Raw genomic sequence first — 57,434 nt, forward strand, 5'->3', positions numbered from 1 at the left:
ACATCGATGCCGATGAATACGTCGATGTCAGCGTGGTTGGTGATCATGTCACTCATCTTCTTCGACTCATGTGACCGAATGTTTGGTTGTGGTTTTGCTGGCCGGTGCTGCAGTGGTGGCTCCTGGGCTCGGCATTCACGTTACGGTCGGGCTCAAGGCATGGGTTCTGCCAGTGGTTCTGGCCCCTATCAGCGATTTCCCTGGTGCCTTCGAACCCCGGTGACTACACCCCCCCGGGATCATGGTGACTGGGGGGCATCAATCATGCCGGGGTCCTCAGGCCAGCGACCCCTTCTATCCTGACGGATGAAGGGGCTACTTAAAAGGTAACGGGGACAACCGAACCTACTGTCGCTCCCTTGCTCAACTGCCCATTAGACATGACCCCGCCAGACGGGGTATATGAACGCCATGCGCGCGGTCGTGTGCGCCGCTCCAGGGCCTTCTCATCGAATAGAGACACCAAGGAGATCAGCCGGTTGCTGTGTTTCTACATGGCCTATTTCTTGCTGTGTGATGGTGAGGTCAGAGTCCCCACGCCGGATCGCCGGTGGAACGCAGAGCATGAGGCCTCGGACCCACATCGCATGGATCGGTGAAGCCATGTCTGCGATATGAAAAATGCCCCGAACCGTGTTCGGTGCGGAGCGGCGAGGTGCGCTGCCCCAGAGATTAAACAACCGAACTGTCGGGTGAAGGAGAGATATGAATTGCTTCGATCCCTCAAGTTCGCGCAAGCTCGCGAGAACGTTCCTCAGGGGACTACTTCGGATTCTTCGACCGCGCCGAGGCGGTGTGGCAGATACGTCGAATCGACGCACCACCTGCGCCGAGGCGGCGCAAAAGTCCGACGATGCACGGATCGTCCGGCGCGCGACTACTTCTTCTTCCTCCGGTCGACCTTGACGGAGACGACGGGAACGTCGGAGTCGAGGATGATCCGCTGGGCCGTCGAGCCCATGATGAGCTTGCCGACGGGGGAGCGGCGGCGTGATCCGATGACGATCATGCGGGTGTCGGCGGTCGCCTCGGCGAGGGCCAGGAGCTCTTCGACGGGGTCATTGCCGCGGAGGAACTGAAGGATCTCGTGGGAGACCTCGGAAGACTTCAGCGTCTCCTTGAGCTCCTCGATGTCCTTGCTGGTGGCGACGCCGCGCTCGTCGGGGGTCTCGCCGATTCCGGCATTGAGCACGACGAGGACATCGTCGAATGCGCGGGCCTGTTCGATACCGAATTCGACAGCGGCCTTGCCTTCGGGCGAGGGGGAATAACCGACGAGGATTGTCATGATCTCTCCTGGTGCGACATTGGACGAAGCTCTCTCAATTAGTAGCATATCCGCCCTGTTCGGACGGGCGGCAGCTCACTCTGCGACGAGGGAAACGGGGAGCTTCGGCTGAGATCTTCCTCACCTCGCCAGAAGCGGGCTCGTCACCATCGAGCGATTTCTGCGTTGAATCCGCGCAGATTCCGCGCGGAATCGGGCCTCCGACCCCAAATCTCAATTACTGACCGAATCGTCAGTTCGGTTGACTCGGCAGTAAGGTGACCTGGGCGCTCCGTGCGCCGCGTACGAGTGAGAAAGAAGAAGCATTGACAGATCAGAATACGCATCTCGACCAGGCAGAAGCCGGTGAGACCCCAACGCAGAAGAAGTCGGAATGGAAGACGGTCAAGGCCATCATGGCGGCATCGTCGGGCAACCTCGTCGAATGGTTCGACTTCTACATCTACGCCTTCTTCAGCGTCTACTTCGCCGACCAGTTCTTCGTCGCTGACAACCAGGCACTGTCCCTGATGCAGGCCGCAGGCGTCTTCTTCATCGGCTTCCTCATGCGTCCCATCGGCGGCTACATCTTCGGCCGCGCCGCCGACCGCCTCGGGCGCAAGAACTCGATGCTCATCTCCATTCTGCTTATGTGCGCCGGCTCGCTGATGATGGCGCTGCTGCCCACGAGTGCGGTTGTCGGCTCCTGGGCCGCGATTCTGCTGCTCATCGTGCGCATGATCCAAGGGCTGGCTGTCGGCGGCGAATACGGCGCCACCGCCACCTACATGTCCGAGGTCGCCACCGAAGGCAAACGCGGATTCTACTCCTCCTTCCAGTACGTCACCCTCATCGGCGGCCAGCTGCTGGCCAGCCTGCTGGCCGTCGTCATGACCCACACATTGGGCACCGACCAGATCGAAGCCGGCTGGTGGCGACTGCCCTTCGCCATCGGCGCTGCCGCCGCGATCGTCTCCCTGTGGCTGCGCCGCGGTCTCGAGGAGACCACCTCGGCGGACACCCGCAAGGACGAGAACTCAGGCAGCTTCCGCGAAGTGCTGCGCCACCCGCGCGCCTTCTTCGTCGTCCTCGGCATCACCAGCGTCGGATCGCTCGTCTTCTACGTCTTCACCACTTATATGCAGAAGTTCCTGCTGCTGCAGAACGAAGGCACCCCCGGCGAAGCCGTGTTCAACAAAGGCTCCATCGCTGACCTCATGACCATCTGCTTGCTCATCTTCGTCGTCATGCAGCCCATCGCCGGCAAGATCTCGGACAAGATCGGCCGCAAGAACAACATGCTCATCTTCGTCATCGGCATGATCGGGCTGCCCATCCCGCTCCTCGGCATGATCGGCAAGGCCGATTCCGTCCTCACCGCCGGCATCCTCATCGTCATCGCCATGGCGTTCATCAGCATGTACACCTCGATCTCCGGAATCGTGAAGGCCGAGATGTTCCCGGCCCACATCCGCGGAATCGGCGTCGGCTTCACCTATGCGGTCGGCAACTCGCTGTTCGGCGGCTCCGCTGAATATGTCGCTCTGTGGTTCCGCAACGCCGGAATCGGCTCCTGGTTCGCCGTCTACGTCGTCGTCATCGCGATCGTCGGCTTCGTCGCCGTGGCCTTCATGCACGACAACCGCAAACACTCGACGATCGACAACGCCAATTCCTCGGCGTACAAACGCATCGGCAGCTGAATTCCCGACGGCTGACCCCATCATCGAGGCGGCTTACCCGGTCCGCTGATCCCTTCGCCGAGGTGGCCCACCCCGACCGTGAATGACGAGTGCCCCGGAACGCTGAGTTCCGGGGCACTCGTCATTCATCGATCTCGCCGCCTCGGCCGAGCCGCCTTGCCCGGACGAGCACTAAGTCATGTGGGAATGATTGGCAATATGTTGGATTGTGATTGACGCTGGGTGAATCAAGTCCTAAGATCGTTCAAACCAACAGATAGCCACGTGGCTATTCGTCCGTATCGACGATGAGCCGCGCGAAGGGAAGGCCGGACGTGTTCGCTGAAGAACGGCAACGACGCATCGCTGAGCTCGTCAGCGAAGCGGGCCGGGTCAATGTCACCGACCTGGCCGCCGATTTCGACATCACGACGGAAACTGTTCGACGCGACCTCGCCGCCCTCGAAAAGGCCGGAGCCCTCCAGCGCGTCCATGGGGGAGCAGTGCCGTGCCGTCCCCACAGCCTCGAAGAGCCGGCCTTCGACGACCGCGAGATCCACAACCTCGATGAGAAGACAGCGATCGCCCGGTCCGCGCTGAGCCTGATGGAGGAGACTATGAGCATCTCCTTGGACGGCGGCACGACCTGTGCGGCCTTCGCTCGCGCGATCGCCGACGAAGCCCATGAACGCCTCGTCGCCGGACAGACCCCGCGACAGCTGCGCGTCATCACGAACTCCCTGTCCGCCATCGACAGCCTGGCCGGTGCGCCCGGCATCGAGATCTTCGTCCTTCCGGGCCGATTCCGCCCGGTCACCCGGGCCATGGTCGGACCACAGACGATCACAGCCGTCGAGGGCCACAGGGTCGATCTCGCGGTGCTCGGCACCAACGGTCTCAGTGACGACGGTGTCTCCACGCCAGACCATGACGAGGCGGCGACGAAGTCAGCGTTCGTGCACTCGGGACGCAAAGTTGCCGTGCTCGCCGACTCTGCGAAGTTCGATGCCGTCTCTCTGGTGCGGTTCGCGGAACTCGACCAGATCGATGTCCTCATCACCGACGACGCGCCGGAAGAGCCGTTGTCGGCCGATCTGGAGACTGCGGAAGTCGAGGTCGTCACTCCATGATCCTCACCCTCACCGCCAACCCCAGCCTCGACCGGACAATCGAATTGTCCGGGCCGGTTCTCCGCGGTCAGGTGCAGCGCGCCGTCTGGGCCGGACAGCAGCCCGGCGGCAAGGGAGTCAACGTCTCCCGCGCCGTGGCGGCCGCCGACCGTGACACCCTTGCGGTCCTGCCCGGAGACCTCGATGACCCGGTGCTCACCGGACTAGACGCGATCGGACTGGCTCATCGCTCGGTTCCCACCGGCACACCGCTGCGGTCCAATATCACCGTCACCGAACCCGACGGCACGACGACGAAGATCAACGAACCAGGCTCGCCTCTGAGCCCGCAGACTCAGGACGAACTGCTCGACCTCGTGGCCGAGCAGGCAGTCGGTGCGAGCTGGGTCGTCCTGGCCGGTTCGCTGCCTCCAGGAGTCGACGATGACTTCTACGCCCGTGCGATCAAACGTATCCGCCAGCTTGATAGTCCGCCGCTGATCGCCGTCGACACCTCCGGTGCTCCTCTGGCCACGGCCCTGATGGCCTCACCGGATCTCATCAAGCCCAACGCCGAAGAACTCGCCGAGCTCCTCCACGCTGCCGGCCTCCTGCACGCCTCCGGTCTCCGCGACGATTCTGCCCCACGCGACGCCGTCGAACCGCTCGGGGCAGCAGCCCCACGCGACGCCGTCGAATCCCTCGGCACCGCCGAACTGCACACGATCGCCGAATGGCTGGAATGGTCACCACAGCTCGCGGCTCGCGCTGCGTCGACCCTGCTCACGGCGCGCGGCACCGGCCCACGGTCGATTCTTGCGACCCTGGGCGCCGGCGGCGCAGTGCTCGCCCAGCCGGACACCGCCTGGCATGCCCAGCATCCGCCTATGGACGTCGTGAGCACCGTGGGCGCGGGTGACTGCACCCTCGCCGGGTACCTGCTGGGTCTGACCGGCGGCCGTGAACCTGATGCATCCCTGGCCCGAGCCGTCGCATATGGAGCCGCAGCCGCCCGGCTGCGCGGCACCGGAGTGCCGAGCCCGGCGGACGCCCGGACCGACGCAGTGACCGTGACGCCACTGGAGACACCCGCAGCACCGCTGACAGGTAGTCCCACATCACATACAGACGCGTACACCGACGACACTTCCCACCGACATGAGGGCACAGCCCCCGAAGCCGAGGAGGCACGATGACATCGCTCATCACAACAGACCTGGTGGTCCTCGACGCGGATCAGGGGACGCAGTCGTCCGCTGTCATCCGCGCTCTGGCCGCCACGATCGCCGAACACGGCCGCGCGAACTCCGCAGACGGATTGGCGGCCGCGGCGATCGCCCGCGAAGAGAAGACCCCGACCGGCGTTCCCGGCGGCATCGCCATCCCGCACGCCCGCACCGAGGCGGTCACCGAACCGAGCCTCGCAATGGCTCGCCTGAACCCGCCGGTCGACTTCGGTGCCAAGGACGGCCCCGCTGACCTCGTGTTAATGATCGCCGCGCCCGAGGGCGCCGGGAAGGACCACCTCAAGCTCCTGTCGAAACTCGCGCGGTCGCTGGTGAAGAAGGCCTTCGTCGCCTCCCTGCGTGCGGCGACGACCGAGCAGGAAGTCGTCGACCTCGTCGAAACCGCCCTCGGCCTGCGCGAGACACCCGAAGAGCCGACCAGCGCTGCTGCCGCTTCCACTGAAACAGCTGCGGACTCCTCCGCCCACACCGGCGCATCCACCGCCGGTGCCGCTGCGGCCCCCACCGAAACCGCCTCATCCTCGACGGACCACCCCCGCCGCGTCGTCGCCGTCACGGCCTGCCCGACGGGAATCGCCCACACCTATATGGCTGCCGACGCCCTCGCCCAGGCCGGAGCCGAGATGGGCATCGACGTCGTCACCGAGACCCAGGGATCGAGCGGCACGACCCCGATCGACCAGTCCGTCATCGATGCCGCCGACGCTGCCGTCTTCGCTGTCGACGTCGACGTCCGCGACAAGGCGCGGTTCGCCGGAAAACCCTATGTGCAGGTGCCGGTCAAGGCCGGAATCGACGATCCGCAGGGCCTCATCACGAAGGCCCTCGCCGAGGCGGACGCCCCCAACGGCCGCAGGCTGGCCGCCGCTCACGCCGCCGACGACGAATCGTCCTCGGCAGGAAACTCTCGCGAAAGCGTCGGCGCCCACCTCAAGCGCGTACTGCTGACCGGTGTCAGCTACATGATCCCCTTCGTCGCCGCCGGCGGTCTGCTCATGGCACTGGGGTTCCTCCTCGGCGGATTCGACATCCCCGACTACGCCGAGGACATCGTCCTGGGCAACTCCCTGTGGAACCTGCCCACCGAATACGGTGACCTGGCACTCGGACCCGTCGGCGCCTACCTGGGCGCCGTGGCCTTCCAGATCGGCAACCTGTCGATGAGCTTCCTCGTCGCCGCCCTGGCCGGATACATCGCCTACGGCATCGCCGACCGCCCCGGAATCGCTCCCGGCTTCACCGTCGGCGCCGTCGCCGTGCTCATGGGCGCCGGGTTCATCGGCGGCATCATCGGCGGACTCCTCGCCGGCTATATCGCTCACTGGATCGGCTCCTTCGCCGCACCGAGGTGGCTGCGCGGACTCATGCCCGTCGTCATCATCCCGCTGGTGGCCTCCCTCGTCTCCTCCGGCCTGATGTTCATGGTCCTCGGCGGACCGATCAGTGCCCTGACCAAGGGGCTCGACAGCTGGCTGAGCTCGATGACCGGAACCGCCGCCGTCGTCCTCGGGCTCATCCTGGGCGCCATGATGGCCGTCGACCTGGGCGGACCCGTCAACAAGGTCGCGTACTCGTTCGCCGTCGCCGGCCTCGCCGCCGGCTCCGTCGACAACCCCGTGCCGTGGGAGATCATGGCCACGGTGATGGCCGCCGGAATGGTTCCGCCCCTGGCCATGGCACTGGCCACCGCCGTCCGCCCCCGCATCTTCTCCCAGGCGGAGAAGGAGAATGGAAAGGCCGCCTGGCTGCTCGGCGCCGCGTTCATCTCCGAAGGCGCGATTCCCTTCGCCGCCTCCGATCCGCTGCGCGTGATCCCTGCCTCGGTCGTCGGTGCCGCCGTCACGGGCGGCATGACGATGGCCTTCTCCGTCACCAGCCAGGCCCCGCACGGCGGCGTGTTCGTCTTCTTCGCAATCGACTCGTTCCTGCTGTTCCTGCTCTCCGTCGTCGTCGGCACGATCATCAGCGCCGTGCTGGTGCTCGCGCTCAAGATCCTTGTCCGCAAGGGCGGAGCGGCAGGCCTCGCCGAGGCGGCCGACCGGTCCGCACCGGCGACAACCGCAGCCGCGTCGACCGGTTCGACCACCGGATCCGGTTCGGCCGGTGAGGCTCAGCGGGCCGAACCGGAATCGTCGAACGCTGACGCCACACGAGTCTGACCGCTCTCACCGAAGAGACAAGACAGGAAGGAATGGGGATGTCCGCAGAGTTCTCAGGCATCGGAGTCGTACCCGGACGGGTCATCGCCCCGGCGCTGACCATGCCCGACCCCGTGTCCGCACCCGTGGCGAAGCCCGCCCCGGCCGATCCCGAGGCGGAGGCGAACAGGATCCGGGAGGCCTCTTCCGCCGTCCACGCCGAACTGCGTGAGCGCGCGGAAACCGTCACCGGAGACGCCCGCGACGTGCTCAAAGCCACGGCCCTCATGGCCAAGGACCCCACTCTGGTGAAGACGGCGATCAAACGCCTGCCTGAGACCGACGCGGAGACCGCGATCTGGACGGTGGCTGCCGAGACCGCTGCACAGCTGGAGAGGCTCGGCGGCTATATGGCCGAACGCGCAGCCGACGTTCTCGATGTCCGTGCCCGCCTCATCGCCCATCTGCGCGGAGTGCCGGCCCCCGGCATTCCTCACGCGGCCGAGCCTTTCGTGCTCATCGCCACGGATCTCGCTCCCGCGGACACCGCGACACTCGACCCGGAGCTGGTCGTCGGACTCGTCTGCGAAGAGGGCGGACCGCAGAGCCATACGGCCATCCTCGCCAGGTCGCTGGGCATTCCCGCCGTGGTCGCAGCCGCCGGCGTTCGCGAGATCACCGACCACACGCCCGTCTTCCTCGACGGCGGTACCGGAGTTCTGCGCACCGAGCCTGGTGCGACGGAGACCGGCCTCGTCGAGGCGTGGACGGAGACGGCTGGCCGTCTGCAGTCATTCACCGGACCCTGTCTCCTGAGCGACGGCACCCGGATTCCGCTGCGTGCGAATGTCGGAGTCGGCGCTCAGGCACGGGCAGCGGCAGCCGCCGGTGCCGAAGGCGTCGGTCTGCTGCGCACCGAGTTCTGCTTCCTCGATCGTGACACCGAACCCAGCGTCGAGGAGCAGGCCGAGGCCTATGGGCAGGTATTCGCGGCCTTCGACGATCACAAGGTCGTCGTGCGCACCCTCGACGCCGGAGCCGACAAGCCTCTGCCGTTCCTCACCGACTCCGATGAACCGAACCCGGCCCTGGGTGTACGCGGATTCCGGACCAGCCGCAGGGCTCAGGGAGTCCTCGAACGTCAGCTTGAGGCGATCGCGCTGGCCGCTTCGAAGCATGCGGTGACCGTCCACGTCATGGCTCCGATGATCGCTACCGCGGAGGAGGCCCGGCAGTTCTCGGAACTCGTCCATGCGGCAGGACTCCCCACCGCCGGTGTCATGGTCGAGGTTCCCTCAGCAGCGCTGCAGGCGGCCACGATCCTCGAGGAAGTCGAGTTCGCGTCCATCGGCACTAATGATCTGACCCAGTACGTCATGGCCTCCGATCGCATGCTCGGCGGTCTGGCCGAACTCAGCGACTCGTGGCAGCCGGCAGTCCTGCAGCTCATCGGCGTGGCCGCCGCCCAAGGTGCTGTGGCGGAGAAGTCGGTGGGCGTGTGCGGAGAGGCTGCGGCCGATCCGGCATTGGCCGTTGTGCTGGTCGGCCTCGGAGTCACCAGCCTGTCCATGGCGCCCCGAGCTCTGCCTGCCGTCGCCGAGGTGCTGTCCGGTGTCTCCCTGGATCGGGCACAGCAGATCGCCCGCAGTGCACTTGCGGCGCGCAGCCCGGGCGAGGCGAAGGCCGCGGTCCGAGCCGAGTTGCCGATCCTCGACGAGCTCGGCCTGTGAGTCCGACCGTCGGGCGAGTGACCCCGTGACATACTCAGCACCACCACAGACACCACCAACAGGAAGTGCCGAAACACCGGACCGGCCGAACCACGGCCGGTCTGATCAGGAAGGACAACTCATGGCAGAGACCATCGCAACAGTCGGAAGCACCGTAGGCCTGCACGCCCGTCCAGCAGCACTGCTGGCCGAGGCCGCCGCAGACTATGACCTCGAGATCACCATCGCCATGGAGGGCGAACCGGCCGAGGATGCCCTCGACGCGGCCAGCGTGCTCTCCCTCATGGGCCTCGGCGCGGAATACGGTCAGAAGGTCGTTCTGCGCGCTGAGGGTGACGGAGCCGACGAAGCATTGGCCAACCTCAAGCAGCTCATTGAGACCGACCACGACGCCGAAGGCTGAGCAGCACACAGCCGAGGAGGCGGCGACTGGTCCGCTCGGATTAGACTGATCGAATGTCCGCCTCCCTGCTGCCCTCCGACTCTGCCGCCGCCCACCGCAGCCGGGATCTGCTGGCGGTATTCCCTCAGCTGAGCGACTTGCCCGGTCTGCCGCAGGCGCGGATGCTCATCGACTACGTCATCGGTCGCCGCTGCGGAGTCCTCGACGTCTCGGGCCGAGACACCGAAGGCACCTTCGTCGCCGCCGAACTCTCAGCCGAGGTCCCCGAGAACCTCATCCTCGTCGACGATGCGCACGGTCTGCAGGCGATCCTGCTCAGCCGTCTGACTCAGGTATGCACATACAACGACCGTCTCGACGAGGCACGGACCTTGGCCGCAGCGGTCGAGTCCCTGGCCGGAACCGGCGATTCCGCGGGAGTCGCCGGAGAGGCCGGTGCCGAAGCGGCACCCGTACTGGCGGTGAGCGAGCTCAGTGAGATCGCGGGACTGACCGAACTCGGTGTGGGGGAGACGTGGGCAGTCGTCAACGCCCCGAAGGCGATGAATGCGCTCACCGAGACGATCGCGGCGCTGCAGCCGTTGGCGAGCACCATCATCGTCGTCGGCCGCAGCGATGCGATGAGCCGGGGCGTCAACAAGGAGCTCGCCCGCGGATTCGGCCGGGTCGATGTCTCTCCAGGGGTCGGCAAGCACCGGATGATCATCGGCAGCCGCGCCCTGTCCTCGCCGAGCCTGCCGGAATTCCCACGCCGTGGGGTGATCACCCAACGCGGTGTCGGTGAGCTCGAAGTCCGCGCACATGGGGCCTGCTTCTCCGGGACGAAGAGCGATGAGGGCTCGGAGCTGCTCATCGACTCACTGCTGGGACTGCTCGCCGACGAGGCGCCGGAATCTGTGCTCGATCTCGGCTGCGGCAACGGCTGGCTGCTCACCGCAGCGATGCGAGCCTCGGGAGCGAATACGGGACTCGGAGTCGACGTGTCGAAGGCGGCGGTCGCCTCGGCGAGGGCCACAGCGGAGGCGAACGGAGTCGACGTCGACATCATCCTCGGTGATGCCGCGGACTCGGAGGAGCAGGCGTTTGCGGGCCTGGGCGAATTCGATCTCATCCTGCTCAATCCGCCGTTCCATCAGGGGACGGCCATAGAGACCGAGACGGCCGCGGCGCTCATGGCCACGGCCGCCGAGCATCTGGCTCCGGGCGGGCAGGTGCTCACGGTGTTCAACTCGCACCTGCGCTACCGGGATCGTCTCGAATCGATCATCGGACCGAGTCGGCAGCTGGCCCGGAACAAGAAGTTCACGGTCATCGCCAGCCGCCGCGACTGAGATCTTTCAGCAGCTGTGCGATCGGGTCGACTGGTGGCCGTCCCGATCGCACAGTCTCACCGACGATTGCGGCGATGGATCCGCCAGGTGCTCACCTGATCCCAAACGGTGATGAACCAGATCGCGATGACCGTGATGATCTGCTGGAAGTCGGCGTTCCCGGTGTTCGTGAGCTCGGGGTGGAGGACCGGCTGCGTGAGCAGCGCGATGGTGAGGAAGACAGCCATGGCGACGTCGACGATTCCACCGATGAGGGCCACGGCCGGTTTCGCCGAGGCGGTCGTGAACTTGATGATCTCGACTGCTGCCATCAGCGCGAGGACGGCCCAGTAGCCGACCAGCCAGCCGACGCCGAGATCGGGGTTGATGAACGTCTCCCCGTTGTTGAGGTGCCCGACATAGAACAGAGAGGTCGGGATGAACGGGATCGTTGCCAAAGTGATGATGAAGACCAGCCCGAGTCCCGCCTCGGCGCGGATCTGTCTTCCGCGGGAATCACGCCGGTCAAGGTCATCGACAGTCCACGTGCCGGGCTGTCGTCTCCGCATCGCTGCGGCTGCTCCACCGTCCAATCCGTGATCGCCGAGGGCGATGATGATCGTGATGGCGGCGAAGGTGGTCAGGAGGGCGATGACGGTATTGCCGACCGACTTGCCGATGATCTCGCCGATCTGGGCTTCAGGGGAGAGAGCGATGGTGGTCACGACATTCGTGAGCACCGTGAGCAGACCGACGATGGGCAGCACCCAGCGCAGTGCCCAGATGTAGAGCGGATAGGAGTTGGGGCCGATGAGGTGCTGCGGGGAGTTCGAATACTCTCGCGACAGCGCGGCGGGGTCGCCGAGTTCCTCGAGGACTTCACGTTCGACGGCGGCCGTGTGATCCGGGGACGCGGCCGCATCCTCGCTGAGGCGGGCGTCGACCATGTCGTCGATCGTGGCGGTGATCTCGGCGGCGATGTCGGGACGGGAGTCTTCGGGGAGGTGGCGGGTGACGTTGTCGACGTAGATTTCGGTGAGCGCACTCATGGTGTGCCGTCCTTCCAGAGCTTGGTGATGCTGGAGTTGAGTTCGAACCAGTGGCTGTGCAGTGCGGCGGCGACTTCGGCGCCGCTGTCGGTGAGTGTGTAGTACTTGCGGGGGCGGGCTTGTTCGGTATTCCACTCCGCCGAGAGCAGGCCCTGTCTCTCGAGCCGCCGCAGCAGGGGGTAGAGGGTGTTGGCCTCGGTGGCGATGCCTGCTTCGGTCAGCGTCGTCAGCAGCGAGTAGCCGTACTGCGGCCGTCGACAGGCGACGAGGCTGGCGAAGACCACAGTGCCGCGTCGCAGCTCCTGTTCGTGGGTGGCCAGTGCCTTGTCTTCATCCTCGTTCATACATCACACGATAGTGTGTGCCACACACTATTACAAGAGGCGGGGTATTCTTTGCTGCGGCACGGCGAATCACGGTGCGGCGTACGCCTCGGCAGACCACCGGAGTCGACAGCCGTTTTGGTACAGGTTCCTCTCAACGGATCAGTTTCCTCGGTGTGCATTTTGGAGCAGTGTGTACCAAACCTCGGCCCTGCGCCTGGCAGTGTGCTCTGCGGTGCTGATGCTGCTTTCCAGGACTGCTGAGTGTCCCCGAAGCCCGGCAGGTAGGGTTGTTTTATGGGATTGAGGAAGTGGGTGCTCTTCGATATCGGGCGAGTACTGGAGGTCGTCGATGATGATGCTTGGGGGAAGCGTTTCGCCGGTCGGTGGCAGGAGCACTCTGGATTCTCAGCGGAGGAGTATCGTGCTCGTCTGACTTCCGCGGAGCTGCCCGATATTTCCCGTCAAGAGAATGTTCGCGCCGAATATTGGGCGCGGATCGGCCAGGCCCTGAATGTGGATCAGACCTATGTCGAAGCGATGGAGGCCGAGATGTGGGACGAATACTGCGGGAGTCTCAATACAGTGTTGTTTGAGTATGCGGCTACGCTGCGGCCACGTGCCGGTGTGGCGATTCTGTCGAACTCTGTCGACGGGGCGCGGCGCGAGGAAGAACGGCGGTTCGGGTTCAGTGAAGTCTTTGACCCGATTCTCTACAGTCACGAGACCGGTCTGCTCAAGCCCGAAAGTGAAGCCTATGAGAATGCACTTGAGCGACTGGGTGCCGATGCAGACGATGTGTTCTTCATTGATGACCATGAGGTGTGCGCCGAGGGTGCTCGTGCCGTGGGCATGAAAGCGATCGTACACCGCGACAACCCGTCGACGGTCACAGCGATCGAGGAGTTTCTGAAGCAGGAGAGCTGAGCAGAGTCGGCGTGCTCTTCGTTGGGCACCGGCCTCGAAGATCGTGGCCCAATGGTTAAGTGGTTCAGTGTTGTTCAGATGTGCTTCGCAGTGGTCGGCTGATCTGAATCGGCCGAGTCAACGGCGAGTTCGGAAGGTTGGGTGCGGAAGCCCTTCGTTGTCACCGCGAGGATGACTGCGCCGATGACAAGCCAGATCGTGCCGAGGGTGATCGCGTGCACGTCGAGCTGAGTGAGCAGGAAACCGATGACGATGACTCCGATGATCGGGCAGACCAAGTAGAGGAACACGTTGAGTGAACGGCCGCATCGGTGCTCGCGCACCCAATAGACGATGACCGAGACGTTGACCATGATGAAGGCGAGGAACGCGCCGAAATTGATGAACGACGTCGAGGCGGCCACATTCATGAAGATCGCGATGAGCCCGATGACGGCAATGGCCAGCAGGGACAGCACCGGTGTGTGGAAGCGCGGACTGAGCTTTCCGAAGAAGCCGCGCGGAAGCACTCCGTCGCGTCCCATCGCATAGAGCAGACGGCTGCCTGCGGCCTGGGCGGCGATGCCGGACGTGAACTGAGCGATGACAAGGGCGGCGAGGAAGATCGCGCCGAAGAAGTGCCCGCCGATGCTCTTGGCGATCTCGAACGCTGCGGCGTCGGAATTCTCGAACACTCCACCGGGGTGGACTAGCTGAACCGCGTAGGCCACGACGACGAAGATGCCGCCGCCGATGAGGGCGATGAGCATAATGGCCTTCGGCACGGTACGACGGGGATCGATGGTCTCCTCGGTGAAGGTTGTGACGGCATCGAATCCGAGGAACGAATACGCGGCGACCGCGGCACCGCCGCCGATGGCCACGAGTGTCGAGTCAATGCCGGTGAACGGGGTCGCGCTGATCAGCCCGGCACCGCCTTCCGAGCCGAACACATCGGCCAGCGACAGGGCGACGAAGAAGGCGATGACGAGGATCTGGAACGACATGAGGATGAGGTTGACCCGATCGGCGACCTTGATGCCCACGATGTTGAGCACCGTGGTGAGGAAGATGAAGCCGATGATCCACACAGCCATCGGCACCGCCGGGAACTGCGCCTGCAGGTAGGAGCCGCCGATGAGCCAGATGACCATGGGTAGGAACAGGTAGTCGAGCATCGTCGCCCACCCGACGAGGAATCCGATGCGACCGTCGATCGTTTTGCGCACATAGGTGTAGGCCGACCCGGCGACCGGATAGGCTGCGGCCATGCGACCGTAGCTGTTGGCAGTGAAGAGCATCGCACCGAGAGCGATCAGATAGGCGCTCGCGCTCGCCCCGTTCGTCTGGGAGGCGATGACGCCGAAGATGCCGAGGACGATGAGCGGGGTGAGGTAGGCGAGGCCGAAGATGACCAGGGACGGCAACTTCAGGGTGCGATTGAGTGTGACGGTGTCTGACATGATCACTCCATTGTCGATGTCAATGTTGGTTCAGATTTCCGGATGGCAGAAGTGCCTGTTCTGGTGGATTGTGGTGCGGCTGTCGCCGGCAGCTGGTGATGGCTCGGAATCGGCGGTCGCGTCAGGGAGTGTCGTGGCCAGGTGACCAGCGGCTCGGATCGAGACAGCCTCCGTAGAGCGGGAGGGGGATCGGGTCGTCGTCGCGGTTGAACTGCGACCACACTCGGTTCGTTCCCGCAGTCCCGACCTCGCGGACTCGAGCGACCCGCTGGGGGTCGACTCGCACGATGATCGTGTCTTCGCCCAGCCCCGCCTCGCCGAGGACGAGGCCTTCGGGATCGACGGCGATGGACCGTCCGCGGCCGATGGGTTCGGCGCAGTTGACGCTGAGCACGTAGACCTGGTTGACGATTGCGTTTGCTCGCGCCAGGACCAGTTCCTGTTCGCGGTCCTGGCTGGTCGTCTTGACGATATTGAGGATCGCGTCTGCGCCCATCCAGCTGAGGTGCCGTGAATGTTCGGGAAACCAGGCGTCGTAGCAGATCGAGAGGCCGAAGGCGCCGTGATCGGGAGTCTGGGCGACAACGAAATCGGTGCCTGGGCGGTGTGGTTCGAATGGTCGCCACGGGAACATCTTGCGGTAGGTGGAGGCGAGTTCGCCTGCGGGGGAGAAGAGCAGCTGAGTGTTGAAGAAGCTCCCGTCGTCGGCGATCTCACCGATGCTGCCCGGGCACAGCCAGATGTTGTGCTCGGCGGCGATGCGGCCGATCTCGGCGACGAACTCCGAGTCGAGTCGCTCAGCCTTCTCGCGAAGAGCGGCGGGGCGGTCGTCGATAGGCAGGTCGTCGGCGCTGTGCAGATGAAGCTCGGGATAGATGATCATTCCGAGTTCGGGAAACTTCGCCGAGGTGGCCGCCACGTCCCTGCGGAAGCCTGATAACGGGTCCGGTCCGGGCAGAGGTGCACGCTGGGCCAGCCCGACTGCCATTTCGCTGGTGTCCACTTCGGTCCCTTCGCCGACGTCGACAGCGGTTCTTCCCGCCGTCGCTTTAATTGATCAGTTTGATCACTATAAGTCGATGTGACGTTAGACTCAACACATGGCAGTGAGAAATTCTTCGACACCCGATCCTGCGGGCGTGGATTCTGAGCGGAGTGGGATGGACTCTGCACAGGCACACGCGGTCGATCGAACGCTGTTCGCCGCCCCCGGAGCCGCGGAACTCACCCGGCTTTCTGCCGTCGATACCGTCCGAGCCCGAGTTCTGCTCTCCATCGAGCACGCTCTGCTCGCGCCGGGCAGCAGACTGCCGAAGACCGAGCTATTGGCGGCGGGCCTCGAGGTCAGCTTCATCACAGCCCGTCGGGGACTCGAGAGCCTTGTCGAGGACGGTGTCCTCGTGCGCAGGCGGGGCCGTGGAGGCGGAACGTTCGTTGCCGACGACCCGCCGCATCTCAACGACTCCGCTGTCACCGCCTACCGGGCAGACGCGGACGCGATCCATCGGCTCATCGACCAGCGCAGTCTGATGGAATCGGCCATTGTGGCTGAGGCGGCGATGCGGGCCACCCCCGAGCAGTGTGATGAGCTCGATGCTCTCATCCAAGCGTCGGCCGATGCCGAGGACTGGCATGAGCACCATATTCCTGACACTCGTTTCCACCGATTCATCGCAGAGATCAGCGGTTTGCCCGAGGCTCAGACTTACCTGGCCTGCTATGGCGGTCTGACGAAGTACTTCGTGCCCTACCCGCAGGAGCAGCTTGAGGAGGGGCGTGATCATCACCGGCGGCTCGTGGCCGCTTTGCGGAATCATGATCCCCTCGCAGCCGTCGAGATCACCCGTGTCCATGTCGATGCCTTGCGGCGTGAGATGTTCGTCGGACTTGAGGAAAATGACGGATGAGTGGCGTAGAGCCCGGCAGCGGCGACCTCGGCGCTTTTTGGTCGACGGCGAGAAGCTGCATCCCCGCCCTCCCGGAGCCGATACCTGAAGCATGGGCATTCGGTGCGACTCCCGAGCATGCGGACGATCTCCTCGCCCTCGTTCTGGATGGGACGAAGACGGGAACCGCCTCGGCGCTGTGGGACATCGAAGCCGACGGTGAATCCGTCCCCGAGGTGGGCGAACTGAGCATCATCCTCGACGGCCGAGGCCGGCCGAGGGCCCTCATTGAAACCACGGCGATCGACATCGTTCCGTTCTCCGAGGTGACCGCCGAGCATGCCCATTCGGAAGGGGAGGGCGATCGAAACCTGGCCGCCTGGCGCGAGATCCATGAGCGCTTTTGGCAAGAGCATGGGCAACGCGGATTCGCGCCCGAGATGCCGGTCGTCTGCGAACGTTTCCGGTTGCTGTTCGACGTAGAAGACGAAGGGCGCGTGAGCGTCTCCGGCGACGAAACACAGGGGACGAGCAGATGAACGAGACCGAATACTGGGACCTCATCCACACGGAACGCGCGCGCCTGGCCGATCTGCTCACCACACTCGAACCCGAGCAGTGGGCGCTCGCCACTCTGTGTGCAGACTGGACAGTCGAGCAAGTTGTCGCCCACCTGACCGCCATGGCCAACACCGGGAAGTGGGCCTGGATCCGCAGCATCGTCCGGGCGGGATTCGATCCTGCCAAACACAATGCGCGACTGCTCGAGCGCCGTCTCGGTGATTCACCAGAGGAGACCCTTGCGAAGTTCCACAGCTCGATCCCACTGACTGTCGCCCCGACCAAAGACCTCCCGGCCTTCCTCGGCGAAGTCATCGTCCACGGACAGGACATCGCAAGACCATTGGAATGCGACCTGACCCCCGCCGTTGAGGCGGCAGTCGAGGTGGCCCGATACTTCGCCTCCAAGGACTTCGCAGTGAACTCGAAGACCCTGGTCAAAGGGCTGAAGCTCAGTGCTGTCGACGCCGACTTCGAGTCCGGAAGCGGGCCGGAGGTGACCGGTCGTGTCCTCGACCTCGTCCTGGCCATGGCCGGCCGACCGGAAGCACTGACAGATCTGGCGGGGAGCGGAGTCGCCGAACTCCGGCAGCGGATGGACTGAATCCTCAGCGGTCAGAGTGCTGCGACGCGTGTGCCGGAACATCCCTGACGACGAGATGAACGTTGCGGGTGCTCAGCCGAATCCGACGACTTGACTACGGAGAACCTGACTCCGATCCTCGACCGGCTCGACGCCTATGTCGAGGCCGCTGAAGACGTCGGTCGCACCGACCTCGACGCGATCGGCGACGCAGTCAGTCTGGAGGAGCGGATCCGCGGAGTCGTCCTCGGCAGCGGGCTGCGCCGACCGCTGCTCGAGGCGCTGGTCCTGCTCGCACAGCAGCACTTCGCGCAGGACCTCACTCGCTCGGAAGTAAGCTGACCGGGAACAGCTCCGTCCTGGCGATGACGCGATCGCGTTCGGCGGCCTGCGCCTGACGTCGGGGATCTGTCAGGTAGGAATCGAGCGCTTCCTCGGATTCGAACCGATAGAACTGCACCTCGCGGTCAGCACCGGCGTTCGCTGAGCTTGCCTGTTCTTCCGGCTTTACCGAGCTCGGCCTCTGCTCACTCGGCAACTCCGTGCTCACGACTCCGTCGGCTTCGCGTCGTAGGTGAGCCAGTTCGTCTTCGCCGCGACATCGTCATAGAGCACCTGAGCCTGAGCGTTGTCATCGGCGGTGATCCACCGGACCACCGAACAGCCTTCGGCCGCGGCGATCGACTGCAGCCGGGAGATCAATGCACGGCCGACACCTCGGCCGCGCGCCTCGGGATCGGTGAAGAGATCGTCGAGCCAGATGCCGACGCTGCCTGTCGAGGGACGGGAGAAACGACGGTAGTCGGCGATTCCGACGATCGATCCGTCCGTCTCGGCGACGAGTCCCTGGCACTCATGGGCGGATTCGGTCAGCCACGACCACACGCGGGAGACGATCTCCTCGGACGGCTCCAGTCGGTAGAACTCGCGGTAAGCGCGGAAGAGCTCCTTCCACTGAGCCTCGTCGGCAGGAGCTGTGGGGCGGATCGTCGGGGCCGGGGACGTCGTCATCGGCAGTCCTCTCACTAGATTCGGTACACCAATGACCACACTACGTTCTCCGCGTCTGGTCGCGTACAGATGTGACGACAGAAAAGTCCTCGGCGCGGAAGCCTGTCGACCTCCGCGCTGGGGACCGCGGTACGCGAGAGGGGACTTGAACCCCTACGTCCGAAGACACTGGAACCTAAATCCAGCGCGTCTACCAATTCCGCCACTCGCGCTGAAGCGGCCACAGTCGCGGCCACAACGTCCTCAAGATTAGCAGGGGCGGTCCGAGTTGTTGAAAACTCGGACCGCCCCGATGCTCACGTTGAGCACGGGCAGTTCAGCCTGCCCGACGCTCAAGTTGCGGCAGGCTCAGGCAGCGTCGATACCGAGCTCCTTGCGCACGCGGGCGACGTGCCCGGTGGCCTTGACGTTGTACTGGGCGAGTTCGACCTTGCCCTCGGCATCGACGACGACGGTTGAGCGGATGACGCCCTGGACGACCTTGCCGTAGTTCTTCTTCTCGCCGAAGGCACCCCATTCGGTCATCATCGTCTTGTCCTCATCGGAGAGGAGGTCGAAGTTGAGACCTTCCTTCTCGATGAACTGATGCAGCTTCTCCGGCTTGTCCGGGGAGATGCCGACGACGGCGATTCCGGCGGCCTTGAGTGCCGACAGCGAGTCCCGGAAATCGCAGGCCTCGGTCGTGCAGCCCGGGGTCATAGCGGCGGGGTAGAAGTACACGACGACCCGCTGACCTCGGAAATCGCTGAGGCTGACGGACTTCCCGTCCTGGTTGACGAGGGTGAACTCCGGGGCGGTGTCGCCGACCGACAGACGTGACATGAATGCTCCTCCTGATTGGGGTGGTCTCCATGATGGACAACCATTGCTGACCACCACTCTATTCCGTTGCCGAGCCCAATGCCTCGACCGATGCACGCAGTCACCTCGACCGATCCTTTCGCCGAGGCGGCCCGCCGTCTCAGTCGACCCGTGCGATGGCCTTCCCGACCGCCACTACGTCGCCGACCGCCGCGACCTGGCGCAGCGTTCCCGCGACCGGGGCTTCGACCCGGGTCTCCATCTTCATCGCCGAGAGCACCGCGACCTCGTCACCAGCCGCCACCTGCGCACCGTCCTCGACGAGGAAGTCCACAAGACTGCCCGGCACAGGTGCGGTGACATCCCTGGCACTCGCCGAGGCGGCTCCACCGTTTCCGGCGCCACCGGCCTCGCCGCCCTGACCCGTCCCACCGACCGAGCCGAGGGCCGCGAGCAGTCCGGCGGGCAGTCCGATCGTGGTGAGCTTTCCGTCGATCTCGATCGACATGCGCTGCATATCCCCATCGGCGACTGGGGCCGGGCGGTCCTGAGTCTCGAAGCGCGGCAGCAGCTCGGCCTCGATCCACTGGGTGTGGATGCTGTCGACACCGTCGACGCCGAGGCCGGTGAACGCCTCATCGGTGAGGATCGCCAGGGAGCACGGCACCACTGTGGCCGGACCCTCGACATGGAGCTCCTTCGCCGCTGTCACAGTGCGCGCAATCGCCTGCTCACGGTCGGGACCGTGGACGATGAGCTTCGCAAAGAGGGAATCGAAGGCTGGTTGCACTGTGTCACCGGCACGCACACCGGAATCCCAGCGCACGCCGAGACCCCCGGGCACATCGAGGACATCGATGCGTCCGGGAGTCGGCAGGAAGCCACGGCCGGGATCCTCGGCGTTGATGCGCAGCTCGATCGCATGACCGACCGGCTGCGGGGTCGACTCCAGCGACAGTCCCTGTCCGAAGGCGATGCGGAACTGCTCGGCGACGAGATCGACCCCTGAGGTCACCTCGGTGACGGGATGCTCGACCTGCAGTCGGGTGTTGACCTCGAGGAACGTCATGGTGCCATCGGCGGCGAGCAGGAATTCGACGGTGCCGGCACCGCGGTAGTCCACCTCGGCGCAGATGGCTTCGGCCGAACGGTGCAGGCGCTCACGCTGCTCATCCGTCAGTCCCGGGGCGGGTGCTTCCTCGATGAGCTTCTGATTGCGCCTCTGAGCGGAGCAGTCGCGATCACCGACGGCCACGACTCGACCCTGACCGTCGCCGACGATCTGGACCTCGACATGGCGGGGACGCTCGAGGAACTTCTCGACGAAGCACTCGGGCCGACCGAAAGCCTCGACGGCCTCACGGGTCGCCGATTCGAAGGCACCAGCCACCTCGGTCAGCTCGTGGACGATCTTCATTCCGCGTCCGCCGCCACCGTGGGCGGCTTTGATGATGATCGGCAGTCCCGCCTCGGCGGCGAAGGACTCGACCTCGGCCGCGGTCTCCAAGGGACGGTCGATGCCCGGTGCCAGGGGAGCGCCGACCTTCTGCGCGAGCTGACGGGCCGTGACCTTGTCGCCGAGGGCCGTGATCGTGTCCGCGGTCGGACCGATCCAGATGAGGCCGGCGGCTTCGACGGCGGCGGCGAAATCGGCGTTCTCGGACAGGAATCCGTAACCGGGGTGGACGGCATCGGCACCGGCGGACTTCGCTGCGGCGAGGACCGCATCGATGTTGAGGTACGTGTCACCCGCTGTCGTCCCAGGCAGAGCGAACGCTTCGTCGGCGAGCCGGGCATGCATGGCGTCGGCGTCCTGATCAGCGTAGACGGCCACCGAAGTGTGCCCGTGCTGGGCGCAGGCGCGGATGACGCGGACGGCGATCTCGCCGCGGTTGGCGATGAGGATTCTCGACATTGTTCAGCCTTCGTTCTCGTTGGTGCGGGGTCCTGCTGCGGTGCTGGACGCCTCGGCCGGGTGGGCGTTCGGCGTCGGTCGGGCAGAGGTGGTGAAGCGCAGCTTCACGCCGGGAGGCAGCTGCGCGGCGAGGTCGAGATCGTCGACGCTGGCGATGATCGGATAGCCGCCGGTGAGCGGATGGTCGGGCCCGAAGAGCACCGGCTGACCGTTCGGCGGAACCTGCAGGGCACCGGTGACTGCGCCTTCGCTGGGCAGCTCGCCCGTGCGGGCACGTTCGAGTGGAACCTCACCGTTCAGTCGCAGCCCGACCCGGTCGGATTCGTGGGTGACTGTCCACTCCTGTGACAGCAGAGTCTCGATCCCGGCCTCGGTGAACCAATCCTCACGCGGTCCCAGCGTCACGCTCAGCGTCACCGTCTCACTCGCCTGCGGAAGATCCCTTGGCTGCATGGGATTGGGATCGACGAGGTGGGGCGCCGTCCGCGGATCGTGCACACCCACCGTGGTGCCTTTGCCCACAGCGGTCGGACCGAGCCCGGCCAGGGTGTCGGCGGAGCTGCTGCCGAGAGCCGTCTCGACAGCGATTCCACCGCGCACGGCGAGGTAGCGCCGGACTCCGCGCTCGGTTGGTCCGAGCTCGAGCTCGTCCCCGTCGGACAGGGCAAAGGCCTCGTCGAGGCGGGGCGTGAGGACCGTGCCATCGGCAGCGGTCACTGTGATCGTTCCGGTGGCCCCGGTGACAGCGGCGACGCCGTCACCTGTGAAGCGCAGGAGCACTGCGCCCCCGAAGCTCTCCAGCCCGGCAGCGCTTTCGGCGTTTCCGACAAGACGGTTGGCTGTGGTCAACGCGGTGCGGTCGGCGGCACCGGCGGCGGAGACTCCCATCGAAGCGAAACCGGGCCGCCCGAGATCCTGGACGAGCAGCTGCAGCCCGGGACGCAGCACTTCGAGGTAATGGGAAGCCGCTGCCGTCGAGTCGGATGCCGATTCCGCTGCTGAATCCACCGCAGAATCCGACGCCGAACCTGCCGAACCTGCCGAACCTGCCGCACCTGACGCACCTGTCGCACCTGACGAACCCGACTCCGCACTCGAGCTCGCGACCTCTACAGTCTCGCGCCCCGCCTCGGCGAATTTCACGATCGTGCCGGGTACGAACAGGGCCGGTGGTTCCCGGTTCAGGTCCCACAGCTTCGCATCGGTGCGTCCGATGAGCTGCCAGCCGCCGGGGGAGGAGCGAGGGTAGACGCCGGTGAACTCGCCGGCCAGAGCCACCGACCCCACTGGCACTCGCGTGCGTGGGGACGAGCGGCGGGGAACGTTGAAGAGTTCGTCGTCGCCGGCGAGGTAGCCGAAGCCGGGGGCGAACCCGGCGAACGCGACCTGCCAGGTCGCGGCCTGGTGGCGGTTGACCACCTCGGCGGGGGAGACGGAGAGGAGGTCGGCCACCTCAGCGAGGTCGTCCCCGTCATAGTGGACATCGATCGTCACCTCACGGGCCGTATCCGAGGCCGACTCGGTGTGACCGAGCCCGCGCACTGCCTCGGCGAGGATCTCGGCGTTCGTGCGTGCGGGATCAAAACTGATCAGCACTGTGCGGGCGGCGGGGATGAGTTCGGTGACGCCGGGCAGATCGGCGGCTTCGAGGCTGTGGTGCAACGACATCGTCGCGCCCAGGTCCGCGCATTCGACGAGGAGGTGGCGCCTGGAGGCGGTGTGGAAGGTCAGGGAGTCGGCCAGCTGAGTCGAGGTCATTGGCGGTAGGTGTCTTCCGGTTCGTCAGTGATGAACATCTTCCCAGGTGAGTGCGTAATCGCGAAGGGAACTCCCGATGCCTGGATGGCTGCCTGCGGAGTGACTCCGCAGGCCCAGAAGACGGGAATGTCGCCGTCTTCGATGGCCGGAGTATCACCGAAATCCGGGGCGCCGAGGTCATCGATGCCGATCTGGGAGGGATCGCCGATGTGGATCGGTGCACCGTGGACGGCGGGGAAGCGGTCGGTGATGCGCACTGCCTCGGCGACCTGGGAGGCCGGGATCGGGCGCATCGACACGACCATGTCCCCGCTGATCCGGCCGGCCGGACGGCAGGCCGTCGACGTGCGGTACATCGGCACGTTGCGACCGGCCTCCTGGTGGCGGATCGGGACGCCCGCTTCGGTCAGGCCGTTTTCGAAGGTGAACGAGCAGCCGATGAGGAAGGACACGAGGTCCGGATGCTGCTCCCACGCCTCGGTGGCGTCGGTGACCTCGTGGGTCAGGGCGCCGTTCTCCCAGATCCGGTATCCGGGAATGTCCGTTCGGATATCGCTGCCCGGGGCGAGTGCGGATGCCAGCTGTCCGGGTTCGAGGACGTCGACGACCGGGCAAGGCTTCGGGTTGCGCTGGGTGAAGAGGAGGACGTCGAAGGCCCAGTCCGCGGGGACGGAGATAAGGTTCGCCTGGACGAGTCCCGGTGCCATCCCCGAGGTGGGACCGTCGAATCCTGCCCGGATGCGTGCGCGGGCTTCCGCACCCGCAGCCCGCATCGTGTCCATGGCAGATGTGCTGGTGGGGGTGGCAGCGTTCATCGTCCGGCTCCGGCGAAGGCGGCGATCGTGACGCCTTCGGATTCGAGGAGGTCACGGGCCGCCCGGGCCATGTCGATGGATCCCTGGCTGTCGCCGTGGAAGCAGATGGACTGCGCGTCGACGTCGACGAGGGTGCCGTCGACGGCTTCGACCTGTCCGGTCTGGACGAGGCGGAGGACACGCGCGGCCACGGCTTCGGGGTCGTGGAGGACAGCGTTCGGTTCCGACCGGGAGACCAGGGAACCGTCGGGGTTGTAGGACCGGTCGGCGAAGGCCTCGGCGGCAACGGTCAGCCCGGCGTCGGCGGCGACGCGGTTGGCCACGCTGCCGGCGAGTCCGAGGAAGACCAACGAGTCGTCGATGGCTGTGATCGCGTCGACGACGACCTTCGCCTGCGCCTCATCGTGGACGATCGCGTTGTAGAGACCGCCGTGGGGTTTGACGTAGGCGACGGTTCCGCCGACGGCAGTGGTCAGGCCGATGAGCGCGCCGATCTGGTATTCGACCTGGGCCTGCAGGGTGGCGGCGGGCACGTCGAGGGCGCGGCGGCCGAAGCCCTCGTAGTCGTCGTATCCGGGGTGGGCCCCGATGATGACTCCGCCCTTCGTGGCGGCGTCGACGGTGGTGCGGATGCCCTCGGGATTGCCGGCGTGGAATCCGCAGGAGACGTTGGCGCTGGTGACGAGGCCGAGCATGGCCGCATCGTCGCTGACGACACGGTCGGGCACGTTCTCCCCGAGGTCAGAGTTGAGGTCGATTCTCAGTTCGCTGTTGACAGACAATGTCACCCTCCGATTCCGATCATTGCGAAGATGGGGCCGATGGACTGTGTGGCCGTGTACCACGTGACCAGTGTTGCCGCGGTGCCGATGATGAGCAACCACTTCGGGTACGAATCAGTGCGCAGCAGGCGCGGCCTGAACCAGCCGATGTACATGAAGATCGTCAGACCGATCGGCAGGATGAGGCCGTTGAAGCCGCCGACGAAGACGAGCAGTGTGGCCGGGGCGGTGCCGAGGACGAGGTAGACGACGAGCGAGACGACGATGAAGGCCACGGTCGCCAGCTGCAGCGGCCAGCCGCCTTCGAGGCGTTTGGAGAACTCCGAGAGGAACGTCGCCGAGGTGTAGGCGGCGCCGATGACCGAACTCAGAGCCGCGGCCCAGAAGATCGCGCCGAAGATGCGCATTCCCGCATCGCCGAGGACTGCGGCGAAGGCCTGACCGGCGGGGTTGGCCACGCTCGAGTCGAGGTCGAGAGCGACGCCGGAGGCAACGACGCCGAGGATGGCGAGGAAGAGGACGTAGCGCATGACGCCGGTGACGAGGATTCCCGACAGCGCCGAGCGCATGACCGAACCGGCATTCTCCGGGCCGGTCTTGCCCGAGTCGAGGTAGCGGTGGGCACCCGAGTAGGTGATGTAGCCGCCGACGGTGCCGCCGACGATCGTGGTCACGGTGGCGAAGTTGATGGTGTCGGGCGCGATCGACTGTCTGAGCGCCTCACCGACCGGCGGGGTCGAGACGATGGCGACGATGCAGGTGAGGATGATCATCCCGACGCCGAGGACGAGGACGACGGCGTCGACGACCTTTCCTGCGCGTTTGAACAGGAAGATGCCGATCGCCAGGACGCCGGTGAGCAGTCCGCCGAGCTTCGGGTCGATGCCGAGCAGAGCATTGAGACCGAGGCCGCCGCCGGCGATATTGCCGATGTTGAAGGCCAAGCCGCCGACGACGATGAGGACGGACAGGAGGATGCCCGATCCCGGTACCGCCGAGGAGGCCAGTTGGGCCGCGCGTTTGCCCGAGGAGGTCACCATCCGCCAGATATTGAGCTGGATGGCGATATCGATGAGGATCGACGCGAAGATCGCGAAGGCGAAGGCCGCACCCATCTGCGCCGTGAACGTGGCGGTCTGGGTGATGAAGCCCGGACCGATCGCCGAGGTGGCCATGAGGAAGATGGCGCCGATGATTGCGCTGCGGCTGATCTTGGACCCGATCTCACTCGTGGCGTTGCCGAGCCCCGACGTGGTTGCGTCCGATGAGGCGGATTCCGGCGGTTGGGATTCCGGTGCGTGTGACATGGGAGTCTCCGACTGTGTGGATGGTCAGTGGTTCCTTCGCGAGTGCCGATGGGTGAGGACAACGGTGTCTGTGTCCTGGCGCACGTGAAGTGGTAAACAATCTAGCACTCATTGTTGAACAAAGATAGACGAGGCTCACATTTCCTTCGGTAGATTGTGGACGGACCAGTGGGATATCGGGGCGCTGTTTCAGTAGGATGGAGAGGTGAATCACGATTCGTCCCTGGTCAACAGGCTCACTGACCGCCTCATCGCCGGAGAGCTGCGCCCCGGCGAGCGGCTGTCCGAAACCGCGCTGGCAAAGGAGTTCGATGTCTCGCGCAACACTCTGCGTGAGGCGTTTCGAGTCCTCGGGGAGCAGGGCTTGGTCACCCACATCCCGCACCGAGGCGTCTCCGTGGCGTCACCGAGCACAGCCGATGTCGTCGACATCTACCGGGTGCGTCATCATGTCGAGTGCTCGGTGCTCGAACACGCACCGCGCAATCACCCGAACGCAGTCCGGATGGAGGCGGCCGTCGATGCCGCCGAGAAGTTCGCGGCTGAGGAGAACTGGCTGGAGGTCGGAACGGCGAATATGGAGTTCCACAACGCCGTCGTCTCGCTCTCGGACAGCAGGAGGCTGATGCAGTCGTTCTCCAATGTGCTCGCCGAGCTGCGATTGGCGTTCCTCAAGGTCGAGGTCCTCGATTTCCTCCATGCGCCGTTCATCGGCCGCAATCAGGAGGTCATCGATGTCTACCGCACGGACGGTCCGGCGGCCGCAGCGACGCTCCTCGGCGCCTACCTCGGTGACTCCGAACGCCAGGTGCTCGGCGCCTACGCCCGCGCCGGCCAGGACTGAGCCGTACTCGGACTGGCCTGGGCCGAGAGCCGCTCGTCCTGCCTCTGACCGGAGCCCGCGAGTCGTTCCCGACCAAGACGCCGCCGCAACAGGTCCAAACCATTGATCTGGTACACCCTGTTCTGGATTGCACAGGGAGGAACCAGATGACTTGAGAACAAGGTGAGCCGAAACAGCGAGCCGGCAAGGGGGAATGCGAAAGAACCGCTCCCGACCGAAGTCGAAAGCGGCTCTCTCTGTGCTGTGCACCCCCCGGGACTTGAACCCGGAACCCACTGATTAAGAGTCAGTTGCTCTGCCAATTGAGCTAGAGGTGCTTGCCGCACATGCTGTGCAACGAGAATTAATACTACTCAGGTGTCGACCGATCATGCAAACCGAGATCGGCTCATATTCAGTTTTGTGATGAAGGTCGCAAGCCCCAGGTCAGAGTCCCTATGCCGGCGATTCCTGCGACCCGGAACCCGCTGGTCAAGAGTCCGTCCGCAGCGCCGGATTCGCCCCCGACGCCCGACGGCTCCTCAGAGATACATTCCGGAACTCGACTGTTCGGCCGGCTCGGAGATCGCGTGGACGTCGCGTTCGCGCAAGAGCACATAAGCGCGTCCCTCGAGCTCCACCTCGGCGAGTTCCTCGGGATCGTAGAGGACGGTGTCGCCGAGGTTGGCCTGCCGCACGTGCGGGCCCGCCGCCACGACCTTGCCCCACACGAGTCGCCTGCCCATGCTGGCGGTGGCGGGAATGACGATGCCCGCCGAGGATTTGCGTTCCCCGGCTTCCGCGCTGGGTTCGAGCAGGATCCGGTCATGGAGCATCCGGATCGGAAGTGCGGCATCAGCCACGCTTGCGACCGGAGAGTCCGACGATGAGGGCGGCCACACCGAGGACGGCACCGGCACCGAGTGCGATGATCTCGGGCTTGGGGGAGCCGTCCTCCTCGACGACCTGGGACTTCGCCTTGTTGACAGCGCGCGTCGCCAGCACCTTCGGGTGGATGCGGCCGACAAGCTCGTCGATGTTCTCGGCGATGCGCTCCTCACGCAGTCGGATCGACTCCGCGAGCTGTGCGGTTGTCGCCTGGTCGACAGTCACATCTGAGGTGTAGACGTTGTCAGTCATCGGGTCGAGTCCTCCCGGTCGAGAATGCTTTGCTGCGTCTGTGACCTTGTGTCACAGTGCTTCGCTGTCCAGCTTAGCGGCTGGGCACTGCGAGTGTCAGATATCGGCCGCGGTTCGACGGAATCTTAGGATCTCGACATTCGCGTCCGCGGGCATGGCCGGGTAGTGGTCACGGAGGTTGCCGATGTACTGCTCGAGTCCACCCGGGCGGGTGAGGTCGAGATCCTCGGGCCGCAGTGCATCGAGTCGCTTCACCGTCACCGAGGCGACCTCAACGGGGAGGGTGCCATGTTCGGTGTTCTCGAAGTACGCCAGAGCCGGACCCGTGCGGTGGCCTTCGCTCCACCGCACCGTCAACGTCTTCGACCCATTTCTCACCGTGTCGAAATAGCGAGCGTGGAACCTCAGCAGCCGCTCGGGAGCGGAATCCGGATGCCGATAGGCTTGGGGGAGCAGGGAGGAGATCGGGGCGATCGACGGCTCGCTCGTGGTGACGTCCGGAACGGCGACGAGCGCATCGGGATGGAGGTCGAGGATGACCTGACGGCAGCGTCCGCAGGGGGCCAGCAGACCGCGGTCTTGGTCGCCGGCCGCAGCGATCGTGACCAGGGGTCCGGCGTGCGCGGCTGCGGCGACGCCGATCACGACGAGCTCCGCGCAGGGGCCGCCGGTGAAGTGGCAGACGTTGACGCCGGTGTGGATGCGACCGGTGGTGTCCATCGCGGCTGCGGCGACGGTGTGGTTCTCATCGGAGCCCAGACCGTGCACGAGCTCCTCGGCGGCCGCGATGACGCGCAGTTCGGAGTCGAAGAGGTCCACGTTGCCTCACTCCTGTTTTCCGCGGCGTCCCATGAGGTAGATGATAAACCCGACCGCGGCCATACCTGAGGCGGCGAGGACGAAGATGGGCCAGGAGCTGACGATCGTGGAGATGATGGATTCGCCGAACGAGGTCGCCGGATTCTGATTGCGCGGGGATGGCCGATCGCCACCCGTGATGAGGTCCGTATCGTCTTTGGGCGCAGGCTCGTCGGGGTTGCGAGGCACAGGGTCCGAATAGTCGGGGGTATCGGTGCCCTCGTCATCCCCGGGCAGCCATTCATCACCGGCATTGCCGGGGATGGTCTCGCGTTCGTCATCGGGGGTGCCGTTGCCGTTCGATGGATCCGGAGTGGTGCCGTCGGCATCAGCGGCGCCGATCGTCGAGCCGGAACCGTCCTTGTCCGAATCCTTCTTGTCATCGTCGCCGGAAGCCGAGCCGGAGCCGGAGCTGTCGGAATCGCTGCCGCGCGTGCCGTCGGAGCCTGAACCGGAGTCGGCGTCAGATTCTCTGCCGTCGGAGTCCTTGTCGCCCGAGGTATTCGCGCGGTCCTTCGATCCCGAATCCGATGAGGTGGACCCATCGGTCGAGGTGGTGCTGTCGTCAGAGGTTTCGCTGTCGGCGGACGACCCGTCCTTGCCGGCGGAGGTGTCCCCGCTCGTGTCGCTGTCGGTGGTGGAGCCGTCCGACGTGGTCGACCCGTCAGCCGTCGGGGTGGGACCGCTGTCCGATGTCCCACTGTCTGCACCGGACGAAGCCCCGTCCTTCGTCGAGCCGTCCGAGTCGGCAGAGGCTTCGGCCCCCTCGCCGTCCGGGTAGGGTTGTCCGTCGGTGACGACGATCTGGTTCTTGCCGTCGACCTCCTCAACCTCAAACGTCCACTTGGGGTCCGGGCCGTCGGGAGCGAACTCTTCGAAATCCATCGGTTCGGTCTGGCCGTCGGCAACGATCTGACCGTGGTCGTTGAAGTGATACTGCGAAGGTGCTGCATCTGCGGTGGCTTCGGCAACGGATTGTCCACTGTCGTCGGTGTCCGAAACATTTGTGTCCGAATCAGCAAAATCGGCAGCGGCCGACTGTGCCGGAATGCGTTTCATTGTCTGTTCCGGAGCTTGGAAGGACTTTCCGACCCAGCTGTTCGGCAGGGTGCCGGCACCTTTTTCCTGATCGTTCGCTGGAACGGAGAGCTGATGGCCGTCCTCCGTCCACTCGGCGGTGAGCTCACCCTCGATCTCGCATGGTTCGTCCGAGGCCCATTCCTGGTCCTTGCAGGCCTTGTCACCCTCTTGGTCCGGGGGCGGGGTGGGATCGGAATCTGAGCCGCCGGTGTCGGTTCCGCTCGAATCCGCGTCATCGCCGGAATCGGCTCCGGCGGATGCATCCGCTCCGGCCATCGACTCGGCCTCGGCCGTGGGAGTGGGGCTCGGCTGTGCGACTGCAGGGGTGAACGTCGCCGAGATCGGCAGTGCTGCCAAGGCAAGCGCAGCGCCGATTGCGGCGGCTCTGCGGCTGAACCTGTGTGAGACTGGCACTACGTTCCTTCGCGGTGGGGATTCCGACTTCATTGGATCAAGGGGACATGACGTTCAGACACATCGGGCACTATCTTAATGTCTTCACCAGATGTGTTAAAGCCATAGGCGTGTTTCGCCGTGGCGCAGGACCCGTGCTCGGGTGGCAGTCCGACGCTGACAGCCGGTGGGCAGCGCCCGTGCCGGAACTCAGCGATCCTGCGTGTCGGACTTCTTCGGATATGCCCGAACGGTCGAGTCATCGCCGAGGACGAGGGCCTCGTCACCGTCATCGACGACCGCCAGCAGATCGGTATCCGTCTTGAATGCCTGTTTGCCGGCGAGCAGGCACGAGGTGTTCGTGTCCATCGTGCAGGGCACGATCGACCCGCGCGGTTCGGAGAGATGGATGTCGCGGCTGGAGACGTCCATCAGCAGCAGACCCGACTCCAGGTCGAAGAGATATGGCCCGATATAGGCGCGCTCTCCGGCCTGTCCGCGCACCCACGATTTCTCGCCGACGATGTCGGTGGTCGTCGTCACGGTCGACAGGATCGATCCGTCTTCGAGGGAGTGGACGACGAGCTGGATCCTGTGGCCGGAGTTCGTGGAGGCGCCCTGCTCGCCCCACAGGGTGATCGCCTTGCCGTGGCCGGCCGAGATCCAGTCGATGATCTTCAGCTCGTCGCCGGGGCTTTCGAGCTTGATGCTGCGTTCGTCGCCGGTCTTGATGTTCTTCGCCTTGACCGGACCGTTCCAGTCCGAGCTGAAGATCTCATCGTCGTCAATGGCCATCGGCGTCGAACCGGCCTGCGGTGTGGGCACATTTTCCAGTCCATCGGCGCCGAAGGTCGAGAGCTTGTTGCCCGATTTGATGAGCACGCTCGTGCCGGCCGAGGTGATGCGCGCATTGTCCGGCAGCTGGTAGGTCTTCGGTTTCGACTCTCCGTCGAAGAGCGCCTCGGCGGTGTTGCCCGACTGCCACAGCAGGGCCGGCCGGCCGTCGATGACGGTGTCGACGGCGAAGGTCGGTGACTCGTCGATCTTCGCCTTGTACCGAGTCTTTCCGGTGTCGACGTCAAGGACTTCGAGGCGGTTGTCATTGACGAGCAGGACGCCGCGATCGGAAGCCGTCACCGAGGCACGTTTGGGGACCTCGGCTTCCCAGGCAGGCGAATTGTCATAGCTGGGCACGATGTCCCGGGTCTTGTCGACAGAGAGTTCGGATGCGGGGTTGAGCTGCTGTTCCGAACCGATCGTCTGCGGGGTATCGGGGGAGTCGACGGGGACGATGTTGGGAACGACGAACGCGCCGATCATGAGGATCGCCAGGCCGATGAGCACGAGCCCCGGAATGGTGATCTTCTTCAGCCGCTGCGGCCGGTTGCGAGCCGACCGCTTTCGCACCGGCGTCTTCTTCACCGTCGGCGCTGCCGGTGCGGCCGGCCCCGAGAACGGTGTGCCCATCGGGTAGCTCTCACCGTTCGCACCCGAGGAATCGTCCTGGGCTGCGAAGCCATTCTGCCCGCCCGCGGACTGGGCGTTCGGGCTCTGGTCGGCATGCTCCGGATGCCCGGCCGACTCGGCTGATCCGTCCCCTGATGCACTCGAAGCCTCCGCGGATGAAACCGCACCATCCGTGGACGACGCGTCGGACGATTCGTCGGCGGCCGCCTCGGCGCTGGTTGCCGGTGTGGTGGCCGCCCCGACTCTGCCGGTCTCGTCGATGCCGATCTCGGTCTTCTTAGTACCGTCGTCGATCGTCACGGTCAGGGCAGTCGCGGTCTCCTTGGCGTAGTCGCCGAGGTAAGTGATGGCCTGCCCGGTATCCGAATAGCGACTCGTCGCCCCGTTGAGGGTGGTGTAGGTGAACCCGTCATCGGAGACGGAGATCAACGCACGAGGCATGTACGGGGTTCCTTGACAGTGATCGAGGACAGGGCCGAGTCAATACTAATGAATGTCGAGGACCGCACCTACCAGTTTTCCGAAACCGTTATAGATCGCTATTGAATCGTTGCATGTAATGAGATCTGCGTCTCATTGGGGTTCAGGGGCGGTTCTGGTTTGCCCGGGTCAAGAGGGTGCGGTTAAGATGTATCTTGCTGTCTGCGCCTTCGGGTGCAGCGCATGTGGTGGGTATAGCTCAGCTGGTAGAGCGCCGCGTTGTGGTCGCGGATGTCGCGGGTTCAAGTCCCGTTACTCACCCCGATCGGGAGGCCCCGTGATCCGTACGAACGGATCACGGGGCTTCTTTCATGCCCCCACCCCTGATCGGCGATCGGCACCGGTTCGACCTCGATCGCCGATAATGGGGCCATGACCATCGACTGTTCCCTGGCAGTCGTCGGCAGCATCAACGCCGACATCACCGCCACCACCTCCCGACTTCCCGCCGCCGGTGAGACCGTGGGAGGCGGCCGGCTGTCCCGATTGCCCGGCGGAAAGGGTGCGAACCAGGCCGCCGCGGCCGCCCGCCTCGGTGCGCGGACCCGCATGATCGGCGCGGTCGGCCCTGACTCCGATGGCCAGGCGATGCTCACTGCCCTCCGCGCCGCCGGGGTCAATACCAGTGACATCGCCGAGGCGACCGCCGAGACCGGGACCGCGCTCATCATGGTCGACGCCGACGGTGAGAATCAGATCGCCGTGTGCGAGGGCGCGAATGCCGAGGTCAGCCTCGACGGAATCGAATTCCGGGCCGACGAGGCCGTGCTCACCCAACTCGAGATCTCCCTCGATCTCATCGTCGAGCTCGTGAACCATGTGCCCGGATTCCTCGCCGTCAATGCGGCTCCCGCCCTTCCTTTGCCCGCCGAGGTGGTCGACCGTGCCGACCTCATCATCGTCAACGAATACGAGTACTCTCAGCTGCCGCAGCTGCAGACCGCGAAACTCGTGGCCGTCACCTACGGGGCGGAAGGGTCGGCACTGCTGCAGAGAGGTGAGCAGATCGCCTTCGCCGAGGCGGTCCCCGCGAGTCCCGTGAGCACCGTCGGTGCCGGAGACGCCTACTGCGCGGCCCTCACCATCGGCCTGACCTGCGGACTCGAACCGGAGCGCGCACTGCGGGCGGCCAACGCGGTCGGTGCGGCGGCCGTGGAAGTCGCCTCGGCGCAACCGGAGTTCGATCGGTTCGAGATGTACCTGCCTACTCTCGACTGACCTGGCAGACTGAAAGCAAGCGGAACCTTCCGCTGCTGCCACACGAGTCTCGTCGCCGCTACCCGAGGTTCGCGCCATCGGTGGCCCACGTCCACCAGAGGAGGATCATTGACGAACACCCCCGCCCCGTCCCTGTTCACCGGGCTGAGTGCCTTTCCGCTGACCCCGCTGAAAGATGATTCCCTCGACGAGGATGCCTTCGTCGGGCTCATCGAACGTCTCGTCCTTGCCGGAGTCGACTCGATCACGACGCTCGGATCGACCGGTTCGTACGCTTACCTCGACACCGACGAACGCGTCCGGGTGGCGCAGCTGAGCGTCGAATCCGCCCTGGACATCCCCGTCTTCATCGGAGTCGGTGCACTGCGGACGAGAGACGTTCTGGCCAATGTCGCCTCCGCCGAAGCTGCCGGAGCGCAGGGACTGCTGCTGGCACCGGTGAGCTATCAGCCGCTGACCGAGGATGAGGTGTTCGCACTCTTCCGCACGGTCACCGAGTCCACCGATCTGCCCGTAGTCGTCTACGACAATCCCGGCACCACGCACTTCACGTTCACCACCGAGCTCTACTCACGTCTGGCCGGGCTCGACGGTGTGGCCTCGATCAAGATCCCCGGAGCACCTGCCTCGCCCGCCGGATGGGACGAGCGCATCGGCGAGATCCGTGCGGCCATCGGCAGCGAGGTGACGATCGGCATCTCAGGCGATGCCCATGGTGCAGAGGGCCTCAACGCCGGCTGTGATGCCTGGTACACGGCAGTCGGCGGCACCATCCCCGAGCCGATGCTCGAGATCACGCGGGCCGCGGAACTCGGCAATGCGCAGCTCGCCCGCGAACTCTCGGCCGAGCTGCAGCCGCTGTGGGATCTGTTCACCGAATTCGGCGGAAGCCTGCGCGTGACCGCCGCCATCGCCGAACATCTCGGGCTCGTGGGTGCAGACACCCTGCCTCTGCCGGTGCGTGACCTCGATGCGGCAGCGAAGCGCAAGGTTGCCGAGGTGGCCGACAACCTCGATCTCGGCTGAGTTTTCCCTGGCGACGTCACCGACCGCTCGCCTCAGCGCCGAGCGTTCACCGTATAACGTGAGCGGTCGACGTTAACTGAAGCAGTCGCTGAGTGTGTTCACCATCCGTCCATCTGCGGTTCGGAACCGGTCCATTCCGGGTGCCTATGAATAGGTGTTTGCGGGTTCAGTCGGCCCGCGACGCCCAATCGATCCCGGAGAACCGATGACGATCCCTCTGTCCGCGAAGACGCTCACGGCCTCTGCGGCCGCCCTCCTGTTGGCCACCGGTTTCACCGTCGGCGGCACGGCGCCAGGCACGAGCACCGCTCACGCCGCAGAAGTGGATGATCCGATCAGCTCCTCGGCTTCGGACGCGCAGATTGAGATGGGCTTCCTCGGATCTCACGAAACCGGACAGTTCGACGAATCCGCCGCCGAGATCACCGCCGTCCACGGCGACACGGTCTTCACCGTCAACGCCCAGGCGGCCACCGTAGACGTCATCGACGCCTCCGACCCGACCAACCCGCAGAAGGTCTCCGAGATCACCGGCACCGGGGTCGCGAACTCGATCTCCATCCGCGAGGACGGCCTCGGCGTCATCGCCCTCGAGGACGACTACAAGACGCAACCGGGAACCGTGATGTTCTTCGACGCGAACGACCCCGAGACGGACATCCTCGGCGAGGTTCCGGTCGGGCCCCTGCCCGACATGGTCACCGTCACTCCGGACGGCAGCCATGCCCTGGTCGCGAACGAGGGCGAACCGGCCGATGATTTCTCGACCGATCCGCAAGGGTCGGTGTCCGTCATCGACCTCCCCGCCGAGGTGGCCGCGCCGTCGGACTCGGACGTACACACCGCGGACTTCCACGAGTTCGAGGACGGCGGAGCGAAGACCCTGCCCGAGGATGTGCGGATCTTCGGACCCACACCAGAAGAGGACCTGCCGATCTCGCGCAATCTCGAACCCGAGTACATCACTGTCGCCGGGGACAAGGCCCACGCGACCCTGCAGGAGGCGAACGCGATCGCGGTCGTCGATATCGCCTCGGCGTCGGTCGAGGAGATCCTCCCATTGGGTCTCAAAGATCATGGCCAGGCCGGCAACGGGCTCGATGCGTCCGACCGGGATCCCGAGGATGCTCCGACCGTGAACATCACGGAATACGAGGGGCTCAAGGGCGCCTATATGCCCGATACGATCTCGACGTTCACCTCCGGCGGCACCGATTACCTCGTGACCGCGAACGAGGGCGACTCCCGTGAGTGGGGCGACTTCGTCGATGCGGCCAGGGTCAAGGACCTCGGCGAGGACGGCCTCGCACCGGTGTGCGAGACCTCGCCGCTGGCTGACAAACTCGGCGACGCGGACCTCGGACGGCTTAACATCATCACCGATCTGGGTCTGAACGACGCCGGCGACTGCTACGAGGAGCTCGTGGCTTTCGGCGCCCGCTCATTCTCCGTGTGGACCACCGACGGGAAGCTCGTCGCCGATTCCGGGGACGAGTTCGAGAAGCTGACCGCCGAGGCGGTGCCCGAATTCTTCAATTCCAACCATTCCGAGTCGAACCTCGAAGGACGCAGCGACGACAAGGGCCCAGAGCCCGAGGCGCTGACTATCGGCGAGGTGGGGGAGACGACCTACGCGTTCGTCGGCTTCGAACGCATCGGCGGAATCGCGGCCTTCGACCTCAGCGACCCGGGCGTCCCGAAGTTCGCGACCTACTTCAACAATCGGGACTTCTCGGTCTCCGTCGAGGACGAGGTCGAAGATGCCTTGGATCCTGCTGCGCTGCTCGCGAGCGCTGGAGACCTCGGGCCGGAGGGCATTACGTTCCTCGGAGTCGATGAGTCGCCGACGGGTGAGGCCGCGCTCGTCGTCGGCAATGAGGTCTCGGGAACGACGAGCCTCTGCTCGGTGGCCGATCTCGCGAACGGTGGAGACGACGGCGACGATGAGAACGCCGGGACTGACGAGGATGCTGGGGTCGATGAGAACGCCGGCACTGATCAGGACGCCGGCGCAGACGACAACGCGGGTGCCGACGACAACGCGAACGAGGATGCTCAGGTCGACGCGGCCGGCAGCGAGTCCGACTCCGAGGTTGGTGCGAACGACAGCGCTCGGGCCGACGCGGGCAGCGAATCAGATTCCGGCAGCGAAGCGAACCCGGCTGCTGACGGTGCGGTTGCTGACGGGGCGGAGTCGGACAGCGGCTCGAATACCGGCGCTGGCAGCGACTCCGCAGCCGCTGCGAATACCGGCTCGAATGCAGACTCGAATGGTGCCGGGGCGGACTCTCAGGGCAGCAGCGACCCGGCAGCCGGCTCGACCGCCAGCACTGACACTGCCTCCGATGCTGGCTCGAGTGCAGACGGTTCCGCAGCTTCCAACGACGCCGACGGTGACTCGCTGCCGCGCACCGGTGCCGACCTCGGTCAGTACCTCATCCTCGGCGGCATCGCTGTCGGCCTCATCGCTCTCGGCACGGCGGCCTTCTTCCTCGCCCGCCGCCGCAGCTGACATCCAGTCGCACGCGACCGCCGACCGCTTAGCTCACCGCCGACCGCTCGCCCTGTGCCGTGGGCTGTCGACGGCAACTCGAGCGGTCAGCGGCGGCGCCGACGCTGACTCGAGCGGTCGACGGCAACATGAGCGGTCGGTGTGGCCAGGCAGGGAGATCAGTCGATCTGGCCGATCGGCTCGCGCTTCTCGGCCTGGAACTGATCCTCGGCGCGGCCGCGTGCCCAGTAGGCGGAGATCGACAGTGACTCCCGCGGCACTTCGCGGTCCTTGAGGATCTTGCGGATCGCCTTGATCTTCTCGCGCTCGCCGTGAGCGAAGACCTGCGGAGTGCCAGCGCGCCACTCGAGCCCCTCAACTGCGGCAATGAGCTCCTCGTCCGAGTCCACCCATCTCACCTCGACGCCTTCCGGCGCCTCGGGCAGAACGCGATCGGCGTCGTCGGCGACATAGGCCAGGACGACCCCGGTGGCTTCGGTGGGCATGGCCTCGATGGCCGAACTCACCGCGGGGATCGCGGAATGGTCGGCGATGAGCAGGTGCCAGTCGGCGTCGGCGGGGGCGTATTTTCCGCCCGCGCCGGAGAGGACCAGCGTGTCTCCCGGTTTCGCGTTCTTCGCCCAGGGGCCGGCGATGCCGTCATCGTCGTGGATGACGAAATCGATGCTCAGCCACTTCTCGTCCAAGTCGATCTCTCGCACCGTGTATGTACGGCGACTCGGCAGCTTCTCGGGGGACTTCTCGCGCAGCTCCGTCAGATCGTAGGGTGGGACGAGCTTATGTGCCGGGTCGGCGAAGAGGAGCTTGACGTACTTGTCGGTCGCGTCGTTCGAATCGATGTTGTCGAAGGAGTCCCCGCCGAGGCGGATCCGCACCAGGTGCGGGCTGACTTCGGTCGTCTCGAGGACAGTGAGAACAGCCTGCCGGCGGACGGGCCGTGCGGTGCGTTCGGGGGAGTTGGGTGCGGTCGTCACAGGCGGCCTTTCTCAAACGGGGTGCCCCTGGAAGCTCACAGTCGACTCCGGAGTGCGAAGCCGCCTCGGCGCAGGGGTTCAGTAAGGCTCACCTTATCAAACCCCCATGGGCGGCCGGTTCCTGATTCCAGCGGACGGATTCTACGCCTCCCGCCGCGCGGATCGGCCCCCATTGCTCCCGCCGGTGGGACCGGCCCATCGCTGCCGTCAGTTGGAGCGGTCGGCCATCTCCCGGCGACGATCGTCGCGGATGCGTTTGAGTCCTTTGACCGATTTGAGCGAATCGAGGATCTGCACGCCTGGAAGCGCGGAGTTCGGTCCTTTGCACTGCATCATGTCGTCGGGGTCAAGCAGGACCACGCGGATCGCGTCGTCCTTCATTCGTGACAGCGCCTCGGTGAGCATGCTCCGGGCGATGGAGTTGATCTCGTTGACACGGCGCAGGTCGAGGACGAAGGTGTTCGTGGTGGAGCCGGGTTCGTCCATCGTGCGCAGGACGTTCTCCGAACCGCTCCACTGGATGAGTCCCTGCAGGCTGCAGATGCGGACCATCTTGCCCTCGGCGTCGACGAAGCGTCGGTCGCGGCGGATGATCGAGCGGGCCGGTTCCGGCGCATCCATGATGTGCAGGCTCAGCCGATCTGAGAGGTCCTGGAAGATCTTCGCTCCCCGGACGCTCGTGCCGTGCCTGTCCAGTCGCGGAGAGAACGTGGCGATGCCGACCTGACCGGGCATGACACCGAAGACACCGCCGGAGACGCCGCTCTTGGCGGGAATCCCGATCTCTGTCATCCAGTCGCCGGCCGCGTCGTACATGCCGCAGGTCATCATGACGGCGAGCACCTGCCGATTGACCCTGGGAGAGAGCACCTGTTCGCCGGTCAGAGGGTTGTGGCCGCCTCCGGCCAGGGTGGCGGCCATGATGGCGAGGTCTTTGACGGTGACGGTGATCGCGCACTGTTCGATATAGCCGCGGACCACCTCGTCGGGGTCGTCGTAGAAGATGTCGTAGGACCGGAGCATGTTAGCAATGGCGACGTTGCGGTAGGCCTCCCGCCATTCGCCGTCGGCCACCGATTCGTCGATCGACAGCTCTCGGCCGGCGAAGCGGGAGAGCCCGGCGCGCACGATCTCCGTGCGTTCGGCCAAGCTTGCACCGGGATCGCCGAGCAGAGAGTGGATGGTCATGGCTCCGGCGTTGATCATCGGATTGAGCGGCCGGCCCGACTTCTTGTCCAGGGAGAGCTCGTTGAACTTCTCACCGCTGGGTTCGACGCCGACCTTCTCGAGGACCCCGGCCAGGCCCTCCTGTTCGAGGGCGAGGCCGTAGATGAAGGGCTTAGACATCGACTGGATCGAGAATTCGTTGTCGGCATCGCCGGAGGTGTATTCGACGCCGTCGAGGGTGGAGATGCAGATCGCGAGCTTCTCCGGATCCGCTGCAGCGAGGTCCGGGATGTAGTCCGCATTCTCGCCGGACCGATCCGGTCGGAATCGGTCGAGCGTCTCATCGAGGAAATCCGGGATAGGCGATCGCAAAGCACCTCCTGCTGCAGTCGTGGTCGGTGGGCACAGCGTAGCTTGACGCAGACTGCCATTCTCACACACTCCTCCGCCCGCTGCCGTTCGTCGGCAGCAGAGCCACCGGTTCGGCCGAATGGGGCCGGTGCGGCGGAACTTCGATGACGTATTCAGCGGCACAGTCTCAGCGCCGCACCCGGCGGATGTTCCAGGTCTGGTACCGAACGTGCAGCTCCTGTGACGGGACCCGGCCATAGTGTGAAGTCATGACCCGCCCCCAAGCTGCTCCTCCTCATCGGCATCGCGTTCACAGTCGCCGTCATCGGCGTGATCGTGACCGCGCTGGTGCTGCGGTACTCGGCTCCACATCCAGAGACCAAAAGTCTGCCCGAGCATGCGCTGACCCCGCAGGAAACCATCACCGAGGTGGACCCGATCGACGCCGATCCGAAGCGCGTGCCGGCCCCGGACATCGATTCCTGAGGCCGGATTGTCTGCACCGTCGCACATCTGAACCTGCTGGTCGCACCGCTGCGTCCGCTTAAGACCGCCGAACAGAGATCGAGCCCCTGCCGCAGTCGGCAGGGGCTCAATCAGGTGACGCAGACGATCAGCGGTTTCCGGCAGGTCCGTTGCCGCCGTCGAAGCCATTGTCGCCACGATCATCTCCGCGGACACCGTTCCCACGAATGTCGTCGCTGCGGCCCGTACCGCCGGACTGCTCGTCGCCGCGATTCGCTCCACCGGTCTGACCACGGTCACTGCCGATCGCATTGTCGGCTGCGTCGCGAGCCTTCTTGATCTTGTCCGAGTGCTTGCCTCCGGTCAGGGAATCGGCGACACCGGCGGCCTTGTCGAGGACCGAGTCGGTGACCCTCTCGGCCTTGTCCGAATTGAGCTTGTCCCTGACCTTGGGATCATTGGCCAGATTCTTGGCCTTGTCGAGGAATTTGTCGAATGCCATGGCGCGGTCCTTCTCAGTTGGTCGATTGCATTGTCGATGCTGATCGTGGAGATGTTCGGGGACGCTTCGAAGCCTAGTGGGGCTGCCTGTGACGCAACTGGCAATCGCACGAGGCAGATTCTCGGGCCACCGACTTCTCTCACGCCTGAGTCAGGCGACGGTGATGGGCATTTCGGGCAGTGAGGAGGAGCGCTGCGAGCGCAGCCGAGAGCACAGAGGCGCTGAGCACGGCGACCTTTGCGACATCGTGCTCGACCGAATCGGCGGCGAAGCTGAGTTCGGCGACGAGGAGAGAGACGGTGAAGCCGATGCCGGCGAGCAGCCCGATGCCGGTGAGGTCGGCCCACCGCAGGCTGGGATCCATCTCTCCGGTGAACCTAGTGACCAACCAGGTGGAGGCGAGGATGCCCAACGGCTTGCCCATGATCAGCGCCGTCATGATTCCGTAGGTCAGGGGATGGGAGAACGCGTCTGCCAGACCGTGAGTCCCACCGACATCGACACCGGCGGCGAAGAATGCGAAGACCGGGACGGCGAACCCGGCCGACAGCGGTCGAATGCGGTGTTCGAGCGCCTCGGCGAGGTCGATTCCGGACCGGTGAGCGCCTTCGTCCGAATGCCCTCGGACGGCAGCGGTCGTGCGGTTCGACGTGGGGCCGACGACTGCGGGAATCGTGAAGCCCAGCAGTACTCCTGCGATGGTCGCATGGACACCGGAGGCGTGCATGAACGCCCAGGCGGTGAGTCCGAGGGGGAGGAGGATGACCCATGCGGACCAAGCACGGTCGACGAAGAAGCGACGGAAACGACTCGCGATGATTCCGAAGACGATGACGATTCCGAGCGCCGCGGCAAGGGGGAGAACCGCTATGGTCTCGGTGTAGAAGATCGCGATGATGGTGATCGCCAGCAGGTCGTCGACCGCGGCCAAGGTGAGCAGGAAGAGTCGCAGTGCCTTGGGCAGGTGGGAGCCGACGATTGCGAGCACGGCGACGGCGAAGGCGATGTCAGTCGCGGTGGGGATGGCCCAGCCGCGCAGCAGCTCAGGGCGGGTGAGTAGGAAGGCCGCGCATATGACGGCGGGGACGAGAACCCCGCCGACCGCCGCGGTGATCGGCACGACGGCGGAGCGGAGTCGGCGCAGGTCGCCGCGGGTGAATTCGGCCTTGAGCTCGATGCCGACGAGGAAGAAGAAGACGGCGAGCAGTCCGTCGGCGGCCCATTGCCCGATGCTCAACCGCAGATGCCAGGGTTCGTAGCCGAAATTCCAGTCGCGGATTGCGAAGTATCCATCCGACGCAGGTGAGTTCGCCCAGATCAGCGCGGCAGCGGCGGCGATGAGGAGCAATGCGCCGCCGACGGTGTCGCGGCGGAGCATCGCGAACAGTCGTTGTCCCGGAGTATGCGGGGCGGCAGAGCGTGAGTCGGAGGCAGAAGTGGCAGAAGTGGTGGTCACAGTGATCCCGTTCGTGGTCGGAGGAGGTGAGGATCCGACCCGAAAGGGTGAGCGCGCTGACAGTGCTCAGTTCGTCGACGCTGATCGTACATATGTGATTCGAGCAGACGTGCCGGGCACAGACGGTCAGGACCGTCGGAGTGTCACACCAGGGGCCGGAGAGGAAAATCTCCGCGTGCGAACGGCTGTGTGCCCGACTGCATCTCGCCCCAGGAGGTGATGTAGCCGTTGGTGCCCGGGTGCGGAAGAACCCACACCTTCGGGCGGAAGGCGGCTTCCGGGGCTGAGTGTGACATCGCGGACAGTCTACCCCAGGCCGCCGGAGAGACGCGTATGCAGAGTCTCCGTGTAGGTGTTCATTCCGGTGATCTCCACGCTCGTGCCCAGTTCTTCGTACTTCGTCACGATCGCGTCGAGGGCAGCCACGGTCGACGCGTCCCAGACATGAGAGTCGCTCATATCGATGACGACTCGATCGGGATCATGCGTGTACCGGAACTGGGTGGTCAGATCGTTCGAGGAGGCGAAGAAGAGCTCACCACGGACCACATAGCGGGCGACCGCCTCGGCGGAGGCAGAACCGGTCTCGTCGCTCGGGTCGACCGGAGAGCCCGCATCGACCCGATCATCCGGGGAGCCCGTCACGATCGTGCGTTCGACGGTGACGAAATGGGCGACCCGTCGCACGAAGAGCACGCTGGCCACGAACACGCCGACGACGACGCCGATGGCGAGGTTGCCGGTGGCGACGACGACCGCGACGGTGGCGACCATGACGAAGGTCTCGGACTTCGGCAGCATCCGCAGCGTCGAGGGGCGGATGGAATGCCAGTCAAAGGTATCGACGCAGACCATCATCATGATCGCCGCGAGCGCGACCATCGGGATCATGCCCACGATGTCGCCGAGGACGACGACGAGGATGAGCAGGAACGCTCCGGCCATGAACGTCGAGATCCGGGTTCTCGCCCCCGAAGCGCGGACGTTGATCATCGTCTGTCCGATCATCGCGCATCCGCCCATGCCGCCGAAGAGACCGGAGATCATGTTCGCCGCACCCTGCCCCCAGGACTCACGGGTCTTGTTCGAGTGAGTATCGGTGATCTCGTCGACGAGTTTCGCCGTCATGAGCGACTCCATCAGCCCGACGAGAGCCATGGCCAGCGAGTAGGGAGCGATCGTCGTGAAGGTCTGCCAGGTCAGCGGCACCTGCGGGATGAAGAGCTCGGGCAGGCTGCGCGGCAGTTCACCCTGGTCGCTGACGGTGGGGACATCGATGGCGAAGACGATGACGATGCCGGTGATGAGCACGATCGTCACCAACGGTGCCGGCACGACCTTCGTCAGCTTCGGCATGAACACGAGCACGACGATGCCGACGGCCAGCAGCGGGTAGACAGTCCACGGCACCCCGATGACGTGGGGGACCTGCGCCGCGAAGACGAGGATCGACAGTGCGTTGACGAAGCCGACCATGACGCTGCGGGGGATGAAGCGGATGAGCTTCGCCACCCCGGCCACGGCCAGCAGGATCTGGAACACACCGGCGAGCATGACGGTGGCGATGAACATGTCCATCCCGTGCTCGCGGGCGACGGGGGCGATGACGAGCGCCACGGCTCCGGTCGCCGCGGAGATCATCGCCGGCCGTCCGCCGAGGAACGCGATCGAGGTCGCCATGATGAAAGCGGAGAACAGCCCGACCTTCGGATCGACCCCGGCGATGATCGAGAACGCGATCGCCTCGGGGATGAGGGCGAGCCCGACGACGAGCCCGGCCAGGACCTCACGGGTGAGCAGCCTCGGTGAGGTCAGTGCGGTGATCACGGTCGGGTCGGGGCGGTAGCGCCTGGAATCATCGGCGGTTTCGGCCGGAATGGGAGTCGTCACGACCGGAACACTACCCTCCGTCTGGGTCAGCCGCGAGCGCGCCGGTCGATGCGCAGCACAGTTTCGAACAGGACAGAGATGCCCGGCATGATGTCGGACAAGTCGGTGAATTCCTCAGGGCAGTGGCTGCGTCCGTCGACCGAGGGGACGAAGATCATGCCGACCTGGGTCTTCGCCGCGATGATCCCGGCATCGTGTCCGGCCCCGGAGAACATTGTGGCGCGTGTGAGACCGAGTTCGTCGGCCACCTCCGTGATGGTGGAGGCGATCGGCTCATGCAGAGGGACCGGCGCATCGTCGGTGGTCCATTCGATTTCGACCTCCACTCCGCGTTTCTCGGCCTCGCTGCCCGCCGCCGCAGTGAGCCGACGCTGAGCTTCGTTGAGCCAGGAGCCCTCGGGGCCTCGGAACTCTCCTTCGAGACTCGCGTTCTGCGAGACTACGTTGACGGCTTCCGGGGTGAAGCGGATCTGTCCGCTGGTGCCGCGCGTGTTCGCACCCGATTCGGCGATCGACTCCACGGCCAGCACCGTCCCGGCCGCCGCGCAGCCGGCATCGGACCGCACATCCATCGGGGTGGTGCCCGCATGGTCCTGACGGCCGGTGAAGAGGGCCCGGAAGTGATTGATCCCCGTGATCGTCTCGACGACGCCGATCTGTCGTCCGGCGCGTTCGAGTTCGGGCCCCTGTTCGATGTGAAGCTCGAGGAACGCCGTGACCGGGGTGAAATCGTAGGCCGCGCCGAGGAAGTCCCCAGGGTCGATGCGTGACTCCGGCAGAGCCTCGGCGAGGCTGCGTCCGCTGGGATCCGTGGCCGCCAAGGTGCTGCGGTCGACCTGCCCGGTCATCGCGCGGGAGCCGACGCAGAAGAGACCGAAGTCATTGGGCTCTTCGTTGAAGAACACCACGACCACCAGATCGTGATCGACACGGACGCCGTGCTCCTGGATAAGCCGCACGACCTCGATCGCGCCGAGTACACCGACGATCCCATCGAATCGTCCACCACCGTCGACCGTGTCGGTGTGGGATCCGAGCATGATCTGACGACCACCGAGGCGGCCGGGCAGCACTCCGATGACATTGCCGGCACCGTCGATGCGGGTGTCCATCCCTGCCTGCCGCATCAGCCTGCGGGCGAATTCTCGCCCCGAAACGTCGAACTCACTCAGGGCGCGCCTGGTCCAGCCGGGACGGTCGGAGTCGGTCAACGTCGACAGTTCGGTGAGTTCGGCAGCGACGCGGTCGCGTGCGGGGGTGATCATGCTCATCATCGAGTCCTCTCTCGAGCCGGTGCAAGGGTGTCCGCGAACCTCTACCGACAGTGCAGGTTCGGTCGTGTTCGTCTACTTCAGGCTCACTCCGGATCCGTGGAGGCGGACCTGCAGCCCCGCCTCGGTGGCGGTGATATCGGTGAGTTCCAGTCCGGCGGGCAGGAAGTCGAGATCGATGACGATATCGGAGATCGCCGAGGTGAGGAAGCCGGGCAGTCGGTCGACGGAGATCTCCGCCGATCCCAGCCTGATGGTCGAGGCGTCGACGACGGCCCGTCTGCCATCGGCCTTCGGGTCGATGCCCACGAGCAGATCCTGACCAAGCATCGACCCCTTGAGGAAGAGCTGCCCGTCGAGGGTCGTGAACGTCATGCCCTCGGGCAGGTTCGCATGCTCGGAGGCAAGCTCGTCCAGGGTCGAATGGGGGAGGACCGCCGTGCTGTCGACGGTGCCGATGGGCCGCGACGTGTCGGTGGGCACGTCATAGAGCTTCGCATCGACATCGGTGAAGTCGACGCCCTCATAGCTCGCCTGATCGGCGGTGATGTGGACGGAGTCGAGCTTGCCGGCCGCCATCTGAGTGAGCACGGGGAAGCCTTCGACGGAGACATCGGCCTCACCGTAGTCGGCGAGTCCATCGGCGATGCGCTGCTCCGTGGTGTAGTCGACGATCCGGTCGGCCGCGATCACCCCGATGACTAGGGTGAGGACGATGACGACCGCGGAGAAGATGAGCGTCGTCCGACGGCTGCGACGTCGTGGCCGGTCGTCCGGCCGCGGGTACTGAAGAGTCTGCGCCGTGGTCATGGGCTCCATTGTTGCGCACTCGCCGGTCTGTTCGCATTCGCCGGTCCGGCAGAATCGACCGCTCTCGATCCGCTCATCCGTTGAGGATGATGACATCGAGGGTGCGTGGTCCGTGCACTCCCTCGACCCGGCTGAGCTCGATATCGCTCGTGGCCGACGGCCCCGAGATGAACGTCAGCGGCGCGTGCGCGTCGAGGCGGGCGATCCCCTCCGGCACGATGTCGACGATGTCGCCCGTCCGGACGATGCACACATGGTGGTCGGGCACCAACGTGATCGCCCGTCGTCCGCACTCGTCCGATCCGTCAAGGACGATCGTCCCGGTCTGCGCGATCGCCACCGCCGAGGCAGTCACCACCGCTCCTTGACCGTCAAGGTCGTCGACGCTGAGCTCCTCACCCGGAGCATCGACCCTCGCCTCACCGGAGAAGCCCTGCAGCCAGGTCTCGTCGAGACCGCTGGGGACGACGACCGAGGAGTGGTCGCCGATGAGTTCGGCGATCGTCTCGCTCGGATCGCCGTCGGCGCGGTGCACGTTCGCCTTGTAGTCGACGAGGCGGTCGATGAGCAGTTCGACGAGGCCCTCACCCGTGTGCGTGCCCTCATGGTGGTAGCCGGCGTCGGCGGCCGTGGCGGCAGTGTTCGCCGAGGCGACACGGCCCGATTCGGCATGTGCCGTGCCGCCGGTACCGCGTACCGTCGTCCGCGGAGACGACGACACGTATTCCCCGCCGCCGCGGCGGCCGAGTGCTTCGCTGATGCGGGCGAGGATCTCCTCGCGGGCGGTGTCGGTCATCGCTGTCCCTCCTCGTCGCGGTCGTCCGCGTCCTCTTCGGCCCACAGCTGTCGGAAGCTCTTCTCCGGCAGGGCCGGGATGTCGCGGCTCGAGGTCCAGGCACCGGCGATTCCGGGCAGAGCGTTGATCTGCTCACCGCCGGTGACCTTGTGCGCGAGGGGCAGTCCCTTCTCTGCCGCGGCCATCCGCTTCCCGTCGCCCATCATCCACGACGCGCCGGTGAGGGCGGTGTCGAGCTGGGAGGACACGGGGGAGTGGTTGGCTTTGACATCTTCGCCCCGCAGATGGACGAGGATCTCCGGGATGTTGATCTTCACGGGGCACACGTCGTAGCAGGCGCCGCACAGGCTCGACGCGTACGGCAGTGAACCGTTGCCCTGTTCTTCGACTCCCGTGAGCAGCGGGGACAGGATCGCTCCGATCGGCCCCGGATAGGTCGAGCCGTAGGCGTGGCCGCCGGTGCGTTCGTAGACGGGGCAGACGTTCATGCATGCCGAGCAGCGGATGCAGTTGAGCGCCGTACGTCCGTGCTCATCGGCCAGGGCCCGGGTGCGTCCGTTGTCGAGGAGAACGAGATGGACGTTCTGCGGACCGTCTCCCTCGGACTTTCCCGTCCAGAATGAGGTGTACGGGTTCATCCGCTCACCCGTCGACGAGCGTGGCAGCAGCTGCAGGAACACCTCGAGATCGGCGAACCTCGGCAGCAGCTTCTCGATGCCCATGACGGTGATGAGAGTCTCCGGCAAGGTCAGGCACATGCGCCCGTTGCCCTCGGACTCGACCACGCCGAGGGTGCCGGTCTCCGCGATGCCGAAGTTCGCTCCGGAGATCGCGACCTTCGTGGTGAGGAATTTGTGGCGCAGGTGTCGGCGGGCCGCCTCGGCGAGGACGGCAGGTTCGTTCGTCAGCTCCCCGGCGTCGGGCATCTTGTCCATGAAGATCTCACGGATCTCATCCCGGTTGCGGTGGATGGCGGGAACGAGGATGTGGCTGGGTTTGTCCTCGCCGAGCTGGACGATGAGTTCGGCCAGATCCGTCTCGAACGCATCGATGCCTTCGGCCTCGAGATGCTCGTTGAGACCGATCTCCTGGGTGGCCATCGACTTGACCTTGATGACCTCACGGCGGCCGGTCTCGAGCACCGGCGCATTGTCCTCGACGAGTTCGGTGACGATGGCATTGGCCTCATCGGCGTCGCGGGCCCAGTGGATGATGCCGCCGGCGGCGGTGAATGCCTCTTCGAACTGCGCGAGGTACTCGGGCAGGTTCTCCATCACTTCGTTCTTCGTGGTCTCACCGGCGTCGCGCAGGGCTTCCCAGTCGTCGAGCTCGGAGACGACGTCGGCGCGCTTGGACCGAATCGTCGAGGTGGCATGCCCGATGTTGTTGCGCAGCTGCTGGTTGCTCAGATGTTCGTGCGAGACCTCGGGAAAGGTCCCGGCTTCGATGATGTTGCCCTGCCCGCCGGGCAGATCGCTGCGTCGCTTCGACGGCAGCAGCGGCATTCCCAGAAAGGTCATCGCAGGCTCCCTCCGCTCACTTCTGCTCCTTCGCTCGGCGCCCGCAGCGGGTCTTCCTTCGTCGACGCGAGGATCCGGGCCAGATGGACCGCGGCTTGACCGACGCGGAACCCGGACTGGGTGCGGCTCGGCTCGGCCGGAGAGGTGCCTCGACGGCCTGCGGTGAGGTGGTCGTCATCGTCGGCACCGACGACCGTCGTCAGCGTCTCGGTCGAGTGCCCCCGCTCATCGGTCGGGCTCGTCTCCTTGACGTGGACGGTGGTGACGTCCGGGGCGCCGTCGAAATGTCCGGTGCGGTCGAACCGCGACATCCCGCCGCCGATGTGCAGCAGACAGGAGGCATCGCCGCCGGTGCACACATCGGCTTCGGTCGCCTGGATGGTGCGGACCTTGTCGGCGAGCATCGCCGAGGACACCTCCGGGTTCTTCACGGAGAACGTGCCGCCGAAACCGCAGCAGGAATCGGCCAGAGGCAGTTCGACGAAGTCGATGTCCTCGACGGACCGGACGAGGGAGGACTGACGGTCACCGAGACGCAGCAGCCGCATTCCGTGGCACGACGGGTGATACGTCACACGGTGCGGGAAATAGGAACCGAGATCGGCCGCGGCATCAGTGACGCCTTGGACGTCGGTGAGGAACTGGGTGAGCTCATAGGTGCGGCCGGCCACCTCGGCGGCTGCGGAGGCCAGGGCGTCATTGCCCATCCGCGCCGCGACCATCGGCTGCTGGTGGCCGAGCGAGGCCACGCAGGAAGCGGACGGGGCGACGGCGACATCCCATTCGGTGCTCGTGAAGGCGCGCACATGGTTGGCGATGACCGGTTCCGCCTGTGCGAACTTGCCGGAGTTGATATGCATCTGCCCGCAGCAGGACTGCCCTTCGGGGAAGATGACCTCGTGGCCCAGCCTGCGCAGAATACTCACGGTTGCCTGCGCAACCTCGGGATACATCGCATCGACGATGCAGGTGGCGAACAGTGCGATCCTCATCTGACCTCCGAGCCGGACGCTGTGCTTTGCGGTTGGCGGGATCGGCATCCGACCGGGACGAAGCCGTGGTCGGAAACGGTCCTTGTCACTCCGTGCTCAGACCGTAGCACCGGGACCTGACGCGGCAAATGTGCGCGACCGGACGGGCGCGCCGGTGCGCGGATCACTGCGAAAGTCCGGCCGCCTCGGGGGAGGGGCAAGCGATTTAGATCCCATGACCCTGCGCTAATCTCCTGCGCCGGTCGGTGCGGGCAGCGACGCACGCGCAGACCCATTTACCTGGGAGGGGACCGCCCATAGGATGACGATATGGATTCCCAGCGCACACAGAACATCAGAACGGTCTCGGCCCGCATCAACTCCTTCCACTCGTCGATCTACTTCTCGCAGACGGTCGGCGCCGAGTACGCCAAGTACGGACTCGAACCCGGTGTCGAAGGCAATATGGCCGCCCGTTCGGCTCCGCTGGGACGGGTGAATCCCGGAGTCGTGTCCGCCGCGTACTACAATTACTCCCCGAATTTCGTGGCCGGAATGCTGCCGCGCCTGTGGGAGACGGTGAGCCCGGAGCAGATGGTCCAGGCCCGCTTCGACGCAGTGGGCGCGTATATGGCCGAACTCTTCGGTGACCGTGACGACATCGCCCTGCTCACCGAGGCGGCCACCCAGATGACGGAGACGTTGGCACCCGTCCTCGCCGCCATGGACTTCGCCGGTCGTGCCCTGGCCGCGGCCACCGCCGATGCCATCGGCGGCCACCAGGCGAGCACCGCGTTCGAGAAGATGTGGGACGTGGCGACCGTGGCCCGCGAGTTCCGCGGCGACGGCCATGTCGCCTCCCTCGTCACGGCCGGTGTGCCCGGAATCGACGCCCTCATGCTCGACGTCGCGACGGGTGCCGGGTTCCGTCCGCGAGCGGCGCAGAAGACGCGCGGCTACACCGATGAGGAATGGCAGACCGCGCAGTCCAGGCTCGCCGAGGCGGGGCTGATCACCGTGGACAAGGATGACCGCGGGCACGACCTTCCCCTCATCACCGAGGCGGGACGTGACCTGAAGGAACAGGTCGAAAGCCTCACCGACGGCACCGTTGCAGCCGCGTGGTCCGTCCTCGACGATCAGACGATCGAATCTCTGCTCTCGCCGAGCCGTGACCTGCTGCGCGTCATTGCGAAGTCCGGTGCCTTCCCTTCGAACATCTTCGCCCGCCCCGAGAAGAAGGCCGGCTGAGACGCGACCAGCTCTGCCGTGCCCACTCCACATGTGAGCGGGCATGGTCGAGGGCAGCCGACAGCTCATCGAAGAGAAGCTTGTGGTGGCGCAGTGCGGTGAGCCCCCCCCGACCTGTTCGAACAGTCCGGCCCGGCTGTCTCTGACGCCCTTGATGAGCACCGTGATCCCGCGGCGCTCGAAGGCTGTGACCATATCGGTGAGGATGCGGGCGCCGGTGGCGTCGACGAGTTCGTGCTGCGACATGCGCAGCACGACGGCCTCGACTCCCCGCAGCCCCAGAACCTCATCCGAGATGCGATCGGCCGGGGCGAAGAACAGCGGTCCGTGGAAATGGACGATCGCGATCCTCTCATCACGCGGATCCTCGGACTCTGATTCCGAGAGTCGTTCGATGCGCACCGAGGTGAGCGACGACAGCTTCCGCAGAGCGGAAGACCGCGGCAACGACGACGCCGATGCCCACGGCGACGATGAGGTTGAATGAGATGGTGATGAGCGCAGTGATGACGAACCCGACGGCATCGGACTTCGTCGAGCGCAGAATCGACCGCGTCGTCTTGAGATCGACCATCCGGACCGCCGTGACGAAGAGGACGCCGCCGAGGGCCGCCAGCGGAATCCGACTCACCGGTCCCGCAGCCACCGGCACGATGAGCAGCAGCACGGCCGCGTGGACGATCGAGGCCAGGCGCGTGCGACCGCCGGCACGGATGTTCACGGGGGTGCGGGCGATTGCATCGGTGGCAGGGATGCCGCCGAAGAGCGACGATCGGCACGAGGACGACGGCCACGGCACCGGTGGGACCGGAGATCTGCAGGTGGGATCCGCCGAAGCCCAGAGCCAGGGGCGGGGCGACGATGCCGACGGTGGCGCCGGCGAGGAGGTCCTTCGGCCAGGAGCGGCGGGTCTCACGGTAGTCGGCGACCGACGGCAGCAGACATGGTTGGCCCGACGTTCGGATTCGACGAGACGGTGGCGCCGCAGCACCGCGAGATGCTGCGAGAGGTGCGAGGCCTCGAGCGCAGTCTCGGCCTGCAGACCGGCCACACTCCTCGTCGTTGCCGGAGAGGAGCTCGAGGATCCGGATGCGGAAAGGGTGGGCAGGGCCCTTGAAGAGGTTCGCCTTGACCTCGTACAGGGGTCGCTGAAGCTGATTCAACGGCATGATGAAACCATCTTTCGAAAGCTCGGGTTCAGATCCGGCTGGTCTCAGAGAATGAACAGCCCGGTTCCGCAGCTGCGGAACCGGGCTGTGCTCACGATCGCCTCGGAAGGCGGCGGTCAGTCCTCGTCGGTCACCTTCGGGTAGGCCTCAGCCACCTTAGCGGCAATCGATTTCGCCTCATCGGAACTCGGCCCCTCGGCGGAGAACACGGCCTTCCGGTAGTACTGGAGCTCGATGATCGAGTCGATGATGTCTCCGAGTGCACGGTGGCCACCGTGCTTGGCCGGTGCCTGGAAGTAAGCGCGTGGGAACCACTGCTTGGACAGTTCCTTGATCGAGGAGACGTCGATGATCCGGTAGTGCAGGTGCTCGACGAGTTCGGGCATCTGTTTGGTGAGGAACACCTTGTCGGTGCCGACCGAGTTCCCTCCCAGCGGTGCCTTGCCGGCCTCGGGGACATGCTTCTTCACGTATTCGAGGACTCGGGTCTGCGCCTCGGCGACGGTGGTGCCTGCGTCGAGTTCAGTGATCAGGCCCGAGGTGGTGTGCATGTTCGTGACGAATTCGTTCATGTTCGCCCGTGCATCCGCCGAGGGCTTGATGACGATGTCGATTCCGTCGTCGAGGGGGTTGAGCTCGAAGTCGGTGACGATCGCAGCCACCTCGATGAGTTCGTCCCGCACCTCGTCGAGGCCGGTCATTTCGCAGTCGATCCACACAATTCTGTTGTTGCTCACCCGCCCAGCTTAGAGCAGACAGCAGGGAACGGGACATTCCAGGGTGCAATCGGAACCCCTCCGCGGCTGAGTCACGGCCGCCTCGGCGAGGGTGGGGTCGGGGTGATCGTCAGACTGTTGATCGGGAACGGCCCGGGGGAGAGTCGGGCGTGTGAACGTCGACACACACTGAGCGTGCGCACAAAGTCGATGTCCGGTATGTGACTTAAACTTGAAGAGTCCCCGAACTGGGGTGCCATTTTTGCTCGGCTGAGGGAAGGTTCGCTCGTGCGTTACACATTCGCTGTGATTCTCATGGTGGTGGGTGTCGTCGTCGGTGGCCTCGGCATCCTGCAGAAGACCCTGTGGGCGCCGGAGGATACGATCACTGCCACCGCACAGATCGATGCCGACAAACCGGCAGTCATCGTCGACCCCGGAATGCTCAACCTCTACGAAACCCCGACCACGCTCACGGTCAAAGGCAGCGGCGACCTCACGATCGCCCAAGCCCCGATCGAGAACGTCGAAGCATGGGCGGGACAGTCCGCCTATGACCGCGTCACCGGACTCGCCGAAGGTGGCAAGCTCACGACCAAGGCGACCGATGGTGAGGGCAAGGTTCCCAATCCCGCCGGGGCCGATCTGTGGCAGTCGGAAGTCACCGGCGCCGATTCGGTGGAACTGGAGTGGAACGACGATGCCAACCGCACCGGATTCCTCGTCGCCGGTGACGGCGAAGCCGGAGCGGTCAAATCCGTGACCCTCACCTGGCCCAACCACGCCGAGACTCCCTGGGCGCTCCCGCTGATGATCATCGGCGGTGTCCTCTTCGTCGTCGGCGTCGTCCTCCTCTTCCTCGGTGCGAACAATTCGAAGAAGGAAGCGAACCGCCGCAAGGCGCGCCAGGAGCGCCGCCGCAAGCTCGCCGAATACGGCACCGCCTTCGCCGTCGTCCCCGTGCTCGCACTCAGTGCCTGTGGGCCCGAAGAGCTGCCGAAGCCCGAGCCCTCCGAGGCTCCGAGCTCCGCAGCCGCGGGTGTCACCGATGACCAGGCCAAGCGGATCCTCGACTCCGTGGCCGCCGACGTCAAGGCCGCGGACAAGAAGACCGATAAGAAGGCACTGGCCGAACGCGCCGCCGGTCCCGCACTCAAGCAGCGTGAAGACCTGTACAAAGTGAAAGACGACGTCGAAGACCAGAAGATGGCGCCGGAGGTGGCCAGCGAAGAGATCGTCGCCAACTACACCTCGGCCACCGATGCCTGGCCGCGCGTGACCAGCCTGATCACCTCCGCCGGTGGGAATTCGCAGCTGCTAGTGCTGACCCAGGAGGATCCGCGCAGCAACTACAAACTGTGGTCGCAGACCCAGTTGACGGCCGGCACGAAGCTGCCCGAACTGCCCGACTCACGTCAGGGCGCGAAGATGCTCGAACCCGGATCCAAGGACTTCGTCACCACTCCGGAGAAGGCCGTCGCCGACTACGCTAAGGCCCTCGGGAGCGGAGCGGACTCGAAGGAGGCGAAGAAGTTCGAGTCCGATGACTTCTCGAAGTCCATCTGGAAGAACCAGAAGGACCAGAGGGCCAGCGCCGAAGAAGGCAAGGCCGAGGTGAAGTACAAGTACACTCCGGGCAAGGAACTCGTCGCCCAGGGCACCTCCGGGGACGCCGCCATCGTCACCGGAGTCATCGACGCCGAATCGACGATCAGCCCCGAGTCGAAGGAGGGTCGCACCGGCACCCTGTCGCTGTCGTCGCCGCAGAAGGAACTCGTCGGCTCCGCGACGACCAAGGAGCCGGTGACGACGAAGACCACCCAGGTGCTCACCTTCCTCGTCCCCAAGGACGGCAAGGTCAAGCTCATCGGCGGTCTCGAGACCCTCGCCGGAGCCGAAGTAGGCTGAGGCGGTAGGTCGGCACCGTGGTGTTCTTTCCCTGACGGCTGAGGAAATAGCCGTGGGCGCACCGGTGTTGATACGTTCTGTTGGATAAGCGTGGACCAGGCGCGTCACTGTTTGCGCCGAGCCCACCGACCGCGTCACAAAGGAGACCACGTGTCAATGGATCCCTCGCAGGAGAGCACGCAGCCCAATCAGGGACTCGACCTGTCGGCCGTGCGCAGCAAGAACATGCCCGCCGAACAGGGCGGTCAGACCGGTCAGGCCGCCGGCGCTAACGGTGCCGTCGGCGGTCAGGCCGGAGGGGACCCGAATGCGGTCGCCGTTCCGGGACTGGTCTTCGACGTCGACGAATCGACGTTCACCAGCCTGGTGGCGATCTCCGACCGTGTGCCCGTCGTCATCGACCTGTGGGCCGAATGGTGCGAACCCTGCAAACAGCTCTCGCCGATCCTCGAACGCGTCGTCACCTCGTACGGGGGACGTCTGGTGTTGGCCAAGGTCGATGTCGATGCGAACCCGCGTCTGCAGCAGGCCTTCGGTGTTCAGTCGATACCCACGGTCGTCGCCCTCATCAAGGGTCAGCCCGTGCCGCTGTTCCAGAGTGCTCTGCCCGAACCTCAGGTCCAGGCGTACTTCGACGAGCTGCTCAAGCTCGCAGGTGAGAACGGTGTGACCGGTCATGCGGCCGTCGGGGGAGCCGAGCCCGAACCGGCCGGCCCCGCCCACCCGGAGGCCGAAGAGGCACTCGCCAAGGGCGACTTCGACACCGCAGTGAACCTGTTCAAGGCCGCGCTGGCGAACTCTCCTGCCGATGAGGAGGCGAAGTTCGGTCTCGCCCGGGCGGGCCTGGGCCGTCGCCTCATCGACCAGGAACCGGCCGATCTCATCGCCGCCGCCGATGCGGACCCCAAGAACGTCGACGCCGCGAAGGCCGCGGCCGACGCCGAAGTGGTCAGCGGCAACGCCGGCAGCGCCTTCAACCGGCTCATCTCTCTCATCCGCACCACCGCGGGCGATGAGAAGGAATCCCTGCGTCTGCGAGTCCTCGATCTCTTCGAGGTCCTCGGCGCCGACGACCCAGCCGTGACCAAGGCACGGACCGCACTCATGAGGGCACTGTTCTGATCCAGCGAATCCGACTCATCACCGCCATCCTCTTCGGCGTAGCGGCACTCACGCTCGCCGGACTGGTCATCTCTGCGCTCTCGGTCGTCGGCACCGACGAGATCACCGAGACGCCGGCCTTCAAGGTCAAGGACGGGGCCTACGCCGTCGTCCTCGACGAGGCGATCGTGCCCTATTCGGGTTCGAGCGTGACCGTGACGGCGAAGAACTCGAAGGGCACGGAGCTGTTCGTCGGCACCGCCAGCGGGGTCGACGCCGACAGCTACCTCGACGGGGTGGCGCAGGAGCAGATCAGTGATGTGTCGTTCCCGAACTCCGCCTCTCACCGATTCACCCCCGGTGATGCGAAGCCGGAGGCCGATATCGCCGACCGCGACTGGTGGATCAGCACAGACACAGGAAAGACGGTTGCGAAGACCTTCGACCTCGATGCCGAACCGCAGGTGCTCGTCATCGCTCCTGCGAACTCCGATGACAGTCTCGACGGAACGACGGTGAGTCTCCAGATGCGCGTCAAGGGCGTGTTCGCACTCAGCCTGCTCGGCATTGCCGGCACGATCATCCTCGCCGGATTCTCGGTGTTCTTCTTCATGCGCTGGTGGGCCTCGCGCATCCGGCCGCCGAAGAAGGACGTCGGACCCCCGAGCGGCAGCGGACCCGACCGCAGCGGCAGCGACTCCGGCCGTGGCGGCCGGGGACCGGCCGATGACCCCACAGTCAAGGGCGAGCCGGGACCGGCGACCCAGCCGATCTCGACAGTGCAGCCGGACACGGCCGGCCAGGCGCCGCCTCGGCGACGGGATCTGCGGAACCGGCGGTCCTTCCGCGCGGCGACGGCCTCCGTCTTGGGCATCGGACTCGTGCTCAGCGGCTGTGCGAGCATGCCGATCGCCAAACCCAGCAGCCCGGACACCACCCCGTACGAGCGCACGGCGGTGCGCCCGGGTGAGGCCGGGAAGTTCATGACGAACTACACGGAATCGCTGGACAAGACCCTCGGCGACAAGGGCTCCGACCTCGACAAGATCCAGGCGGCACCGCTCATCGACCACACCCGCGCGCAGATCCAGATCGCGGACAAGGCGAAGCAGAAGCTGCGCGCACCGAACTTCACCGAGGTCATCGCCGGCAGCCCGAACTTCACCGAATATCCGATGTGGTTCTACGCCTTCGGAACCGCAGACAAGAAGTCCACGGATGGGGACGAGCAGCTGACCCAGGTGATGCTGGTGACGCGGGAATCGGCGTCGACCGATCCGCTCGTGCGTTCGGCGTCCTATATTCCCACTGATCGGATGCCCACCCTCATGGCCGATGACAGCGGCGCCGTGGAGAAGGGACCGGAGGACTTCTCCGAGGATCTGACGACCGCGTCCGGTGATGTCTCGTCGTTCCTCGTCGACGGCAAGGCGAAATCCGGGGGTCCCAAGGGACTCAAGGACGGCGGATTCAAGGGATTCCGCGACTACCTGGGTGACCTGCGGGACAAGGACTCCGGCTTCGACAAGGTCGACGTCGACTGCAAGTCCTATGAGGACCTCAAGTTCGAGGACATGACCTTGAGCACCGAGAACGGTGCGATCGGAATGGGCGAAGTGCGGTGCACCCTGACGATCAAGGCACCGTCGGACTACGCACTCGACCTCGGCGACACCGTCGAAGCCGTGAAGACGAACGACAAAGAGGGCGACACCATCAAGGTCGACACCGCGCACCCCTATGTGCTGATGAAGACCGGTGACGAACTCACCGCCATCGCCACCGACTGGAACGTCCTGTCTTCCAAGGTGGAGTGAACCGCGCTCAGCCGCGGTTCGCGCGATTTGTCAGCCGCGGCTGGCGCGGCGGCCGACTCGCAGCAGCCACCACAGGCCGATGAGCGGCAGGAGCAGCGGAATATAGCCGTATCCGCTGCCGAAGTTCGACCACACCGACGGCCTCGCGAAGTCCTCGGGGTGAGTGTGGCTGAGGATGCCGACGACGATGACGCCGAGGAACTCGATCGCACAGGCGGCGACGGCGATCCGGTGTGAGACGCGGTTGCCGATGACC

Annotated in this window: 52 protein-coding genes, 3 tRNA genes and 2 pseudogenes (1 of these 57 running past the window's edge); 22 read left to right on the top strand and 35 right to left on the bottom strand. The window is 65.3% G+C overall.

Annotated features, from left to right (window positions below; genetic code table 11):
- Positions 1–877: 877 nt before the first annotated feature.
- Positions 878–1,288 (bottom strand): universal stress protein, encoded by a 411-nt coding sequence (locus D3I60_RS05385; protein WP_139468937.1) that lies wholly within the window; start codon positions 1,286–1,288, stop codon positions 878–880.
- A 305-nt stretch (positions 1,289–1,593) separates the two neighbouring features.
- Between D3I60_RS05385 and D3I60_RS05390 the strand changes: the two genes are divergently transcribed.
- The 7 genes from D3I60_RS05390 (at position 1,594) to D3I60_RS05420 (ending at position 10,907) form a co-directional block, all read left to right on the top strand.
- Positions 1,594–2,970 carry an MFS transporter gene (locus D3I60_RS05390; protein ID WP_262775122.1) on the top strand — a complete coding sequence of 459 codons (1,377 nt, stop codon included), beginning with the start codon at positions 1,594–1,596 and terminating at the stop codon, positions 2,968–2,970.
- Positions 2,971–3,284: 314 nt separating this feature from the next.
- Entirely contained in the window at positions 3,285–4,079 is a 795-nt protein-coding gene (locus D3I60_RS05395; protein ID WP_262775123.1) for a DeoR/GlpR family DNA-binding transcription regulator, read from the top strand.
- A complete protein-coding gene (locus D3I60_RS05400) occupies positions 4,076–5,254 on the top strand; it encodes a 1-phosphofructokinase family hexose kinase (protein WP_262775124.1) in 1,179 nt (392 codons plus the stop codon). Before D3I60_RS05395 ends, D3I60_RS05400 begins: the two co-directional genes overlap by 4 nt.
- Positions 5,251–7,464 carry a PTS fructose transporter subunit IIABC gene (locus D3I60_RS05405; RefSeq protein ID WP_262775125.1) on the top strand — a complete coding sequence of 738 codons (2,214 nt, stop codon included), beginning with the start codon at positions 5,251–5,253 and terminating at the stop codon, positions 7,462–7,464. Before D3I60_RS05400 ends, D3I60_RS05405 begins: the two co-directional genes overlap by 4 nt.
- A 38-nt stretch (positions 7,465–7,502) precedes the next feature.
- The gene (gene ptsP, locus D3I60_RS05410; protein WP_262775126.1) at positions 7,503–9,173 is read left to right on the top strand and encodes a phosphoenolpyruvate--protein phosphotransferase; all 1,671 of its coding nucleotides are present in this window, start codon (positions 7,503–7,505) and stop codon (positions 9,171–9,173) included.
- A gap of 121 nt (positions 9,174–9,294) precedes the next feature.
- Positions 9,295–9,576 carry an HPr family phosphocarrier protein gene (locus D3I60_RS05415; protein ID WP_173152011.1) on the top strand — a complete coding sequence of 94 codons (282 nt, stop codon included), beginning with the start codon at positions 9,295–9,297 and terminating at the stop codon, positions 9,574–9,576.
- Between the two features lie 53 nt (positions 9,577–9,629).
- Positions 9,630–10,907: a class I SAM-dependent methyltransferase gene (locus D3I60_RS05420; RefSeq protein WP_262775127.1), complete on the top strand. Its 1,278-nt coding sequence runs from the start codon at positions 9,630–9,632 to the stop codon at positions 10,905–10,907.
- Between the two features lie 56 nt (positions 10,908–10,963).
- On the opposite strand, the gene D3I60_RS05425 is transcribed toward D3I60_RS05420, so the two are convergent.
- Together D3I60_RS05425 and D3I60_RS05430 are read right to left on the bottom strand one after the other, a co-directional pair.
- Positions 10,964–11,935 (bottom strand): HAAS signaling domain-containing protein, encoded by a 972-nt coding sequence (locus D3I60_RS05425; protein WP_262775129.1) that lies wholly within the window; start codon positions 11,933–11,935, stop codon positions 10,964–10,966.
- Positions 11,932–12,279 carry a PadR family transcriptional regulator gene (locus D3I60_RS05430; protein ID WP_262775130.1) on the bottom strand — a complete coding sequence of 116 codons (348 nt, stop codon included), beginning with the start codon at positions 12,277–12,279 and terminating at the stop codon, positions 11,932–11,934. Before D3I60_RS05430 ends, D3I60_RS05425 begins: the two co-directional genes overlap by 4 nt.
- Before the next feature lie 294 nt (positions 12,280–12,573).
- Between D3I60_RS05430 and D3I60_RS05435 the strand changes: the two genes are divergently transcribed.
- Complete coding sequence (locus D3I60_RS05435) at positions 12,574–13,185, top strand: HAD family hydrolase (RefSeq protein ID WP_262775131.1); 612 nt, start codon at positions 12,574–12,576, stop codon at positions 13,183–13,185.
- Positions 13,186–13,259: 74 nt separating this feature from the next.
- On the opposite strand, the gene D3I60_RS05440 is transcribed toward D3I60_RS05435, so the two are convergent.
- Together D3I60_RS05440 and D3I60_RS05445 are read right to left on the bottom strand one after the other, a co-directional pair.
- On the bottom strand, positions 13,260–14,627 hold the full coding sequence (locus D3I60_RS05440) for an APC family permease (protein WP_262775133.1): 1,368 nt from the start codon (positions 14,625–14,627) through the stop codon (positions 13,260–13,262).
- A 121-nt stretch (positions 14,628–14,748) separates the two neighbouring features.
- Complete coding sequence (locus D3I60_RS05445; RefSeq protein WP_262775135.1) at positions 14,749–15,630, bottom strand: carbon-nitrogen hydrolase family protein; 882 nt, start codon at positions 15,628–15,630, stop codon at positions 14,749–14,751.
- Between the two features lie 157 nt (positions 15,631–15,787).
- Between D3I60_RS05445 and D3I60_RS05450 the strand changes: the two genes are divergently transcribed.
- The 4 genes from D3I60_RS05450 to D3I60_RS05465 all read left to right on the top strand — a co-directional run bounded on the left by D3I60_RS05450 (position 15,788) and on the right by D3I60_RS05465 (position 17,999).
- Positions 15,788–16,534, top strand: coding sequence for a FadR/GntR family transcriptional regulator (locus tag D3I60_RS05450; protein WP_262775137.1), 747 nt, complete (start codon positions 15,788–15,790; stop codon positions 16,532–16,534).
- Entirely contained in the window at positions 16,531–17,052 is a 522-nt protein-coding gene (locus tag D3I60_RS05455) for an ASCH domain-containing protein (RefSeq protein WP_262775138.1), read from the top strand. Before D3I60_RS05450 ends, D3I60_RS05455 begins: the two co-directional genes overlap by 4 nt.
- Positions 17,049–17,678 carry a maleylpyruvate isomerase family mycothiol-dependent enzyme gene (locus D3I60_RS05460; RefSeq protein WP_262775140.1) on the top strand — a complete coding sequence of 210 codons (630 nt, stop codon included), beginning with the start codon at positions 17,049–17,051 and terminating at the stop codon, positions 17,676–17,678. Before D3I60_RS05455 ends, D3I60_RS05460 begins: the two co-directional genes overlap by 4 nt.
- A gap of 90 nt (positions 17,679–17,768) precedes the next feature.
- The gene (locus tag D3I60_RS05465; protein ID WP_262775142.1) at positions 17,769–17,999 is read left to right on the top strand and encodes a hypothetical protein; all 231 of its coding nucleotides are present in this window, start codon (positions 17,769–17,771) and stop codon (positions 17,997–17,999) included.
- Between the two features lie 204 nt (positions 18,000–18,203).
- Here D3I60_RS05465 and D3I60_RS05470 read toward each other — a convergent pair whose 3' ends face one another.
- From D3I60_RS05470 to D3I60_RS05505, 8 genes are all read right to left on the bottom strand, one after another.
- Positions 18,204–18,668: a GNAT family N-acetyltransferase gene (locus tag D3I60_RS05470; RefSeq protein WP_262775144.1), complete on the bottom strand. Its 465-nt coding sequence runs from the start codon at positions 18,666–18,668 to the stop codon at positions 18,204–18,206.
- 130 nt (positions 18,669–18,798) lie between these two features.
- Positions 18,799–18,880: transfer RNA gene (locus D3I60_RS05475), tRNA-Leu, on the bottom strand.
- Between the two features lie 136 nt (positions 18,881–19,016).
- Positions 19,017–19,490, bottom strand: coding sequence for a thioredoxin-dependent thiol peroxidase (gene bcp / locus D3I60_RS05480; protein WP_262775145.1), 474 nt, complete (start codon positions 19,488–19,490; stop codon positions 19,017–19,019).
- Between the two features lie 139 nt (positions 19,491–19,629).
- Positions 19,630–21,384 (bottom strand): acetyl/propionyl/methylcrotonyl-CoA carboxylase subunit alpha, encoded by a 1,755-nt coding sequence (locus D3I60_RS05485; protein WP_262775146.1) that lies wholly within the window; start codon positions 21,382–21,384, stop codon positions 19,630–19,632.
- Positions 21,385–21,387: 3 nt separating this feature from the next.
- A complete protein-coding gene (locus tag D3I60_RS05490; protein ID WP_262775147.1) occupies positions 21,388–23,142 on the bottom strand; it encodes an urea amidolyase family protein in 1,755 nt (584 codons plus the stop codon).
- Complete coding sequence (locus D3I60_RS05495; protein ID WP_262775148.1) at positions 23,139–23,957, bottom strand: putative hydro-lyase; 819 nt, start codon at positions 23,955–23,957, stop codon at positions 23,139–23,141. The genes D3I60_RS05490 and D3I60_RS05495 overlap by 4 nt, the downstream gene beginning before the upstream one ends.
- On the bottom strand, positions 23,954–24,739 hold the full coding sequence (locus D3I60_RS05500) for a LamB/YcsF family protein (protein ID WP_262775149.1): 786 nt from the start codon (positions 24,737–24,739) through the stop codon (positions 23,954–23,956). Before D3I60_RS05500 ends, D3I60_RS05495 begins: the two co-directional genes overlap by 4 nt.
- 2 nt (positions 24,740–24,741) lie before the next feature.
- Positions 24,742–26,046: an NRAMP family divalent metal transporter gene (locus tag D3I60_RS05505; RefSeq protein ID WP_262775150.1), complete on the bottom strand. Its 1,305-nt coding sequence runs from the start codon at positions 26,044–26,046 to the stop codon at positions 24,742–24,744.
- Between the two features lie 205 nt (positions 26,047–26,251).
- Between D3I60_RS05505 and D3I60_RS05510 the strand changes: the two genes are divergently transcribed.
- A complete protein-coding gene (locus D3I60_RS05510; protein ID WP_262775151.1) occupies positions 26,252–26,890 on the top strand; it encodes a GntR family transcriptional regulator in 639 nt (212 codons plus the stop codon).
- Between the two features lie 244 nt (positions 26,891–27,134).
- Here D3I60_RS05510 and D3I60_RS05515 read toward each other — a convergent pair.
- From D3I60_RS05515 to D3I60_RS05540, 6 genes are all read right to left on the bottom strand, one after another.
- Positions 27,135–27,207, bottom strand: a tRNA-Lys gene (locus D3I60_RS05515).
- Between the two features lie 204 nt (positions 27,208–27,411).
- Positions 27,412–27,732: a GroES family chaperonin gene (locus D3I60_RS05520; RefSeq protein ID WP_039209700.1), complete on the bottom strand. Its 321-nt coding sequence runs from the start codon at positions 27,730–27,732 to the stop codon at positions 27,412–27,414.
- Positions 27,725–28,009 carry a DUF3618 domain-containing protein gene (locus D3I60_RS05525; RefSeq protein ID WP_262775152.1) on the bottom strand — a complete coding sequence of 95 codons (285 nt, stop codon included), beginning with the start codon at positions 28,007–28,009 and terminating at the stop codon, positions 27,725–27,727. Before D3I60_RS05525 ends, D3I60_RS05520 begins: the two co-directional genes overlap by 8 nt.
- A gap of 96 nt (positions 28,010–28,105) precedes the next feature.
- Positions 28,106–28,828, bottom strand: coding sequence for an ASCH domain-containing protein (locus D3I60_RS05530; RefSeq protein ID WP_262775153.1), 723 nt, complete (start codon positions 28,826–28,828; stop codon positions 28,106–28,108).
- A gap of 6 nt (positions 28,829–28,834) precedes the next feature.
- Entirely contained in the window at positions 28,835–30,361 is a 1,527-nt protein-coding gene (locus tag D3I60_RS05535; RefSeq protein WP_262775154.1) for a hypothetical protein, read from the bottom strand.
- A 189-nt stretch (positions 30,362–30,550) separates the two neighbouring features.
- Complete coding sequence (locus D3I60_RS05540) at positions 30,551–32,248, bottom strand: hypothetical protein (RefSeq protein WP_262775155.1); 1,698 nt, start codon at positions 32,246–32,248, stop codon at positions 30,551–30,553.
- A gap of 227 nt (positions 32,249–32,475) precedes the next feature.
- Here D3I60_RS05540 and D3I60_RS05545 point away from each other — a divergent pair.
- The 4 genes from D3I60_RS05545 (at position 32,476) to D3I60_RS05560 (ending at position 37,043) form a co-directional block, all read left to right on the top strand.
- Positions 32,476–32,548 (top strand) — tRNA-His (locus D3I60_RS05545).
- Between the two features lie 111 nt (positions 32,549–32,659).
- Entirely contained in the window at positions 32,660–33,505 is an 846-nt protein-coding gene (locus tag D3I60_RS05550; protein WP_262775156.1) for a PfkB family carbohydrate kinase, read from the top strand.
- Positions 33,506–33,613: 108 nt separating this feature from the next.
- Positions 33,614–34,531 (top strand): dihydrodipicolinate synthase family protein, encoded by a 918-nt coding sequence (locus D3I60_RS05555; RefSeq protein ID WP_262775157.1) that lies wholly within the window; start codon positions 33,614–33,616, stop codon positions 34,529–34,531.
- Between the two features lie 205 nt (positions 34,532–34,736).
- The gene (locus D3I60_RS05560; RefSeq protein ID WP_262775158.1) at positions 34,737–37,043 is read left to right on the top strand and encodes an MSCRAMM family adhesin SdrC; all 2,307 of its coding nucleotides are present in this window, start codon (positions 34,737–34,739) and stop codon (positions 37,041–37,043) included.
- Positions 37,044–37,201: 158 nt separating this feature from the next.
- Here the strand turns inward: D3I60_RS05560 and D3I60_RS05565 are convergent, their stop codons facing one another.
- Together D3I60_RS05565 and D3I60_RS05570 are read right to left on the bottom strand one after the other, a co-directional pair.
- Positions 37,202–38,017, bottom strand: a complete 816-nt coding sequence (locus tag D3I60_RS05565; protein WP_262775159.1) for a siderophore-interacting protein — start codon at positions 38,015–38,017, stop codon at positions 37,202–37,204.
- A gap of 207 nt (positions 38,018–38,224) precedes the next feature.
- The gene (locus D3I60_RS05570) at positions 38,225–39,556 is read right to left on the bottom strand and encodes a glutaminase (RefSeq protein ID WP_262775160.1); all 1,332 of its coding nucleotides are present in this window, start codon (positions 39,554–39,556) and stop codon (positions 38,225–38,227) included.
- Positions 39,557–39,871: 315 nt separating this feature from the next.
- On the opposite strand from D3I60_RS05570, the gene D3I60_RS05575 reads away from it, so the two are divergent.
- The gene (locus tag D3I60_RS05575; RefSeq protein WP_262775161.1) at positions 39,872–40,021 is read left to right on the top strand and encodes a hypothetical protein; all 150 of its coding nucleotides are present in this window, start codon (positions 39,872–39,874) and stop codon (positions 40,019–40,021) included.
- 127 nt (positions 40,022–40,148) lie between these two features.
- On the opposite strand, the gene D3I60_RS05580 is transcribed toward D3I60_RS05575, so the two are convergent.
- The 9 genes from D3I60_RS05580 to D3I60_RS05620 form a co-directional block, all read right to left on the bottom strand.
- On the bottom strand, positions 40,149–40,502 hold the full coding sequence (locus D3I60_RS05580) for an antitoxin (RefSeq protein WP_262775162.1): 354 nt from the start codon (positions 40,500–40,502) through the stop codon (positions 40,149–40,151).
- 139 nt (positions 40,503–40,641) lie between these two features.
- Entirely contained in the window at positions 40,642–41,880 is a 1,239-nt protein-coding gene (gene nhaA, locus D3I60_RS05585; protein WP_262775205.1) for a Na+/H+ antiporter NhaA, read from the bottom strand.
- A 221-nt stretch (positions 41,881–42,101) separates the two neighbouring features.
- The gene (locus D3I60_RS05590; protein ID WP_262775163.1) at positions 42,102–42,254 is read right to left on the bottom strand and encodes a hypothetical protein; all 153 of its coding nucleotides are present in this window, start codon (positions 42,252–42,254) and stop codon (positions 42,102–42,104) included.
- Between the two features lie 10 nt (positions 42,255–42,264).
- On the bottom strand, positions 42,265–43,836 hold the full coding sequence (locus D3I60_RS05595; RefSeq protein ID WP_440588562.1) for a SulP family inorganic anion transporter: 1,572 nt from the start codon (positions 43,834–43,836) through the stop codon (positions 42,265–42,267).
- A gap of 38 nt (positions 43,837–43,874) precedes the next feature.
- Positions 43,875–45,119, bottom strand: coding sequence for a M20 family metallo-hydrolase (locus D3I60_RS05600; protein ID WP_262775165.1), 1,245 nt, complete (start codon positions 45,117–45,119; stop codon positions 43,875–43,877).
- 75 nt (positions 45,120–45,194) lie between these two features.
- On the bottom strand, positions 45,195–45,929 hold the full coding sequence (locus D3I60_RS05605; protein WP_262775166.1) for an LmeA family phospholipid-binding protein: 735 nt from the start codon (positions 45,927–45,929) through the stop codon (positions 45,195–45,197).
- Between the two features lie 73 nt (positions 45,930–46,002).
- Positions 46,003–46,725 carry a LutC/YkgG family protein gene (locus D3I60_RS05610; protein ID WP_262775167.1) on the bottom strand — a complete coding sequence of 241 codons (723 nt, stop codon included), beginning with the start codon at positions 46,723–46,725 and terminating at the stop codon, positions 46,003–46,005.
- A complete protein-coding gene (locus D3I60_RS05615) occupies positions 46,722–48,245 on the bottom strand; it encodes a lactate utilization protein B (protein ID WP_262775168.1) in 1,524 nt (507 codons plus the stop codon). The genes D3I60_RS05610 and D3I60_RS05615 overlap by 4 nt, the downstream gene beginning before the upstream one ends.
- Positions 48,242–49,237 (bottom strand): (Fe-S)-binding protein, encoded by a 996-nt coding sequence (locus D3I60_RS05620; protein WP_440588561.1) that lies wholly within the window; start codon positions 49,235–49,237, stop codon positions 48,242–48,244. The genes D3I60_RS05615 and D3I60_RS05620 overlap by 4 nt, the downstream gene beginning before the upstream one ends.
- A gap of 309 nt (positions 49,238–49,546) precedes the next feature.
- Here D3I60_RS05620 and D3I60_RS05625 point away from each other — a divergent pair, with 309 nt between their 5' ends.
- Entirely contained in the window at positions 49,547–50,467 is a 921-nt protein-coding gene (locus tag D3I60_RS05625; RefSeq protein ID WP_262775169.1) for an SCO6745 family protein, read from the top strand.
- Positions 50,468–50,635: 168 nt separating this feature from the next.
- Here D3I60_RS05625 and D3I60_RS05630 read toward each other — a convergent pair.
- From D3I60_RS05630 to orn, 4 genes and pseudogenes are all read right to left on the bottom strand, one after another.
- Positions 50,636–50,869 (bottom strand): annotated as a pseudogene (locus D3I60_RS05630) (STAS domain-containing protein); the annotation flags it as partial.
- Positions 50,823–51,266, bottom strand: a complete 444-nt coding sequence (locus D3I60_RS05635; protein WP_262775206.1) for a SulP family inorganic anion transporter — start codon at positions 51,264–51,266, stop codon at positions 50,823–50,825. The pseudogene D3I60_RS05630 and the gene D3I60_RS05635, both read right to left, overlap by 47 nt.
- 132 nt (positions 51,267–51,398) lie before the next feature.
- Positions 51,399–51,636: pseudogene (locus D3I60_RS05640) on the bottom strand (ArsR/SmtB family transcription factor); the annotation flags it as partial.
- Positions 51,637–51,752: 116 nt separating this feature from the next.
- Positions 51,753–52,337 (bottom strand): oligoribonuclease, encoded by a 585-nt coding sequence (orn, locus tag D3I60_RS05645; protein WP_440588563.1) that lies wholly within the window; start codon positions 52,335–52,337, stop codon positions 51,753–51,755.
- Positions 52,338–52,640: 303 nt separating this feature from the next.
- Here orn and D3I60_RS05650 point away from each other — a divergent pair, with 303 nt between their 5' ends.
- The 3 genes from D3I60_RS05650 to D3I60_RS05660 all read left to right on the top strand — a co-directional run bounded on the left by D3I60_RS05650 (position 52,641) and on the right by D3I60_RS05660 (position 57,178).
- On the top strand, positions 52,641–54,260 hold the full coding sequence (locus tag D3I60_RS05650; protein WP_262775171.1) for a hypothetical protein: 1,620 nt from the start codon (positions 52,641–52,643) through the stop codon (positions 54,258–54,260).
- 156 nt (positions 54,261–54,416) lie between these two features.
- Positions 54,417–55,382, top strand: a complete 966-nt coding sequence (locus tag D3I60_RS05655) for a tetratricopeptide repeat protein (RefSeq protein ID WP_262775207.1) — start codon at positions 54,417–54,419, stop codon at positions 55,380–55,382.
- A gap of 188 nt (positions 55,383–55,570) precedes the next feature.
- On the top strand, positions 55,571–57,178 hold the full coding sequence (locus D3I60_RS05660; RefSeq protein ID WP_262775172.1) for a hypothetical protein: 1,608 nt from the start codon (positions 55,571–55,573) through the stop codon (positions 57,176–57,178).
- Positions 57,179–57,208: 30 nt separating this feature from the next.
- On the opposite strand, the gene D3I60_RS05665 is transcribed toward D3I60_RS05660, so the two are convergent.
- On the bottom strand, positions 57,209–57,434 hold the 3' portion of the coding sequence (locus D3I60_RS05665) for a hypothetical protein (RefSeq protein WP_262775208.1). It continues 167 nt past the right edge of the window; the window shows 226 of its 393 coding nt (coding positions 168–393); its start codon lies off the right edge, out of view — the gene reads right to left on this strand; the stop codon is at positions 57,209–57,211.

Origin of the sequence: Brevibacterium permense (assembly GCF_025506275.1) — a bacterium.
Classification (GTDB): Bacteria; Actinomycetota; Actinomycetes; order Actinomycetales; family Brevibacteriaceae; genus Brevibacterium; species Brevibacterium permense_A.

Excerpts from the sequence above, each read along its gene's own strand:
- D3I60_RS05385 (WP_139468937.1), bottom strand. The coding sequence starts at position 1,288 with ATGACAATCCTCGTCGGTTATTCCCCCTCGCCCGAAGGCAAGGCCGCT.
- D3I60_RS05400 (WP_262775124.1), top strand. The coding sequence starts at position 4,076 with ATGATCCTCACCCTCACCGCCAACCCCAGCCTCGACCGGACAATCGAA.
- D3I60_RS05405 (WP_262775125.1), top strand. The coding sequence starts at position 5,251 with ATGACATCGCTCATCACAACAGACCTGGTGGTCCTCGACGCGGATCAG.
- ptsP (WP_262775126.1), top strand. The coding sequence starts at position 7,503 with ATGTCCGCAGAGTTCTCAGGCATCGGAGTCGTACCCGGACGGGTCATC.
- D3I60_RS05415 (WP_173152011.1), top strand. The coding sequence starts at position 9,295 with ATGGCAGAGACCATCGCAACAGTCGGAAGCACCGTAGGCCTGCACGCC.
- D3I60_RS05420 (WP_262775127.1), top strand. The coding sequence starts at position 9,630 with ATGTCCGCCTCCCTGCTGCCCTCCGACTCTGCCGCCGCCCACCGCAGC.
- D3I60_RS05425 (WP_262775129.1), bottom strand. The coding sequence starts at position 11,935 with ATGAGTGCGCTCACCGAAATCTACGTCGACAACGTCACCCGCCACCTC.
- D3I60_RS05430 (WP_262775130.1), bottom strand. The coding sequence starts at position 12,279 with ATGAACGAGGATGAAGACAAGGCACTGGCCACCCACGAACAGGAGCTG.
- D3I60_RS05440 (WP_262775133.1), bottom strand. The coding sequence starts at position 14,627 with ATGTCAGACACCGTCACACTCAATCGCACCCTGAAGTTGCCGTCCCTG.
- D3I60_RS05450 (WP_262775137.1), top strand. The coding sequence starts at position 15,788 with ATGGACTCTGCACAGGCACACGCGGTCGATCGAACGCTGTTCGCCGCC.
- D3I60_RS05455 (WP_262775138.1), top strand. The coding sequence starts at position 16,531 with ATGAGTGGCGTAGAGCCCGGCAGCGGCGACCTCGGCGCTTTTTGGTCG.
- D3I60_RS05460 (WP_262775140.1), top strand. The coding sequence starts at position 17,049 with ATGAACGAGACCGAATACTGGGACCTCATCCACACGGAACGCGCGCGC.
- D3I60_RS05470 (WP_262775144.1), bottom strand. The coding sequence starts at position 18,668 with ATGACGACGTCCCCGGCCCCGACGATCCGCCCCACAGCTCCTGCCGAC.
- bcp (WP_262775145.1), bottom strand. The coding sequence starts at position 19,490 with ATGTCACGTCTGTCGGTCGGCGACACCGCCCCGGAGTTCACCCTCGTC.
- D3I60_RS05485 (WP_262775146.1), bottom strand. The coding sequence starts at position 21,384 with ATGTCGAGAATCCTCATCGCCAACCGCGGCGAGATCGCCGTCCGCGTC.
- D3I60_RS05490 (WP_262775147.1), bottom strand. The coding sequence starts at position 23,142 with ATGACCTCGACTCAGCTGGCCGACTCCCTGACCTTCCACACCGCCTCC.
- D3I60_RS05495 (WP_262775148.1), bottom strand. The coding sequence starts at position 23,957 with ATGAACGCTGCCACCCCCACCAGCACATCTGCCATGGACACGATGCGG.
- D3I60_RS05505 (WP_262775150.1), bottom strand. The coding sequence starts at position 26,046 with ATGTCACACGCACCGGAATCCCAACCGCCGGAATCCGCCTCATCGGAC.
- D3I60_RS05525 (WP_262775152.1), bottom strand. The coding sequence starts at position 28,009 with ATGACTGACAACGTCTACACCTCAGATGTGACTGTCGACCAGGCGACA.
- D3I60_RS05540 (WP_262775155.1), bottom strand. The coding sequence starts at position 32,248 with ATGCCTCGTGCGTTGATCTCCGTCTCCGATGACGGGTTCACCTACACC.
- D3I60_RS05550 (WP_262775156.1), top strand. The coding sequence starts at position 32,660 with ATGACCATCGACTGTTCCCTGGCAGTCGTCGGCAGCATCAACGCCGAC.
- D3I60_RS05560 (WP_262775158.1), top strand. The coding sequence starts at position 34,737 with ATGACGATCCCTCTGTCCGCGAAGACGCTCACGGCCTCTGCGGCCGCC.
- D3I60_RS05580 (WP_262775162.1), bottom strand. The coding sequence starts at position 40,502 with ATGGCATTCGACAAATTCCTCGACAAGGCCAAGAATCTGGCCAATGAT.
- nhaA (WP_262775205.1), bottom strand. The coding sequence starts at position 41,880 with ATGCTCCGCCGCGACACCGTCGGCGGCGCATTGCTCCTCATCGCCGCC.
- D3I60_RS05590 (WP_262775163.1), bottom strand. The coding sequence starts at position 42,254 with ATGTCACACTCAGCCCCGGAAGCCGCCTTCCGCCCGAAGGTGTGGGTT.
- D3I60_RS05600 (WP_262775165.1), bottom strand. The coding sequence starts at position 45,119 with ATGAGCATGATCACCCCCGCACGCGACCGCGTCGCTGCCGAACTCACC.
- D3I60_RS05605 (WP_262775166.1), bottom strand. The coding sequence starts at position 45,929 with ATGACCACGGCGCAGACTCTTCAGTACCCGCGGCCGGACGACCGGCCA.
- D3I60_RS05610 (WP_262775167.1), bottom strand. The coding sequence starts at position 46,725 with ATGACCGACACCGCCCGCGAGGAGATCCTCGCCCGCATCAGCGAAGCA.
- D3I60_RS05615 (WP_262775168.1), bottom strand. The coding sequence starts at position 48,245 with ATGACCTTTCTGGGAATGCCGCTGCTGCCGTCGAAGCGACGCAGCGAT.
- D3I60_RS05620 (WP_440588561.1), bottom strand. The coding sequence starts at position 49,237 with ATGAGGATCGCACTGTTCGCCACCTGCATCGTCGATGCGATGTATCCC.
- D3I60_RS05625 (WP_262775169.1), top strand. The coding sequence starts at position 49,547 with ATGGATTCCCAGCGCACACAGAACATCAGAACGGTCTCGGCCCGCATC.
- orn (WP_440588563.1), bottom strand. The coding sequence starts at position 52,337 with ATGACCGGCCTCGACGAGGTGCGGGACGAACTCATCGAGGTGGCTGCG.
- D3I60_RS05655 (WP_262775207.1), top strand. The coding sequence starts at position 54,417 with ATGGATCCCTCGCAGGAGAGCACGCAGCCCAATCAGGGACTCGACCTG.